45 protein-coding genes, 1 pseudogene and 1 riboswitch (1 of these 47 cut by a window edge) are annotated in these 56,680 nt (G+C 71.8%); of the genes and pseudogenes, 22 read left to right on the forward strand and 24 right to left on the reverse strand.

The window, feature by feature from the left end:
• The first annotated feature begins 71 nt into the window (after positions 1–71).
• Positions 72–1,874 carry a GMC oxidoreductase gene (locus ACTWQC_RS28915; protein ID WP_443318777.1) on the forward strand — a complete coding sequence of 601 codons (1,803 nt, stop codon included), beginning with the start codon at positions 72–74 and terminating at the stop codon, positions 1,872–1,874.
• 102 nt (positions 1,875–1,976) lie between these two features.
• Here ACTWQC_RS28915 and ACTWQC_RS28920 read toward each other — a convergent pair whose 3' ends face one another.
• Positions 1,977–2,987: an LAETG motif-containing sortase-dependent surface protein gene (locus ACTWQC_RS28920; protein ID WP_443318778.1), complete on the reverse strand. Its 1,011-nt coding sequence runs from the start codon at positions 2,985–2,987 to the stop codon at positions 1,977–1,979.
• 564 nt (positions 2,988–3,551) lie between these two features.
• Positions 3,552–3,869, reverse strand: coding sequence for a chorismate mutase (locus tag ACTWQC_RS28925; RefSeq protein ID WP_443318779.1), 318 nt, complete (start codon positions 3,867–3,869; stop codon positions 3,552–3,554).
• A gap of 322 nt (positions 3,870–4,191) precedes the next feature.
• Here ACTWQC_RS28925 and guaA point away from each other — a divergent pair, with 322 nt between their 5' ends.
• Both guaA and ACTWQC_RS28935 read left to right on the forward strand, forming a co-directional pair.
• Positions 4,192–5,796, forward strand: a complete 1,605-nt coding sequence (gene guaA / locus ACTWQC_RS28930) for a glutamine-hydrolyzing GMP synthase (protein ID WP_443318780.1) — start codon at positions 4,192–4,194, stop codon at positions 5,794–5,796.
• A 124-nt stretch (positions 5,797–5,920) separates the two neighbouring features.
• A complete protein-coding gene (locus ACTWQC_RS28935) occupies positions 5,921–6,508 on the forward strand; it encodes a Uma2 family endonuclease (protein ID WP_443318781.1) in 588 nt (195 codons plus the stop codon).
• Positions 6,509–6,511: 3 nt separating this feature from the next.
• Here the strand turns inward: ACTWQC_RS28935 and ACTWQC_RS28940 are convergent, their stop codons facing one another.
• On the reverse strand, positions 6,512–7,261 hold the full coding sequence (locus ACTWQC_RS28940; RefSeq protein WP_443318782.1) for a hypothetical protein: 750 nt from the start codon (positions 7,259–7,261) through the stop codon (positions 6,512–6,514).
• Positions 7,262–7,365: 104 nt separating this feature from the next.
• Between ACTWQC_RS28940 and ACTWQC_RS28945 the strand changes: the two are divergent.
• The 3 genes and pseudogenes from ACTWQC_RS28945 to ACTWQC_RS28955 all read left to right on the forward strand — a co-directional run.
• Positions 7,366–7,818: pseudogene (locus tag ACTWQC_RS28945) on the forward strand (class II aldolase/adducin family protein); the annotation flags it as partial.
• Between the two features lie 77 nt (positions 7,819–7,895).
• Positions 7,896–9,053, forward strand: a complete 1,158-nt coding sequence (locus ACTWQC_RS28950) for a hypothetical protein (RefSeq protein WP_443318783.1) — start codon at positions 7,896–7,898, stop codon at positions 9,051–9,053.
• A gap of 186 nt (positions 9,054–9,239) precedes the next feature.
• Positions 9,240–9,779: a DoxX family protein gene (locus ACTWQC_RS28955; RefSeq protein WP_443318784.1), complete on the forward strand. Its 540-nt coding sequence runs from the start codon at positions 9,240–9,242 to the stop codon at positions 9,777–9,779.
• 533 nt (positions 9,780–10,312) lie between these two features.
• Here the strand turns inward: ACTWQC_RS28955 and ACTWQC_RS28960 are convergent.
• Positions 10,313–10,561 carry a hypothetical protein gene (locus ACTWQC_RS28960; RefSeq protein WP_443318785.1) on the reverse strand — a complete coding sequence of 83 codons (249 nt, stop codon included), beginning with the start codon at positions 10,559–10,561 and terminating at the stop codon, positions 10,313–10,315.
• Entirely contained in the window at positions 10,548–11,948 is a 1,401-nt protein-coding gene (locus ACTWQC_RS28965) for a PspC domain-containing protein (protein WP_443318786.1), read from the reverse strand. Before ACTWQC_RS28965 ends, ACTWQC_RS28960 begins: the two co-directional genes overlap by 14 nt.
• A 130-nt stretch (positions 11,949–12,078) precedes the next feature.
• Between ACTWQC_RS28965 and ACTWQC_RS28970 the strand changes: the two genes are divergently transcribed.
• The 4 genes from ACTWQC_RS28970 to ACTWQC_RS28985 all read left to right on the forward strand — a co-directional run bounded on the left by ACTWQC_RS28970 (position 12,079) and on the right by ACTWQC_RS28985 (position 16,878).
• Positions 12,079–13,752 (forward strand): serine/threonine-protein kinase, encoded by a 1,674-nt coding sequence (locus tag ACTWQC_RS28970; RefSeq protein ID WP_443318787.1) that lies wholly within the window; start codon positions 12,079–12,081, stop codon positions 13,750–13,752.
• A 332-nt stretch (positions 13,753–14,084) separates the two neighbouring features.
• Positions 14,085–14,783, forward strand: coding sequence for a dihydrofolate reductase family protein (locus ACTWQC_RS28975; protein ID WP_443318788.1), 699 nt, complete (start codon positions 14,085–14,087; stop codon positions 14,781–14,783).
• Between the two features lie 35 nt (positions 14,784–14,818).
• A complete protein-coding gene (locus ACTWQC_RS28980; protein WP_443318789.1) occupies positions 14,819–16,126 on the forward strand; it encodes a PspC domain-containing protein in 1,308 nt (435 codons plus the stop codon).
• Positions 16,126–16,878: a LuxR C-terminal-related transcriptional regulator gene (locus ACTWQC_RS28985; RefSeq protein ID WP_443318790.1), complete on the forward strand. Its 753-nt coding sequence runs from the start codon at positions 16,126–16,128 to the stop codon at positions 16,876–16,878. The genes ACTWQC_RS28980 and ACTWQC_RS28985 overlap by 1 nt, the downstream gene beginning before the upstream one ends.
• A gap of 13 nt (positions 16,879–16,891) precedes the next feature.
• Here ACTWQC_RS28985 and ACTWQC_RS28990 read toward each other — a convergent pair whose 3' ends face one another.
• Complete coding sequence (locus ACTWQC_RS28990) at positions 16,892–17,320, reverse strand: ATP-binding protein (protein WP_443318791.1); 429 nt, start codon at positions 17,318–17,320, stop codon at positions 16,892–16,894.
• A gap of 97 nt (positions 17,321–17,417) precedes the next feature.
• Here ACTWQC_RS28990 and ACTWQC_RS28995 point away from each other — a divergent pair, with 97 nt between their 5' ends.
• From ACTWQC_RS28995 to ACTWQC_RS29015, 5 genes are all read left to right on the forward strand, one after another.
• Entirely contained in the window at positions 17,418–18,230 is an 813-nt protein-coding gene (locus ACTWQC_RS28995; protein ID WP_443318792.1) for a helix-turn-helix domain-containing protein, read from the forward strand.
• Positions 18,227–18,484, forward strand: a complete 258-nt coding sequence (locus tag ACTWQC_RS29000; RefSeq protein ID WP_443318793.1) for a DUF397 domain-containing protein — start codon at positions 18,227–18,229, stop codon at positions 18,482–18,484. Before ACTWQC_RS28995 ends, ACTWQC_RS29000 begins: the two co-directional genes overlap by 4 nt.
• 51 nt (positions 18,485–18,535) lie before the next feature.
• Positions 18,536–19,960 (forward strand): protein kinase domain-containing protein, encoded by a 1,425-nt coding sequence (locus ACTWQC_RS29005; protein WP_443318794.1) that lies wholly within the window; start codon positions 18,536–18,538, stop codon positions 19,958–19,960.
• On the forward strand, positions 19,957–20,319 hold the full coding sequence (locus ACTWQC_RS29010; protein ID WP_443318795.1) for a hypothetical protein: 363 nt from the start codon (positions 19,957–19,959) through the stop codon (positions 20,317–20,319). The genes ACTWQC_RS29005 and ACTWQC_RS29010 overlap by 4 nt, the downstream gene beginning before the upstream one ends.
• Positions 20,320–20,501: 182 nt before the next feature.
• Positions 20,502–21,080, forward strand: a complete 579-nt coding sequence (locus ACTWQC_RS29015; protein ID WP_443318796.1) for a Uma2 family endonuclease — start codon at positions 20,502–20,504, stop codon at positions 21,078–21,080.
• 45 nt (positions 21,081–21,125) lie between these two features.
• Here the strand turns inward: ACTWQC_RS29015 and ACTWQC_RS29020 are convergent, their stop codons facing one another.
• From ACTWQC_RS29020 to ACTWQC_RS29030, 3 genes are all read right to left on the reverse strand, one after another.
• A complete protein-coding gene (locus ACTWQC_RS29020; protein WP_443318797.1) occupies positions 21,126–21,965 on the reverse strand; it encodes an MOSC domain-containing protein in 840 nt (279 codons plus the stop codon).
• A 135-nt stretch (positions 21,966–22,100) separates the two neighbouring features.
• Positions 22,101–22,646 (reverse strand): IPT/TIG domain-containing protein, encoded by a 546-nt coding sequence (locus ACTWQC_RS29025; RefSeq protein WP_443318798.1) that lies wholly within the window; start codon positions 22,644–22,646, stop codon positions 22,101–22,103.
• A 382-nt stretch (positions 22,647–23,028) separates the two neighbouring features.
• Entirely contained in the window at positions 23,029–24,150 is a 1,122-nt protein-coding gene (locus ACTWQC_RS29030; RefSeq protein ID WP_443318799.1) for an NlpC/P60 family protein, read from the reverse strand.
• Between the two features lie 270 nt (positions 24,151–24,420).
• On the opposite strand from ACTWQC_RS29030, the gene ACTWQC_RS29035 reads away from it, so the two are divergent.
• Complete coding sequence (locus ACTWQC_RS29035) at positions 24,421–24,774, forward strand: hypothetical protein (RefSeq protein WP_443318800.1); 354 nt, start codon at positions 24,421–24,423, stop codon at positions 24,772–24,774.
• A gap of 81 nt (positions 24,775–24,855) precedes the next feature.
• On the opposite strand, the gene ACTWQC_RS29040 is transcribed toward ACTWQC_RS29035, so the two are convergent.
• Entirely contained in the window at positions 24,856–25,980 is a 1,125-nt protein-coding gene (locus tag ACTWQC_RS29040) for an NlpC/P60 family protein (RefSeq protein WP_443318801.1), read from the reverse strand.
• Between the two features lie 38 nt (positions 25,981–26,018).
• Positions 26,019–26,188: riboswitch (cyclic di-AMP (ydaO/yuaA leader) on the reverse strand.
• Positions 26,189–26,439: 251 nt separating this feature from the next.
• Between ACTWQC_RS29040 and pcrA the strand changes: the two genes are divergently transcribed.
• The gene (pcrA, locus tag ACTWQC_RS29045) at positions 26,440–29,010 is read left to right on the forward strand and encodes a DNA helicase PcrA (protein ID WP_443318802.1); all 2,571 of its coding nucleotides are present in this window, start codon (positions 26,440–26,442) and stop codon (positions 29,008–29,010) included.
• A gap of 87 nt (positions 29,011–29,097) precedes the next feature.
• Here pcrA and ACTWQC_RS29050 read toward each other — a convergent pair whose 3' ends face one another.
• Both ACTWQC_RS29050 and ACTWQC_RS29055 read right to left on the reverse strand, forming a co-directional pair.
• Positions 29,098–30,759: a M23 family metallopeptidase gene (locus tag ACTWQC_RS29050; protein WP_443318803.1), complete on the reverse strand. Its 1,662-nt coding sequence runs from the start codon at positions 30,757–30,759 to the stop codon at positions 29,098–29,100.
• Between the two features lie 227 nt (positions 30,760–30,986).
• Positions 30,987–31,955: an esterase/lipase family protein gene (locus tag ACTWQC_RS29055; RefSeq protein ID WP_443318804.1), complete on the reverse strand. Its 969-nt coding sequence runs from the start codon at positions 31,953–31,955 to the stop codon at positions 30,987–30,989.
• Between the two features lie 241 nt (positions 31,956–32,196).
• Between ACTWQC_RS29055 and ACTWQC_RS29060 the strand changes: the two genes are divergently transcribed.
• The gene (locus ACTWQC_RS29060) at positions 32,197–32,607 is read left to right on the forward strand and encodes a cobalamin B12-binding domain-containing protein (RefSeq protein WP_443318805.1); all 411 of its coding nucleotides are present in this window, start codon (positions 32,197–32,199) and stop codon (positions 32,605–32,607) included.
• A gap of 64 nt (positions 32,608–32,671) precedes the next feature.
• Here the strand turns inward: ACTWQC_RS29060 and ACTWQC_RS29065 are convergent, their stop codons facing one another.
• A complete protein-coding gene (locus ACTWQC_RS29065) occupies positions 32,672–34,645 on the reverse strand; it encodes a DUF5691 domain-containing protein (protein WP_443318806.1) in 1,974 nt (657 codons plus the stop codon).
• Between the two features lie 202 nt (positions 34,646–34,847).
• Positions 34,848–36,293: an SWIM zinc finger family protein gene (locus tag ACTWQC_RS29070; protein ID WP_443318807.1), complete on the reverse strand. Its 1,446-nt coding sequence runs from the start codon at positions 36,291–36,293 to the stop codon at positions 34,848–34,850.
• A 257-nt stretch (positions 36,294–36,550) separates the two neighbouring features.
• Between ACTWQC_RS29070 and ACTWQC_RS29075 the strand changes: the two genes are divergently transcribed.
• The 3 genes from ACTWQC_RS29075 to ACTWQC_RS29085 all read left to right on the forward strand — a co-directional run bounded on the left by ACTWQC_RS29075 (position 36,551) and on the right by ACTWQC_RS29085 (position 42,149).
• Positions 36,551–37,624 (forward strand): ATP-binding protein, encoded by a 1,074-nt coding sequence (locus tag ACTWQC_RS29075; protein WP_443318833.1) that lies wholly within the window; start codon positions 36,551–36,553, stop codon positions 37,622–37,624.
• A 434-nt stretch (positions 37,625–38,058) separates the two neighbouring features.
• The gene (locus ACTWQC_RS29080; RefSeq protein WP_443318808.1) at positions 38,059–40,833 is read left to right on the forward strand and encodes a DUF5682 family protein; all 2,775 of its coding nucleotides are present in this window, start codon (positions 38,059–38,061) and stop codon (positions 40,831–40,833) included.
• Entirely contained in the window at positions 40,830–42,149 is a 1,320-nt protein-coding gene (locus ACTWQC_RS29085; protein WP_443318809.1) for a VWA domain-containing protein, read from the forward strand. The genes ACTWQC_RS29080 and ACTWQC_RS29085 overlap by 4 nt, the downstream gene beginning before the upstream one ends.
• A 52-nt stretch (positions 42,150–42,201) precedes the next feature.
• Here ACTWQC_RS29085 and ACTWQC_RS29090 read toward each other — a convergent pair whose 3' ends face one another.
• Positions 42,202–42,810, reverse strand: a complete 609-nt coding sequence (locus ACTWQC_RS29090; RefSeq protein ID WP_443318810.1) for a TetR/AcrR family transcriptional regulator — start codon at positions 42,808–42,810, stop codon at positions 42,202–42,204.
• 127 nt (positions 42,811–42,937) lie between these two features.
• Here ACTWQC_RS29090 and ACTWQC_RS29095 point away from each other — a divergent pair, with 127 nt between their 5' ends.
• Positions 42,938–43,333 carry a nuclear transport factor 2 family protein gene (locus tag ACTWQC_RS29095; RefSeq protein WP_443318811.1) on the forward strand — a complete coding sequence of 132 codons (396 nt, stop codon included), beginning with the start codon at positions 42,938–42,940 and terminating at the stop codon, positions 43,331–43,333.
• Between the two features lie 58 nt (positions 43,334–43,391).
• On the opposite strand, the gene ACTWQC_RS29100 is transcribed toward ACTWQC_RS29095, so the two are convergent.
• The 9 genes in view from ACTWQC_RS29100 to ACTWQC_RS29140 are tightly spaced (at most 54 nt apart) and all read right to left on the reverse strand, a layout consistent with a single transcriptional unit that may run on beyond the window.
• Positions 43,392–44,273: a peptidoglycan-binding protein gene (locus ACTWQC_RS29100; RefSeq protein WP_443318812.1), complete on the reverse strand. Its 882-nt coding sequence runs from the start codon at positions 44,271–44,273 to the stop codon at positions 43,392–43,394.
• Positions 44,274–44,311: 38 nt separating this feature from the next.
• Complete coding sequence (locus ACTWQC_RS29105; RefSeq protein ID WP_443318813.1) at positions 44,312–45,949, reverse strand: DUF6519 domain-containing protein; 1,638 nt, start codon at positions 45,947–45,949, stop codon at positions 44,312–44,314.
• 45 nt (positions 45,950–45,994) lie between these two features.
• Entirely contained in the window at positions 45,995–48,220 is a 2,226-nt protein-coding gene (locus ACTWQC_RS29110) for a hypothetical protein (protein WP_443318814.1), read from the reverse strand.
• The gene (locus tag ACTWQC_RS29115) at positions 48,217–52,122 is read right to left on the reverse strand and encodes a putative baseplate assembly protein (RefSeq protein WP_443318815.1); all 3,906 of its coding nucleotides are present in this window, start codon (positions 52,120–52,122) and stop codon (positions 48,217–48,219) included. Before ACTWQC_RS29115 ends, ACTWQC_RS29110 begins: the two co-directional genes overlap by 4 nt.
• Positions 52,119–55,259: a putative baseplate assembly protein gene (locus ACTWQC_RS29120; RefSeq protein WP_443318816.1), complete on the reverse strand. Its 3,141-nt coding sequence runs from the start codon at positions 55,257–55,259 to the stop codon at positions 52,119–52,121. Before ACTWQC_RS29120 ends, ACTWQC_RS29115 begins: the two co-directional genes overlap by 4 nt.
• On the reverse strand, positions 55,256–55,639 hold the full coding sequence (locus ACTWQC_RS29125) for a GPW/gp25 family protein (protein ID WP_443318817.1): 384 nt from the start codon (positions 55,637–55,639) through the stop codon (positions 55,256–55,258). The genes ACTWQC_RS29120 and ACTWQC_RS29125 overlap by 4 nt, the downstream gene beginning before the upstream one ends.
• Complete coding sequence (locus tag ACTWQC_RS29130) at positions 55,636–55,989, reverse strand: hypothetical protein (RefSeq protein ID WP_443318818.1); 354 nt, start codon at positions 55,987–55,989, stop codon at positions 55,636–55,638. Before ACTWQC_RS29130 ends, ACTWQC_RS29125 begins: the two co-directional genes overlap by 4 nt.
• Positions 55,990–56,011: 22 nt before the next feature.
• The gene (locus tag ACTWQC_RS29135; RefSeq protein ID WP_443318819.1) at positions 56,012–56,536 is read right to left on the reverse strand and encodes a phage baseplate assembly protein V; all 525 of its coding nucleotides are present in this window, start codon (positions 56,534–56,536) and stop codon (positions 56,012–56,014) included.
• 54 nt (positions 56,537–56,590) lie between these two features.
• Positions 56,591–56,680, reverse strand: partial view of a hypothetical protein gene (locus ACTWQC_RS29140; RefSeq protein ID WP_443318820.1) — the 3' end only. It continues 1,050 nt past the right edge of the window; only the last 90 of its 1,140 coding nucleotides appear in the window; its start codon lies beyond the right edge, outside the window — the gene reads right to left on this strand; its stop codon occupies positions 56,591–56,593.

Genomic DNA, 56,680 nt, shown 5'->3' on the forward strand with positions numbered 1-56,680 from the left:
CCCTTTCGTCTTCGGCCCTGTGGTGAAGCACAGGCGCGGGCTCCGAGCCGCACGTTCCACGGAGGTAGCCAGTGTCACGGGACGAGTCCGCCCCCGATCAGGTCTACGACTACGACGTCATCGTCGTCGGCTCCGGCTTCGGCGGTTCCGTCGCCGCCCTGCGCCTGACCGAGAAGGGCTACCGCGTCGGCGTCCTCGAAGCGGGCCGCCGCTTCACCAGGGACACCCTGCCCAAGAACTCCTGGGACGTCCGCAACTTCCTCTGGGCCCCGGCCCTCGGCCTCTACGGCATCCAGCGCATCCACCTGCTCAACAACGTCATGATCCTGGCAGGAGCCGGAGTCGGCGGCGGTTCCCTCAACTACGCCAACACCCTCTACGTACCGCCCAAGGCGTTCTTCGAGGACCGCCAGTGGGGCCACATCACCGACTGGCAGGAGGAGCTGAAGCCGTACTACGACCAGGCTCAGCGCATGCTCGGCGTCCGGCTCAACCCCACCCTCACCCCCTCCGACGTGCATCTCAAGGCGACGGCCGAGCGCATGGGCGTCGGCGACAGCTTCCATCTGGCGCCCGTCGGCGTCTTCTTCGGCGACGGGAAGGACGCCGAGGGGGACGCGAAGGCGCGGGCGAAGGCGGGCGAGGAGGTGCCCGACCCGTACTTCGGCGGCGCGGGACCGGCACGGCGGGCCTGCACCGAGTGCGGCGAGTGCATGACCGGCTGCCGCCACGGCGCGAAGAACACCCTCAACGAGAACTACCTCTACCTCGCCGAGAAAGCCGGGGCGGTCGTCCACCCGATGACGACCGTGACAGCCGTCTACGAGGACGGCTTCGGCGGCTACTTCATCTCGACCGTCCCCACCGACAAGAAGCGCTCCGCCAAGCCCAGGACCCTGCGCACGCAGCAGGTCGTCATCGCCGCCGGCACGTACGGCACGCAGACGCTGCTGCACACCATGCGGGACAAGGGCCTGCTGCCCCGCGTCTCCGACAGGCTCGGCCACCTGACCCGTACCAACTCCGAGGCCCTGGTGGGCGCGATGACCGACAGCCGCCGCTACCGCAGGAAGCACGGCGAGCCGGCCGACTTCACCCGGGGCGTCGCGATCACGTCCTCGATCCACCCCAACGACACCACCCACATCGAGCCGGTCCGCTACGGCAAGGGCTCGAACGCGATGGGCGCCATGTCCATCCTCCAGGTGCCGTACGGGGGCCGGGCGCCGCGCGTACTGTCCTGGCTCGCGAACTGCGCCCGGCACCCGTGGCTCGTGCTGCGCTCGCTGTCCAACCGCCGCTGGTCGGAGCGCACCATCATCGGCCTGGTCATGCAGACCCTGGACAACTCGCTGACCACGTACCGGAAGCCGAAGGGCCTGGGCAAGGGCCTGCTCACCGCCCGGCAGGGGCACGGCGCGCCCAACCCGAAGCAGATCCCCGAGGCCACGCAGGCCGCGAGCATCCTCGCCGAGGAGATCAACGGCTTCCCGGGCAGCAACGTCGGCGAGCTGATGGGCACCCCGCTCACGGCCCACTTCCTCGGCGGCTGCCCGATCGGCGAGGACGCGGAACACGGCGTCATCGACCCGTACCACCGGCTGTACGGGCACCCGGGCGTCCACGTCGTCGACGGCTCGGCGGTCTCGGCGAACTTGGGTGTCAACCCGTCGCTGACCATCACGGCGCAGGCCGAGCGGGCGATGTCGCTGTGGCCCAACAAGGGCGAGGAGGACCTGCGTCCGGAGCAGGGCACGGCGTACGCCCGGCTGGCGGCGGTGCAGCCGAAGGCACCGGCTGTCCCCGAGGAGGCCTTCGGGGCGCTGCGGCTGCCGGTCCTGCCGGTACCGGTGGTGCCGCCGAAGAAGCCGTAGCCGGAGCGCTGCGCGGGCACGACGAAGGAGCACGACGAGGGGCACGACGAAGGGGCCGCACCCCCCTCCGGTGCGGCCCCTTCATACGGGTGTGGCTGTCGCTTACGCGGCGGCCTCGGAGCCCGCGGCCTTGCGGCGGCGGACGACGAAGACGGCGCCGGCGCCCACGACCATGGCGACACCGCCGATGGTGGCGATCGTCGGGAGCGCGGACGACGAACCGGTCTCGGCGAGGTTGCCGGTCACCGGCAGCTCCTTGACACCGCCCTGCGGCTTGGTGTCGGGTCCGGGCTTGTCGCCCGGCTTGCCGTCACCGGGCTTGGCCTCGCCCGGGTTGCCCGGGTTGCTGCCCGGCTTGAGAACGGTGAAGTAGTAGTCGGCGCCCGCGCTTTCGGCGATGCACTCCTGGCCCTCGACGTTGTCCAGGTAGGCACCGGTGCCGAAGGAGTAGCTGTCACCGGCCGGGGCGTTCTTGTGGATGTTGACCCGGAGGTCGACCTTCACGAAGTCGTTGGACTTCAGGGTCTCCACGCCCCAGAAGTAGCCGCCCGCGAACTCCTTGCTGCCGATGGTCTCCCACTGCTTGGAGACCGGGTTGCGGAACTCCAGGTCGATGTAGGGGCTGAGCCACTTCGACTCGTCGATCTCGAAGTTCTCCACCTCGGCCCAGAGCGCGACCTCCTTGAGGTCCACCTCGGAGGTGTTGCTGACGGTCAGGTTGAAGTCCGTCCAGCCGCTGCCGGCGACGACCTTGCCCGGCAGGCCGGAGATCTTCGCGCTGAGCGCCTTCTCCTCGTAGTTCTGGTCGACCTCCTCGCAGTACGGCGGGATGGTCGGCTCGTCGGTGGGCTCGTCCGTGGGCTCGTCGGTGGGCTCGTCGGTGGGCTCGTCCGTCGGTTCGTCGGTCGGCTCGTCCGTGGGTTCGTCGGTGGGCTTGTCCGTCGGCTCGTCCGTCGGTTCGTCGGTCGGCTCGTCCGTCGGCGGAGTGCTGGGGTCCTCCGAGGCGGTCGAGGTGACGTTCGGGTCCGCGTAGGCGGCGGGCGCGGCGAGCAGCGCAGCCGGGGCTATGACAGCCGTCGCGGCAGCGGTCGCCAGAGCGCGGCGGATCTTCATGAGACCTCTTCTGGGTCCGAGTGCTGTGGGTGCAGCACTGCATGGGGAGGCCGTCGCGGTGGGGGAGCGCGGTATGGCCGTGCGTTTGCAGATAAGTGACCCGTAAGAGGTGAGGATGGTTGTGCGAGTGATGTCGCGAGATTCGCGTGACCTGTGTCACTGATGTGACGAAGGTGAACTCTCGTGAAACCGGATGGAGTCCGACCCAAAGTGAAGCGTGAAGGGTGAAAGAAGGAGACGGCCGGTCCCGGGCGTCCCGGGGACCGGCCGTTCCCGTTGGCCGTGACCGGGCCGCTGTCCCCTGCTGACCGGTCACGCGCTGGAGCGCGGTCCCACGACGCGCACCGCGTCACACGCTCCAGCGATTCCGCCCTGTTGCTGTTGGGCGCCCCGTAGAACGAGGGCGGAGCCACGCGTGGTTGCTTCGGCCGCCCCTGGCTGGCACGGACACCGGGACCAACGAAGGTGCTCGGGCCCGGTCACGCGCCGTACGGGTGACGGCCCCCGGCCCCCAGCCCGTATGAGCTGCGTATGAGCCGCGTATGAACGGCAAGCCGCGGCAGGTCATACGCGGCCGCGGCACAGCTCCAGCAGCGTCATCGCCAGCGCCGTCCCCGGCTTGCCCAGCTGCTCCCTGTAGTGGCTGAGGATCTCCATCTCGCGGGAGAGGTTCACGCGCCGCCCTCCGGAGGCGATCCTGGACTGCTGGATGACGGCCGAGACCGCCATCCGTTCCTGTACGAGGCCGATGATCCGGGAGTCAAGATCGTCGATCCGGCCGCGGGCGTCGGTGATTTCGGCGGCGGCCTGCTCGGTGCGGGCGCCGGTGTCGGTACCGGCGCCGGCGTCGGTCGGGGCGGGGGCCGCGGTGGGGTTGCTCATGTCCGTATCTCCTCGGGGTCGTAGGGGCCGGCCCCCGGGGGCGACGATCACGGCCCGGACAACGCAGGACGCCCCGGGCCTTGTCGGCCCGGGGCGCCTGGGAAGTCGCTTGTCAGTGGCTCAAGCAGCACGACCATGGCAGCCGGACGGGCCGGGTGCCATAGGTAAAGACGAAGGTCATGTGCCGAGACATGCGGATCAGTATGGCGTGGACCGCGACGGCGGGCCAGCAGCCGCCCGGATGGTGAGACGCGGAGGTCGCCGCGTACCCCCGTTAGAATCGAGACCACACACCCCGTATCACCGCCGGAAGGCCGCCGAAGTGTCATCTGCGACCCCGCCCGCCGCTCCCGACGCCGACCACACCCCGGACTCGGTCCTGGTCGTCGACTTCGGCGCGCAGTACGCACAGCTCATCGCCCGTCGCGTCCGCGAGGCCCGGGTCTACAGCGAGATCGTTCCGCACACCATGCCGGTGGAGGAGATCCTCGCCAGGAAGCCGAAGGCGATCATCCTCTCCGGCGGCCCGGCTTCGGTCTACGCCGAGGGCGCCCCGAGGCTCGGCCCGGAGATCTTCGAGGCCGGGGTCCCGGTCTTCGGGATCTGCTACGGGTTCCAGGCCATGGCGCTCGCCCTGGGCGGCACGGTCGACAACACCGGCGGCCGCGAGTACGGCCGTACGCCGCTGACCGTCTCGCGCAGGGGCTCCACCCTCTTCGAGGGCACCCCGAGCGATCAGCCGGTGTGGATGTCCCACGGCGACGCCTGCTCGGCCGCCCCGGAGGGCTTCTCGGTCACCGCGACCACCGACGGCGCGCCGGTCGCCGCCATCGAGTGCGACGAGCGCCGGCTCTACGGCGTCCAGCACCACCCCGAGGTCCTGCACTCCACGCACGGCCAGCAGCTGCTGGAGCACTTCCTCTACCGCGGCGCCGGGCTCGAGCCGAACTGGACGACCCACAACGTGGTCGAGGAGTCGATCGCCGCGATCCGCGAGCAGGTCGGCGACAAGCGCGCGATCTGCGGGCTCTCCGGGGGCGTGGACTCCTCGGTCGCCGCCGCCCTCGTCCAGAAGGCCATCGGCCCCAAGCTGACGTGCGTGTACGTCGACCACGGGCTGCAGCGCAAGGGCGAGTCCGAGCAGGTCGAGAAGGACTTCGTGGCGGCGACCGGCGTGCAGCTGAAGGTCGTGGACGCGGAAGCGCAGTTCCTCGCCGCGCTGAAGGGGGTCTCGGAGCCCGAGGAGAAGCGCAAGATCATCGGGCGGGAGTTCATCCGGGTCTTCGAGCAGGCGGCGAGCGAGGTCGTCGCGGAGGCGGGTGCGCACGGCGAGCAGGTCGAGTTCCTGGTCCAGGGCACCCTCTACCCGGACGTCGTCGAGTCCGGCGGCGGTACCGGTACCGCGAACATCAAGTCGCATCACAACGTGGGCGGCCTCCCCGAGGACCTGCAGTTCCGGCTCGTCGAGCCGCTGCGCCGGCTCTTCAAGGACGAGGTCAGGATGGTCGGCCAGGAGCTCGGCCTCCCGGACGAGATCGTCCACCGCCAGCCGTTCCCCGGCCCCGGCCTCGGCATCCGTATCGTCGGCGAGGTCACCAAGGACCGGCTCGACCTGCTGCGCGAGGCCGACGCCATCGCCCGTGAGGAGCTGACCGCGGCCGGCCTCGACCGCGAGATCTGGCAGTGCCCGGTGGTGCTGCTCGCGGACGTCCGCTCGGTCGGCGTCCAGGGCGACGGCCGCACGTACGGCCACCCGATCGTGCTGCGCCCGGTCTCGTCCGAGGACGCGATGACGGCGGACTGGTCCCGCCTGCCGTACGAGGTGCTGGCGAAGATCTCGACCCGGATCACCAACGAGGTCGACGAGGTCAACCGCGTGGTCCTCGATGTGACGAGCAAGCCCCCGGGCACGATCGAGTGGGAGTGACCTTCCCGCCCTCCCGCTACGGGACAATGCCGACGCCGTCGCTCATTCGTTTGAGTGGCGGCGTCGCTGTTCGTGCTGGGTAGTCTGATCGTACGGACCAGACTTCACGTCCATGGGAGCACTCATGAGCGCTGAGAGCGCGCACCACCACTGGCCGGTGCCGCCGCGCGACGGTTACACCGTGGACGACCTTCTCACCCTGCCTGACCTCCCGCCGCACACTGAGCTGATCGACGGGAGCCTGGTTTTCGTGAGTCCGCAGCGCGTTTTTCACAGCATTGCGATCGACCTGCTGGTGAGCGGACTGCGTCGCACTGTTCCTCCCCTGCTGAGGGTTGTCCGCGAAATGACCGTCGTGATCGACAAGCGGAACGGTCCGGAACCGGACATCGCGGTCGTGCGAGCCGGCGCAGTGCGGAGCCGCGAACAGACCTATTTCCAAGTCAGGGACGTGATGCTCGCCGTTGAGGTCGTGTCCCCGGACTCCGAGGCCCGCGACCACGACACCAAGCCGCACAAGTACGCCACCGCGGGGATCCCGTACTTCTGGCGGGTCGAGATGATCAGTGCGGACGAACGCCCCGTCGTCCACGTCTTTGAGCTCGACAAGGAGACGCGCGCCTACCGCTCCACCGGCGTCCACCACGACCGGCTCAAGCTCTCCGTCCCCTTCGACATCGACATCGACCTCACCGAGATCGACCGGCTCTGAGCGCTACCGCTGCGGCGGTCCGTAGGGGGCGGCCCCCTGCGGACCGCCGCTGTATGGGTTCGCGCCCTGCGGGGCCGGGCCCGCGCCGTAGGGGTTCGCGAACGGGTTGGCGTGGCCCGGGACTTGCTGGTCCGGGCGGAGGAAGCGGGTGCGGCCCGTTTCATCGCGTACCGGGACGAAGCCCGCGGAGGCCAGCAGCGCCGCGTACTTCCGGTTCCGCCTGCGCGTCCAGATGAAGCCGAAGCCGAGCAGGGCCATGCAGAACGCCCAAAGGCCCAGGCCGATGCCCATGGTGAGGCCGAAGAAGTCGCCCCGGGCGACCCCGATCGCGCCGCCGACGGTGAAGCCGATCGCGCCCCACATCATCCGCTTCTCGGCGTTCTTGCCGGTCAGGTCGAAGTTGATGCGCGCCTTGAGGAGTTCGACGGCGGGGGCGGCCTCCGGGACCGGCTTGAGCTTGCCGCCCGGCTGAATGCCCGGCAGCGGACCGCCGTTGCCCGCCTGCGGGAACTGCGCCCAGGTCGCGGCCGCGCGCTGCTGCGCGTACGGGCTCGGGTCACGGTAGAGCTGCATCTTCACCGCGCCGTCGTTGGCCCCGGACTGCTCGGCGCCGTAGTACGCGAAGCCGAACTGCTCGGCGATGAAGGCCAGTCCGGCGAGTTTCTTCACCGACCCCCAGCGGTTGGTGACCTCGACGACCTCGTTGCTCGCCATCAGCCGCAGCATCTGCGCGATCTGCTTGTCGGTGCTCATACAAGGTGAGCTTAGCGGCGGGAAGGGAGCTCAAGGCGAACGGTGAAGGCCGCCACTCCTGTCAATCAGTGCGGTCTTCGCCGTTCACTCGCAGGGGCAAGATTGCGCGCCCGGACGTTGTCGCCGCCGCGCACAGCCACACCACGTACGGCCGCGCCCTGTCGGCGCGCGGCGAGCTGCTCGAGCCGATCACCCAGGACGTGTGCGCCTTCTCCGAGGATCACACGCTCTTCGACGACTGCGCCGGCGTCGTCGTGGACGCGGCGGAGAGGCGCGCCGATCGCCGACGCGCCCGGGCCCACAAGGTCGTCATCCCTGCGCAATCACGGTTTGCTGACGGTCGGGGACTCGGTCGACGCGGCCGCGTGGTGGTTCATTACGATGGAGCGGTCATGTCAGGTGCAGGCGGCCGCGAAGGCGGCCGGGAAACCGGTCCTCATCGATCACCACAGCGCCCTGCAGACCCGCGAGCAGCTCGGAAACGATCTCGTGGCGTTGATCAACTACCAGCCCTGTGGCAGCAGATCACCCGTGGCGAGCCGGACCTGCTGACCTGACAGGCCGGACGAATGCGGCACAATTCCCTCTCATCACACGGGCATTGCGGCGCGTGCAGCGAGAGAGGTGTTGTCCCATGGCCGTGGACTCGGCGAGAGACGGCTTGCCAGGCGGTGGTCCCGGTAGCCCCGGTGGCAGTCATGGCGGCGGCCCTGAAGGCCGCGACGGGCACGGCAGCCGCTGCACGTGCGGGGACTGCCCGTACGGCGCCCGCGAAGGGCACCGGCGCGCGGTCGCCGCGTTCGTGGCACGGCGCGAGGAGCTGGCCGCCGGCCGCGGCGTGCCGGGCGCGCTCGCGCACTCCTCCGGGGCTTCCCGGCAGTGGGTGTCCGACGAGCTGACCCGGTCCGCCCACACGGCCGCCGAGTTCGGGCGCGCGGAGGGCCGGGTCTGGCTGCGGCGCGGGCGCGGTGCGCTGGCCGGGCCGCTCGTCGGCGAGGACAACCGGCTCTCCACCTCGCGTACGGTCGCCGCGCTGTGGGTGCTCGTGGCCGTCGCGGGCGTGCTCGTCACGGCCGTCGCCCTGGCCGTGACGGACGACCGGGCGCGGCTGCTCGACGGGCTGACGCTCGGGCGCTGCGACGGGCTGCTCGCGGTTGTGGCACTGGCGCTGCTGGTGGCCCTGGCGGCGCGCGGCGTCGTGGTACTCCGGGTACGGGCGCAGCGGCTCCAGAAGGTGTCAGCGGCCCGGCCGCGCGCCGCCGATCTGCTCACGGACGACGCGGGGCGCGGCAGCCTCCCCGACGTGCAGTACGTGGTGGTGGCCGCGGCGATCGCGGTCTTCGCCGTGGTGCGTCTGGTGCGGGAGCCGGAGCGGCTGCCGGATCTGCCATGGGGACTCGTGGCGCTGGCCGCCGTGTCCGCCACGGCCTACCTGGTCGCGAAGGCCGCGGAGGGCGGCCGCCCCATCGTGCTGTCCGTCGTACGGGCCCGTGAGGCCGGCGACCTCGACGGGCCCATCCGGGCCGGGGACGACATCGAGATCCGCGGCGGCGGCTTCGTACCGGCGGGTGCGGGCACGGCGGAGGCGCTCGCGCGGATGGTCGTCCGCATCGGCACGGTCCATGTGCACGTGCCGCTGGTGCCGGTCGCCGGGGGCTTCGCCAACCCGACGGACTCGGCGCTGACCGTGCCGGTCCCGGCCGAGGTCGAGCCCGGCCGGGTGGACGTCCGGGTCGTCACGGCAGCGGGGGCGGAGTCGAACCGCTGCCGGATCGACGTGGTGGACGGCTGAGCCGTACGGGTGGCTCCGGTCGGGTCTGTTGAACCGGGCCCGGAAGGTGTGGTTGCTCCGGGGTTGAGCCGGTCGGAGCGTTTCAGCTGGTTGAACCCTCACCGAATCTTGTCCGTACCCCTCGCCGAAGGCACCCGTGTGCCGGAGAATCGTCCCTGCGGGGGCAGGCGATGGAGGGCGGACGACATGGCTCACGGAGCGCGCGTTGACCGGGATCTCACGGGCGGGCTGGGCGAACCGGCCGGATCGTGGCGGGATTCGGCATCCCGCTACGCACTGCTCCCGCTGCGTATCTTTCTCGGCGTCACCTTCATCTACGCGGGTCTGGACAAACTGACCGACCCGGCCTTCCTGGCCGACAGCGGCCCGGGCTCGATCGGCGAGCTCATGAAATCCGTGCGGAACGGGTCCGCGATCCCGGCGATGGTCGATCTGGCGCTGGAGAGTCCGAGGAGCTTCGGGTACGCGATCGCGATCGGGGAGATCGCGGTGGGCGTCGGCACGCTGCTCGGGCTGCTGGCGCGCCTTGCCGCGTTCGGGGGCGCGCTGATCTCACTGAGCCTCTGGCTCACCGTCAGCTGGCAGTCGCACCCGTACTACTACGGGAACGACCTGGCCTACCTGATGGCGTGGATCCCGCTGATCTTCGCGGGGGCGCAGGTGTTCTCGACGGACGCGAAACTCCGCTCCCGCCGCAACCGCTACGGCCGCCCGCTGTACGGCTGACTCTCCCCGGCGCTCCGCGCCGGTCCATGCCCACCCTCCCCAGCGCTTCGCCTGGGTGGGGGTCCCCCCCGGCGAAGCCAGGGGGAGTACCCCCCCCGCCCCGTGAAGGGGCTTCGCCCCTTCAACCCCGCCTGGCGGCTTCGCCGTCAGGACCGGCGGACGGCGCCGGTGCCGGTGCCGGGCGGCCGGCGAGCGCCCGCGGCGCGACGCTGCTCGCACGGAGCAGGCGCACGGGTGCCGCCGTGCCTGCGCGGCAGCCCACCGGGCGGAGCGCGCTGCAACTCCCTTCTACCGCCCGGGTGTCCCCGCGAGACAGCGAGCGCCCCCGGTCGCCACCAACCGTCTGCCGCCGGGCCGTCCCGCCTGCCGACCGCCCCTTCTGGCCTCTGGCCGGGGACCAACCCACCCACCGTTTCCTTGGGCACCTCCCCGGTGCGGGCGATCCGGGACGCGAGGGCCCCCGAGCCCACAAGCGCCGCCGCCGGCGGTGATGCGCAGTGGCGAGGAGAGGCCGCCTCTGCCTGCGCCGGGCGTCAGCCGGGCGGGGCGTTTTCCGGAGCGCGGGGGTCACCGGCGCGCGGGGCTCGGCTCGCGCGGCGGCGGGCCGCTCGGGTCATCACTGCCGTCAGCGCCGCCAGCGGGAGGCCTGCCGCCACCAACGGGACCAAGGTCCAGGCCGGGACGGACCAGGCGCCCGTCGCGTCCAGGGCGTAGATCACGCCCGCGCTCAGCAGGACGAGACCCGCGACCAGCTTCCCCGGCTCCGTGTCATGACGCCGCACGGCTCACCTCCACCTGTCCTACGCCCGCCTCCAGTTCGAGGTCGAGCGTGCCGCGCGGCTCACGCCCGTCCGCGGGTTCGATCGTCATGCGCTCCCTGAGGCCGGGGGAGACGTCCACGTCGTTCCGCCGCTCGCCCGGCAGCCGCAGGTCGCCCAGCCCGACCTCCACGTCCAGCTTCAGCGTGGCGTCCTTCGGTACGAGGACCCTCAACTGCCCGGCGCCGACGCTCGCGCGCGTGGCGACGGTCTGGTCCTCGTCCAGCTTCAGCGCGGAGAGGTCGAGCGTGCCGACGCCCGAGCCGACACCGTAGTCGGGCCGTACGGCGGCGGCCGAGGCCGGCTTCCAGTCCGTACGGACCCAGTCGGACGTCACGCTCTTCGGCAGGGCGGCCGCGCTCACCAGCAGCGCGCAGGTCAGCAACGCCAGGATGACCGTCCCGCCGCCCGCCCGCCCGTAGAACGCGCTGATCGCCAGGCCGAGGCCGAACACGGCAAGCGCGCAGGCGAGGCCGGTCTGCAGGCTCGTGCCGAGCGGCTGGGCGTCCCAGGAGGCGAGGATGCCCGCCGCGCACGCGGCCACCGCGAGGAGGAAGGTCCAGCCGCCGATCCAGGGCCGCCGCTCCCGCGCGGGGGCCAGGTCGGCCGACCAGGCGGCGGCCCGGCCCGAACGCGCCGCGGCGGGCGCCTTGGTGTCCCACGGCAGACCGTCGTCCGGGCCCCACAGGTAGCCGGTGCCGGTCGTGCCCCCCGTACCGTCCTTGGTGATAGGGCCGCGCCACCAGGACGGGGCGCCCGGCGCCGGCGGGGCCTGCGTCTCGGGGGGCACGCCCTCGTGCCCGGCCGGATGGGACGCCCCCCAGGCACCCCCGCCCCCGGCGGCAGCGTGCCCCGCTCCCGCACGCGCCCCCGCGTCCGCCGCCCCCTTCTGCTCCGCCCTGCGCCGCCGCTGCGACCACTGGGCGCACCCGGCCAGCGCGCCCGAGACGACCAACGAGAAGAACACGACGGTCGGGTTGCCGAGCATCGACAGCAGCAGCCCGCAGCCGAGCAGTGCGCAGAGCACAGCGGCCAGCGCCTGACCCTCCACTCGCCCGGAGAGCAGCCGCCTGCCCTCGTTCTCGTCCTCGCCCTCCAGCGGGATCAGCAGCCACGCGAACCCGTACGCGATGAGCCCGACGCCGCCCGCGATCGCCAGCACGGCAAGCACGACGCGGAAGATGACCGGATCGAGGTCGTAGTGCCTGCCGAGCCCGCCGCACACGCCCGCGATCACTTTGTTGCCACGGCTGCGCCGCAGCAGTGGCGGGCCGGTCCGGTCGGCGGCGCTCCGCTCGTCGGGCGCGTCGCGCTCGTCGGGCTCGTCGGGCTCGTCGGGCTCGTCGGTCATGCGTCCATGGTGACGGTCCGGTGACCCGGAGAGCATCCGGCCCGACCCTGGTACGACCCTGAGATGTCCCCGGTGGGGACGCGGCGCGGCGCCGTGGTTATCGTGTCCGCACCATGGCAATGTCGAGTTCATGGCAGGCCGGGGGGCAGAGGGAGAGCAAAGGGTGTCGGACGGCGCGGGGCGGGACGAAGGGCGGCTGGTCGCGGGGCGCTACCGGCTGGTCGAGCGGATTGGCCGCGGCGGCATGGGCACCGTGTGGCGGGCCGAGGACGAGCTGTTGGGTCGTCATGTGGCGCTCAAGAAGCTGCACGTGCCGCCGCACCTGGCCGACGACGAGCGCGCCACGCTGTACGAGCGGACGCGGCGCGAGGCGCGCAGCGCGGCCCGTATCACGCATCCGAACGTGGTCGTGGTGCACGACGTCGTGGACGACGGCGGGCTGCCCTGCATCGTCATGGAGTACGTGCCCTCCCGGACGCTCGGTGACCTGATCAAGGAGGAAGGCCCGGTCTCCCCGGACGAGGCGGCCCGCATCGGGCGCGGCATGATCGCGGCACTGCGGGCCGCGCACGCCGCCGGGGTCCTGCACCGGGACGTCAAGCCGGGCAACGTGCTGCTGGGCGCGGAAGGGCGCGTGGTGCTGACGGACTTCGGCATCGCGGTCGCCTCCGGCACGTCCACGCTGACGCGCACGGGCGAGCTGGTGGGCTCCGTGGACTACGTCGCCCCCGAGCGCGTCAGGGGCGGCACGCCGGGCCCCGCCTCCGACCTGTGGGCGCTGGGCGCGACGCTGTACCAGGCGCTCGAGGGCCGCCCGCCGTTCCGCAAGGACACGGCGATCGAGACGGCCTACTCGATCGCCGTCGACCCGCTGCAACCGCCGCAGCGGGCCGGGGTGCTGGCCCCGCTCATCGAGCAGCTGCTGACGAAGGACCCCGAGGAGCGGCCGGGGGCGGAGACGGTCGAACTCCGGCTGCGGGAACCGGCGGCGGAGGCCGAGACGGCATACGTGGAACACGGGCAGCTGCTGGACCGCGGGGTGCGGGACGGCGACGGCACGGGCACGCGTACGAGTACGGGCACGCGCAGGGGGACCGGGCCGACGGCCCCCCTCGAGCCCGGGGCCCCCGGGCCCTCAGAGCCCGGCCCGCGCCCCCGCCGCCGCGGCCGCCGCCGTATCGTCGCGTGGGCCGCCGCCGCGGTGCTCGTGGCCGCGGCGGTGCCGGTCGCGGGCGTCCTCTTCGGGATGCTCGCCGCGGACAAGGGCGAGGGCCAGGACGACCAGGCCCGGGAGACTCCCTCGGCCTCGGCCTCGGACAGCGCGTCCCCGCCGACCCCCAAGCCCTCGCCCCTCCCGAACGGCTACAAACTCGTCGAGGCGAAGGAGTTCGGCCTCTCCGTACCCGTGCCGAAGGACTGGACCCGCACGGACGTGCCCGACAGCGACATCGCGTTCATCAACCCGGCCGGCCTGGTCAGCCTGCGGATCAACGTCCTCGACTTCGCGAGCTCCGACCCCCTGCAGCACTGGAAGGACGACGAGGCCAAGTCGCTGAGCGAGGGGAAGCTGCCCGGCTACAAGCAGCTGCGGATGCAGGAGACGGCCTACCGGGGGATGCCGGCCGCGATCTGGGAGTTCACCTTCCAGGGCAGAGCACGCCAGTTCCGCGCCATCGACCTGGGCTTCGGGAACCCCGGCGAGAAGGAGTACGCGCTCTACCTGTCCGGCCCGAGCGCCGGCTGGGCCCGCCACAAGCAGGTCTTCGACGACGTCCGCAACAGCCTACGGATCGAGGACAACTAGGGCACGACGGGCGGGCTTCCGCCCTGCCCCACCCTTGGAGGCGCCCCGTGGGGGCTCTGCCCCGTAGCCGGGGGTCTGGGCGGAGGTCTTCTCCCGCTTCCCCGCCTTCCCTCCAGCTACCGCTGGGGTGTGGCCCCTTCCGGGCTGTGGACGATGTGCGGGCTCGCCGCGTGGGGGGCTCTGCCTCAGGGCCGGGGGTCTGGGGCGGAGCCCCGGTTTCGGGAAGGGGTGGGATAGGGGAAAGGCCCGTGTCGCGGACCGATGAGTGTCTCGCCGTCCCGGAGTCTGAACTCGTGCGAGGGGGGCCGGATCACTCGAGAGGGAGACACGCCATGACCGCGATCACTCTGACCACATTCCTGTCCCTGGACGGGATCATGCAGGCGCCGGGTGGCCCCGAGGAGGACACCAGCGGAGGCTTCGACAAGGGCGGCTGGCTGGTCCCCTACGCCGACGAGGACATGGGCCGGTACGTCGCCGACTGGTTCTCCGCGGCCGACGGCTTCCTCCTCGGCCGCAGAACGTACGAGATCTTCGCCGCCCACTGGCCGAAGGTGACCGACCCCGCAGACCCGGTCGCCAGCGCCCTCAACAGCCTCCCCAAGTACGTGGTCTCCACGACCCTGGACAAGGCGGAGTGGAACAACTCGACCCTGATCGGCGACAACGTCATCGAGAAGGTCGCCGAGCTGAAGAAGCAGCCCGGCAGGGAGATCCAGATCCACGGCAGCGGCACCCTCGCGCAGTCCCTGATGGAGCACGACCTGATCGACGAGTACCGGCTGTGGATCTACCCGGTCGTCCTGGGCGAGGGGAAGCGCCTGTTCGCCCAGGGCGCCCTGCCGACCGCGCTGAAGCTGACGGACGTCCGGACGACCGGCACCGGGGTCGTGGTCCACGTGTACCAGCCCGTGGGCAGGCCCGTGTACGGCTCCTTCCTGCTGAACAAGGAACCGGGCGCCGACCTCGGCGCGGAGGACGCCGTGAAGCAGGGCTACCGCGAGTCCGGGGGCGGTCAGGGACGACCCTGATACCGCCGGGGGACCGGACGTGTGACGATCGGAGCATGACCGCCGCCACCGCCCGCGCCGGAGGCCCGTACGCCCCGGCGCCCGACCCCCCTGAGGAACCGCCGCCGCGCAAGCTCTACCGCAGCGCCGACGGCCGGATGCTCGGCGGCGTGGCGCGCGGGCTCGCCGGACACCTCGGGCTGCCGGTGTCGTGGGTGCGGATCGTCTTCGTCGCGCTGCTGATGTTCGACGGACTCGGCGCGCTGCTATACGCCGGATTCTGGTTCGCCGTGCCCCTCGGGGTCGGCGGCGTCGAGACCCCGCAAGCCGAGGCGGCCGCCGGGCACGTCGGCCCGGACGGCCGCCGCCGGATCCGCGCCCGCAAGCCCGACAAGGGCCAGCTCTTCGCCCTGCTCGCGCTGGTCGCCGGCCTGGCGATCTTCGTCGACAACCTCCAGCTCGGGCAGGCCGCCAGCGCGTACGTGTGGCCGATCCTGCTGATCGGCGCCGGTGTCGCGCTCGTCTGGCGGCAGGCCGACAACGCCCGCCGCGAGCACTGGATGGAGGTCGGCCGCAGCAAGCGCGTCCAGGCCGTTGCCCGCAGCGCGGCAGGCGTGGTGCTGGTCGGCATCGGCGTGACCGGCTTCATCGTGCTCCGCGGCTCGGCCCACCAGCTCGGCAACGTGCTGACCGCCGCGCTCGCCGTCCTCGTCGGCATCGCGCTGCTCGCGGGCCCGTATCTCGTACGCATGACGCAGGACCTCTCCGAGGAGCGGCTGATGCGCATCCGCGCCCAGGAGCGCGCCGAAGTCGCGGCCCACGTCCACGACTCCGTCCTGCACACCCTCACCCTGATCCAGCGCAACGCCGAGGACCCGAAGGAAGTCGCGCGGCTGGCCCGCGCCCAGGAACGGGAGCTGCGCGCCTGGCTCTACAGGCCGGAGGGGACGGGCAAGGAGGAGGCCGAGCAGCCGGAGACCCTCGCGGAGGCCGTGAAGCGCACGGCGGCGGAGGTCGAGGACCACCACGGCGTGCCGGTCGAGGTCGTCTGCGTCGGGGACTGCCCGCTCGACGAGAAGCTGGCCGCCCAGATTCAAGCCGCGCGCGAGGCGATGGTGAACGCCGCGAAGTACGGTGGCGAGGGCGGGCCGGTCCAGGTCTACGCGGAGGTGGAAGGCCGTACGGTCTTCGTGTCCGTACGGGACCGTGGCCCCGGCTTCGACCTGGACGCCGTGCCGGAGGACCGGATGGGCGTCCGGGAGTCGATCATCGGCAGAATGCAGCGCAACGGCGGGACCGCGCGGTTGCGCTCCGCGCCGGACGGGGGCACGGAAGTCGAGCTGGAGATGGAGAGGGCTTCGTGATGACGGAAGAGGCACGGGAACCGCAGAACGAGGCCGGGGCCGGCGCTGAGGCGGGGGCCGGGGCTGGAGCCGGGGCCGGGGCCGATGAGGCGCGTCGCGTACGGGTCGTGCTCGTGGACGACCACCGGATGTTCCGGACCGGTGTCCAGGCCGAGATCGGCGAGACCGACCGTACGGGCGTGGAGGTCGTCGGCGAGGCCGCCGACGTGGACCAGGCCGTCACCGTCATCACCGCGACCTGGCCGGAAGTCGTCCTGCTGGACGTCCACCTGCCGGGCGGCGGCGGTGTCGAGGTCCTGCGCCGCAGCGCCGCGATGATGGCTGACCCGGAGCAGCCGGTGCGCTTCCTCGCGCTGTCGGTCTCGGACGCGGCCGAGGACGTCATCGGCGTCATCCGCGGCGGCGCCCGCGGCTACGTCACCAAGACCATCACGGGGACGGACCTGGTGAACGCCATCTTCCGCGTGGCGGACGGCGACGCGGTCTTCTCGCCCCGGCTCGCGGGCTTCGTCCTCGACGCCTTCGCCTCGACGGACGCCCCGCCGGTCGACGAGGACCTGGACCGGCTGACGCAGCGCGAGCGCGAGGTCCTGCGGCTGATCGCGCGCGGGTACGCGTACAAGGAGATCGCCAAGCAGCTGTTCATCTCGGTGAAGACGGTCGAGAGCCATGTGTCCGCTGTGCTGCGGAAGTTGCAGCTCAGCAACCGGCACGAGCTGACGAGGTGGGCGACGGCGAGGCGCCTGGTCTGATCGGCCGGTCTGATCAGCCCGCTTCGGGCGGCAACTTCAGCGCGAACCACACGGTCTTGCCGATGCCGCGGGTACGCGGCCGCGCGCCCCACTCGTCCGCGAGCGCGGCCACGAGGGCGAGGCCGCGGCCGGACTCGTCGTCGGGTGCTGCCTGGCGCGGCTGTGGCAGCTGGTCGCTGGCGTCGGACACCTCGATGCGCAGCGCGCCGTCGCGTAGGACGCACCGTGCGCTGATCTCGCGGCCCGGTGATACGCGCGCGTGCTTGCGGGCGTTGGTCATCAGCTCGCTGAGCAGCAGCACGGCTGTCTCCGCCACGTCATCCGGGACCTTCCACGCGCGGGCCTGATCGCGCAGCAGCTCTCGGGAGCGGACGACGCTGCGCGAGTGGCGCGGCAGCAGCCATTCAATGTCCTTCGGTGGTGGGGGAGTTCCGTCGACCATGGCTCAAACAGTGCTGGTGGGGGCGTAGCCTCGGCAGTAACGGAGCGGGTACGGAACGTGGTGTACCGCGCGTGCACCGGGAGAGGTTGGGGGTGCGATGACGACTGGGAACCCCTCCCAACCGCCAATGACTTGGCGGTACTGCGGGAACCAGATGAAGCTGTGGCGCACGCGGGCGGGGGTGAGCCGCGAGCAGGTGGGCGAGGAAGCGGGCTACGAGTACGAGACCGTGAAGTCGATGGAGCAGGGGCGGCGAAAGCCGACGCTGCGGTTGCTCCAGGTCGCGGACGAGATGTGCGGGGCGGGGGGTTTGCTGGTCGCGGCGCAGGACTATCTGAAGCCGGAGAAGTTCGTCTCGTACTCCCAGGATTTCATGCGATACGAGGCCGAGGCGATCACTCTCAGCTCATACCAGCCCCTGCTCATCCCCGGGCTGTTGCAGACAGACGAGACGGTTCGGGCGCTGCTCAACGCGCATTGGCCACCGCTCGACGACGAGACGATCGAGCAGAGAGTCGCCGCCCGCCTGGCGCGCCAGCGATTGCTGGAGAAGCAAACCAAGGCGTTCAGCTTCGTGATCGGGGAAGCGGCGCTGCGCCACCCTGTCGACAACACGGAGGCGCACAAGCGGCAACTGCACCGCCTGCTGGAAGCAGGCGAGCAGCGTAATGTGACCATCCAGGTCATGCCGGCCGGGGGCGCACATCCCGGGCTCGATGGGCCGTTCGTCATGCTGGAAACGCCCGAGCACGAGCATCCCGCCTACGAAGAGGGGCAAACGACGGGCGTGCTGCATGCAGACCCCGAGAAGGTCAGCATCATCGCCCAGCGCCATGCCATGATCGCCCGGCAGGCCCTCAGCCCCGAGGAGTCGGCACGTTTCATCAGAGAGTTGGCGGAGGAGCTATGAGCACCGAGCTGGCCTGGTTCAAGTCCAGCTACAGCGGCACCGCGGGCGGCGACTGTATAGAGGTCGCCCTCTCCTGGCATAAGTCCAGCCACAGCGATTCTGAGGGCGGCGCATGCGTCGAGGTCGCCGCCTGCCCCGGCACCATCCACGTCCGGGACTCCAAGGACAAGACCGGCCCCCAGCTGGCCTTCACGCCCGCCGCCTGGGCGGAGTTCATCGCGTATGCCGCCCGGCAGGAGGCCGTGCCGGGCTGACGCTCCGCCAGCTTCCCATTACTCTGTGCGGGATGTGATTTGGGGGGGCGGATGGAGACCGGGGAAACGCCGGGAGGCGATCAGAACCGGCACGGCGGCGCCGGTAGGGGTGCGTCGCAGGCTCTGATCGGCGGCCGTTACGAGCTGCTGCAGCGGCTCGGGCGGGGGGGCATGGGGACGGTGTGGACGGCCCTGGATACCCAGTTCAATCACCCGGTCGTCCTCAAGGAGCTGCTTCTTCCTGGCTCTGTGGACGCCGAGGCGCGGGCCCAGTGGCTGCAGCGGGTGCGCCGCGAGGCGCAGGCGGTCGCCCGGATCGGCCATGAGCACGTAGTCGCCGTGCACGACGTGGTCGAGGCCGACGACCAGGTGTGGATCGTGATGGAGCAGGTCACCCCGCACTCCCTGGCGGACCTTCTCCGTGAGCGCGGGCGGATTCCGTCGAGGGAGGCGGCTCGTATCGGCCTGGAAGTGCTGCGCGCTCTGCGCGCGTTGCACGCAGCCGGGGTGCTGCACGGGGACGTCAAGCCGCACAACATCCTGTTCCGCAGGGACGGGCGGGCTGTGCTGACGGACTTCGGCATCGCGGCGTTCGAGGGCGCGGCGGGGGACACATCGCCGCACGTGATCGTAGGCACGCCGCAGTACATGGCGCCGGAGTTGCTCGCCACGGGATCGCGCACTCCCGCGGCGGATCTGTGGTCGCTGGGCGTGACCCTGTACGAGGCGGTGGAGGGGCGGCCACCGGTCCGCGGCTCGACGGCCTCAGACACGATGCGGGCGGTTTTGGAGGATGAGCCGCCACCGCTCGCCGGACCGCTGCGCCCGCTGATCGACGGGCTGCTCGCCCAGGATCCGCAGGAGCGGATGAGCGCCGCTCGCGCGGAGGAGCTGCTGAGCCACCTGACTCATCTGCTGGGCTCGGCCGTCGACGCCCGCGTCGGCTCGGCCGCCTTCCCCGCTTCTTCGCCGGAGCCAATGCCGGATGCTGCCCCGATGGCCCGCTCAAGGGCGGCTCCGGCCCTGCGCGTCGGGGCTCCCCTGATAACGGGCGCTGTCCTTGCGCTCCTCGTCCCCGCTGCCCTGGTGCTGTCCAGCGGGGCGTACTCCATCCCGCTCGACCGAGCGTGGGTGTGGCCCGCTGTCCTCGGAGCGCTCTGGGTGGTCCTGGCCGTGCGCGGATTCGTGTCGGCCAGAGACCGCATCCGCAAGGCCCAGCGGCTGCGCGCCTGGGATGCCGCCCCCAACGACCTGGGGGCCGCGCCTGCCTCCATCACGCCATGGCGCGCGGTGCTGGACGGGTACCTGGCGGCTCTGGCGCTGCCCGCTGCTCCCCCGCGGCCCGAGAGGCTTCCCGTACGGATGGAACTCGACAAGGACATGGGCGACTTCTTCGCTCAGCTCGGTCCACCACCGGGCTGGACTGACAGGGCGGCAGCGCCGCGGAGACCGGACACCCCAAGTGATGCGCGATGACCGACAACCCCAGCGAGAGCCCTGCGGTCGGTGCCCCCACGGAGCCGGGAATCCCCTGGGGCGACCGGCTGCCGGTCGAACAGGCCAAGGAGTGGGAGGCGCTCCGGCCGGGCACGGTGGAGTGGATGCTGGAGGAACTCCGGCGAGAACGGGAGCACCGGCGTCGCGTGGAGTGGGTCCACACCGGGCTGCAAGCCTTGGGCTCCGCGCTGGGAGCGGGCACGGCCGTCGCCTACATCTGGGTGGCGACGTACTTCCTCGACCACGATGCCGCCACGCAGGGAGCCGCGATTCTCGGGGGCGGGGCGGCCGCCTTGGTCGGAGCCTTCCTCGGCAGGAAGTACGGGGAGCGGCGGTAACTCCAATTTCCGCGCACACCAAGGCGGATGACTTTTTGTGATCGTGTCACCACGAAGCGCACTCGCTGTATAGCGTGCACTGCGGCTGCCCCGAGATGCTCAAGGAGGAGCGCATACGCATGAGCGTGCAGCACGCGCCGCCGCCCGAAGTCAGGGCACCATGGAGGGGAGGAGGCGACGCCATGACCCCCAGGACTGCCGACCGACCCCAGATGTCCGTCGAAGAGTTCGAGCAGATCGCCCGCGCGGCGCCCGAGACCGTGCGGATGGAGTTCATTAATGGAAGGCTGAGGGTCAAGTCCGTGCCGGACGGAGATCACGGAGCGATCATCATGTGGCTCCTCAAGCAGTGCATGCAACAGCGGCCCGAGTTGGCGCTGTACCCGGATCAGGGACTGAAGGTCGAGGGCTATCGCAAGGGCCGCGCCCGTCCGGACGGCTCTCTCGTTCCCGAGGACCATTTCGTGGGGGAGGGCGAGTGGGCCGATCCCGAGGGCGTCCTGATGACCGTCGAGGTGACCTCGCACGACTGGGACACCGATCAGCGCGATCGCAGGGATAAGCGCGACGCCTACGCCGCAGCCGACATTCCGGTCTACCTCCTCATCGACCGCGATGAATGCACCGTCACCGTCCACGCCGATCCGGAGGGCGGAAAGTACCGCAGCCTGACGTCACGCCCGTACGGCGCCGTCCTCGAGATCCCCGACCCGGTGGGGATCACCCTCGAGACGGAGAAGCTGAAGGACTATACCCACTGAGCAAGCGGTGGCCGGGGCTTGCGCTGCCGCCCCTTGGTGATTGCGTCAAAGTTCCGAATCACTCCAGGAACTGACGGACACCTCGTCCCCCACCGCCAGTTTGCCGGGCCGCAGCACGGAGAACTTCGTGCCGAACGCGACACCGCCCTCCGCCGCACGGCGGTACGTGGCGAGCGTGCGCAGCGGTTCGGGGCCCGCCTTGGCTCCGGTCTGCTGGTCGACCAGCGTGACCGCGCACCGGATCGCGAGCTTGGCATAGCCCAGTTCGGCGTTGCCGATGCTGATCCGGCGGGCGCGGTCCTCCATATGCGGCTCGTCCCACCCGTCGATCACGATGTTGGGGCGGAAGCGCGTCATCGGAAGTGGCGACCGGTCCGCTCGCCCGTCCGCTTGGGCGAGCCGCTGGTTCAGTCCGTCCAGCGTGGCTCGTGAAATGACGTGTACGGGGCTGCTGTCGGCATAGCCCGACGTGCCCGGGGTCCATCCGTCGGTCACGCGGTCGTGCTCCGGTGGCACCCGCACCAGCCTGCTCGGTGCGCCGAGCACCTCCGACAGCCACTCGGCCGCGGCGCCGCCCTGGTCGATGCCCTTGTACGGGGTGCCGAACAACTCCACGTCACGCCTGGCGGATGTCAGATCCACGTCGACGCGCAGGACGTCGGCGCCCGGCGCCCGAAGCGTAAGGCGCTCGCCGCCCGCACTGACCGCAGCGCGGATGACCGCGAGCCGCGGATCCCGTCGCTGGCTGCGGAACACACCGTTCGCGCCGACGACCATGAAGCTGCGGTCGTACGCGAGGCCCGCCTCTGTCAGCAGGGACTCGGTCATCGACGTGCCGGCGCACCCTTTGACCGGGTAGGAGATCAGTTCGACTACGACAGCCATCGGCTCACCCTACCGAGGCGGCAGCGAACGGTGGGCCTCGCCGATGGCAGGTGCCCCGGCGCGGGCGCGACACGGGAGGTGCCGGTCCGGCCGGGGCGCCTGCTTTGCCGGGGCGCCTGCTTTGCCGGCGCGGGATCACACGTAGGTGAAGCCGCCGTTGACGGTGGCGGTACCGGCCGGGGTGGTGACGACAACGGCTGCGTTGCCGGACACACCGGCGGGCGTGATGCCGGTGAGCACGGTGCCTGCGGCGTTGACGTTGATGCCGATGGCCGGCGCGCCGCCGACGGTGACGGTCGCGTTGGCGAGGTTGGATCCGGTGATGATGAACGCGGTCCCGCCCACGACTGGACCGATGGCCGGGTTGATGGAGAAGGTGACCGGTGGGAGCTGTGGCGTGGTGTAGGTGAAGCCGCCGTTGACGGTGGTGGTGCCGGCGGGGGTGGTGACGATGACGGCTGCGTTGCCGGACACACCGGCGGGCGTGATGCCGGTGAGCACGGTGCCTGCGGCGTTGACGTTGATGCCGGTGGCCACCGCGCCGCCGACGGTGACGGTCGCGTTGGTGAGGTTGGATCCGGTGATGGTGAATGCGGTCCCGCCCGCGACGGACCCGGTCGCCGGGATGATGGCATCGGCAACCGGCGGCAGCGGAGATTCGCTTTCCTGCATGGCGGACATGAATGACCTCCAACCTGCGGAGTTCGCCCAGCAATTGGGCTGCCCCGCCCTTCGAGATGTGTCGTCCTTTCAGGTTAGGCATGTCCGTCAGGTCAACGGGAGGCGCACATTCACCCTGGTGAGGCATTCGGTGAATGATTCGACAATATGAATAAGAGCCGTTAAGTAAAATGCTTTACCGGCGTGCGCCGCTCCGTTCCCGGGGGGTCAATCGTAAATTCTAGCGGCAACTCTGCGAATTTTGCGGGAAGTTGACGTTTTTCCGGTCCGCGATAAAGTCAATTCAGGGCAACAATTTCCATTGCCCTGCAACTGGGTCGCTTGTCGTGCGGACCGTGGGCAGAGCCAGGCTGGTCCTCCGCCAGTGGCCTGGGGCAGGTCGCTAGGCCGGTCGGGTCGCGCCTGCGAAGGGCATTTCGTCGATGGGGGCGACGCGGACCGGCGCGCCTGGCCGCGGGGCGTGGATCATCTGGCCGTCCCCGATGTACAGCCCGACATGGCTGACGCCGGAGTAGAAGAACACCAGGTCACCGGGGGCGAGTTGGGACCGTGAGATGCGCTGCCCGGCGTTGATCTGGGTGAAGGTCGTCCGGGGGAGCGAGACCCCGGCGGCCTTCCAGGCGGCCTGGGTGAGGCCCGAGCAGTCGTAGCCGTTCGGGCCGGTCGCGCCCCAGACGTACGGCTTGCCGAGTGCACCGAACGCGTACGAGACGGCGGTGGCGGCGCGGACGTTCGGCGCCCGGACCGGGCCGCGTGAGGCGCTGCGGCCCGCGCGCGCGGACGCTGCGGCGTCCGGGCCGTGACCGTCCCCGCCGAGGAGCTGCGCGCGCTGCTCGGCCGTCAGGCGGTCGAGCAGCTCCTCGGCCTCACGGAGCTTCTCCTGCACCGTGCGCTTGTGCTTCTCCAACGCGGCCTGGCTGCACCGCAGTTCCGCGACCTTCTCGCCCGCCTCGGAACGTACCTGCTCGATGTCGCGCAGCTGCCGCTGGATGCCGCTGACCGCGGCGGCCTGGCGGCTGCCCGCCCGCTCTACGGCGGCGGCGCGCTCGAGGTAGTCGTCGGGGGATGAGGAGAGCGCGAGCTGTACGGCGGGGTCGATGCCGCCCGAGCGGTACTGGGCGGTGGCGATCGAACCGAGCGCGTTCCGGGAGGCGTTCAGCCGCCCGGACCTGTGCGCGGCCTCGTCGCGCAGCCGGTCCAGCTCCTTCTGCGCCCTGCTGGTCTTCTCCTTCGCGCCGTTGTACTTCTCCGTCGCGGCTTCGGCTTCGTGGTGGAGCCGGTCGACCTCGGCCTTGACCTGGGCGGGCGTGAGGCTGGGCTCGGCCTGCGCAGCGCCGACGACGCCGGTTGCGCCTGCCGCGCTCGCGAGGGCGAGCGTCGCGGCCGTACGGGCTGCGGTACCACCTCTCATGCCCGTGAGGCCCGTGATGCCCGTGATGCCGGTGAACGTGCCGGTGAGCGTGCCAGTGAGCGATCGCTGCCTGGGCTTCCTGTGCGAGGCCACGGCGGCCGTCACTTCCTTCCTGCCTTTCCGGTGGCCGTGCGGGGGTCGCCACCGGGGCGCGTGGGGGCGCCTCGGTGGAGGACGCTAGACCTCCGTGTTACGGGCAGGTGTCGTGATGACCGGGATTGGAACGTTTAAGAGCGGCACTGAACAGAAGCGGCGGGTGAACTCCCGGGTGCTGCCGCCTTCTTGGTGCGGCCGTGACCGAAGCGGCGATTGAGGCGCACCTCGGTGGAGAGCGGTGCTACGGGCCCGGCTACGCTCCGCCGCATGGACGTACTTATCAGTGTCTTCGTCGGCCTGCACATCATCGGCATCGCGGCCCTGCTCGGCGGCTTCCTCACGCAGATGAAGGCAATGAGCGCCGGAACGGCCCGCTTCAACCCGGCCATGCTGCACGGCGCGCTGACCATGCTGATCACGGGCGTCGCGCTGGTCGGCCTCAACCAGGCCGACGACCAGGCCGTCAACAACGTCAAGATAGGCGTGAAGCTCGCGCTTCTGGTCGTCATCCTCGGCCTGGTCTACGTGAAGCGGGACGAGGAGAAGGTCGACAAGGCGGCATTCGGCACGGTCGGCCTCCTCACCATCGCCAACATCTTCATCGCCGTCCTCTGGACCTGACCTGCCGATCCGGCGGGGCGGGCCCCCGGGGCGCACGAACGCTCCCGGGGCCCCTCCCGCGCGGCTGTGCAGGCACGTGGGCTATGCGGGGCGGACGCTGCCGTAGATCGGCATGTACGTGATCGCCTCGGTGCGGACGTTCGCGCCCGGCTTCGGTGCATGGATCATCTGGCCGTCGCCTATGTAGAGCCCGACGTGGCTGATGTCGTCGTAGAAGAAGACGAGATCGCCCGGCTTCAGGTCCTCCGTGGCGACCCGCGTGCCGACCTTCACCTGGTCCCAGGTCGTGCGCGGCAGCGAGACCCCGGCGTACTTCCAGGCGGCCTGCGTGAGCCCCGAGCAGTCGTACGAGTTCGGGCCTGTCGCGCCCCACACGTACGGCTTGCCTATCTGGGCCCGCGCGAAGTCGATGGCCTTGGCGGCCTTGGTGGCGTACGAGTCGGCGCCCGAGTCCGTACCCGAGTCCGAGCCTCCGTCGGTCGAGCCGGAGCCGTCGTTCTGCTCCTGCTCTTGTTCCTGGCGCGCCTTCTCCGCCTGCTGCCGCGCCAGTTCCTCCGCCTTGCGCCGGGCCTCGGCCTCCCGCTTGCGCTCGAGCTCCGCCAGCCGCGCCTTCTCCTCGGCCGTCAGCTTCGACAGCAGCTCGCGCGCCTCCGAGAGCTTGCCCTGCACGGACTCCTTGGTGGTGCGGAGCTCCTTCTGCGACTCGGTCAGCGACGCGAGGCTCTCGGTGGCCTCGGCGCGCTTCTTCGACGCGGCCTCCTGCTCCGTCTGGAAGTCCTCGACGGCCTGCCGCTGCCGGCCGGTCATCCGGGACATCAGATGGTCCTGGTCGAAGTAGCCCTGCGGGTCGTCGGCGAGCATCATCGTCGCCGTCGAGGCCATGCCCCCGTTGCGGTACTGCGCGGCCGCGTAGCTGCCCAGCATGCGCCGAGCCTCGTTGAGTTTGTCCGTCCGCTTCGCGACGTCGTCGAGCAGCCGGTCGACCTTGGTGCGCTGCTTCTCGCTGCGCTCCTTGGCCTGGTTGTACTGCTGCGTTGCGGTGCCGGCCTGCCGATAGAGCTCGTCGACCTTCTTCTGGACTTCCTCGATGCTCTGCTTCGGCTCGTCCGGCGCGGCCTGCGCGCTCTGCGAGAGCAGGCTGACCGAGGCGAGGGCCGCGGTCGTCAGTCCGACGGCCGCGCGGCCGGAACCGGGGGACGTGAACATTCGAGTCCGCCGTTTGCGGTGCGACGCCAAGGCGCGCGACTCCTTCCGTGGACCGCCTACCGGGTTAGCTGTCGGGTTCGGGCGATCGGAAGGCTGCCCTACGGCCACCGCGCGCCGCCACGCTCTGACACGCGGGCGTGCGGGGGCCGATTCACCCCGGTCGTACGTTGGGTCCCCGGCTCCGGATGCCTTCGGGCGTCCTCAGGACGTCCTTCGGGCAGCGCCGGACTCGGCGGAGGCTGCCCGTGCCGACGCGGTCGCCGGCAGGGGGATCGGGCCGCCTGAGCGAGCACGGTAGCCAACGTGTGGGGCGGTTGTGAAGGCTGATGTTCGATATGCCCGAAACCTTTTCGTGACCTTTCTGCGGCGCGATCGTTTAGGGCGAAATGCGACCCTCCCACAGCGGAGGGGCGGGAACCGGCGTGGGCTGTCAGCCCCGCGGCCTAGACTCGGTGAACGATGAGCAGCCTCTTTGACGACAGCTTCCTGGCGGACCTCGAGCACCCGGCAGAGCCCCCGGCCGGACTCCCGGGGCCGGGTCACCCTGGCCACACGGGTCCCTCCGGCCACGCTGGCCACTCGAGCCACCCCGGCGAGGAACACCCGCCCCCGCCGCCCGAGGACAGTGGCCCGGAGGAGATCCCGGCCGGCCTCTTCGCGGGCCGCTTCGACGCTGCCGCCGACGAGGATGCGCGGGAGCGCTACTACCGCAACGGCGCCCCGCGGCCCGCCGTTGACCCCGCCGCGCTGCTCGAGGGGCTGAACGAGCAGCAGCGCGCCGCCGTCGTCCACACCGGCTCTCCGCTGCTCATCGTCGCCGGCGCCGGATCCGGCAAGACCCGCGTGCTGACGCACCGCATCGCGTATCTGCTGGGCGCGCGCCGCGTGCACCCCGGCCAGATCCTCGCGATCACCTTCACCAACAAGGCCGCGGGCGAGATGAAGGAGCGCGTCGAGCAGCTCGTCGGGCCGCGGGCGAACGCGATGTGGGTGTCCACCTTCCACAGCGCCTGCGTCCGCATCCTGCGCCGGGAGAGCAAGAAGCTCGGCTTCACCTCCAGCTTCTCCATCTACGACGCCGCCGACTCCAAGCGCCTGATGTCCCTGGTCTGCCGCGACCTCGACCTCGACCCGAAGCGCTACCCGCCGAAGTCCTTCAGCGCCAAGATCTCCAACCTCAAGAACGAGCTCATCGACGACGAGGACTTCGCGGCGCAGGCGAGCGACGGGTTCGAGAAGACCCTCGCCGAGGCGTACGCGCTGTACCAGTCGCGGTTGCGCGAGGCCAACGCGCTGGACTTCGACGACATCATCATGACCACCGTCCACCTGCTCCAGGCGTTCCCGGACGTTGCGGAGCACTACCGGCGCCGCTTCCGCCACGTGCTGGTGGACGAGTACCAGGACACCAACCACGCGCAGTACACGCTGGTGCGCGAGCTGGTGGGGACCGGGGAGACCGCGCCCGATCTCAACGTGGCCGAGCTGTGCGTCGTCGGCGACGCCGACCAGTCGATCTACGCCTTCCGCGGCGCGACCATCCGCAACATCCTCCAGTTCGAGGAGGACTACCCCGACGCCACCACGATCCTGCTGGAGCAGAACTACCGCTCCACGCAGACGATCCTCAGCGCCGCGAACGCCGTCATCGAGCGGAACGCCAACCGCCGCCCCAAGAACCTGTGGACGGAGGCGGGGGCGGGCTCCGCGATCACCGGCTATGTCGCGGACACCGAGCACGACGAGGCCCAGTTCGTCGCCGACGAGATCGACCGGCTGACGGACGAGGACGAGGCCAGGGCGGGCGACGTCGCCGTCTTCTACCGTACGAACGCCCAGTCCCGTGTCTTCGAGGAGATCTTCATCCGGGTCGGGCTGCCGTACAAGGTCGTCGGCGGCGTGCGCTTCTACGAGCGCAAGGAGGTCCGCGACGTCCTCGCCTACCTGCGGGTGCTCGCCAACCCCGAGGACACCGTGCCGCTGCGCCGGATCCTCAACGTCCCCAAGCGCGGTATCGGCGAGCGCGCCGAAGCCATGATCGAGGCGCTCGCGCTGCGCGAGAAGATCACCTTCGCGGAGGCGCTGCGCCGCGTCGACGAGGCGTACGGCATGGCGGCGCGGTCGGCGAATGCGGTCAAGCGGTTCAACACGCTGCTGGAGGAGCTGCGGACGATCGCCGAATCGGGCGCGGGACCGGCGACCGTGCTGGAGGCGGTGCTGGAGCGCACGGGCTATCTGGCGGAGCTCCAGGCCTCCACCGACCCGCAGGACGAGACGCGGATCGAGAACCTCCAGGAACTCGCCGCCGTGGCGCTGGAGTTCGAGCAGGAGCGCACGGAGGAGAACCCGGGCACGCTCGCCGAATTCCTGGAGCAGGTCGCCCTGGTCGCCGACTCCGACCAGATCCCGGACGAGGACGAGGGCGAGGGAGGCACCGGCGTCATCACGCTGATGACCCTGCACACCGCCAAGGGCCTGGAGTTCCCGGTCGTCTTCCTGACCGGCATGGAGGACGGGGTCTTCCCGCACATGCGCGCGCTCGGCGACACGAAGGAGCTGGAGGAGGAGCGCCGGCTGGCTTATGTCGGGATCACGCGCGCGCGGGAGCGGCTGTATCTGACGCGGTCGACGATGCGCAGCGCATGGGGCCAGCCATCGTTCAACCCGCCGTCCCGGTTCCTGGAGGAGATCCCGGACACGTTCGTGGAGTGGCGGCGTACGGGTGCTTCGACGCCGTCGGCTTCGGCGACGGCCGGGCTGAGTTCCCTGCTGTCGACTTCGCCGTCCGCGTCGTCCTCTGCGTCCTCGCGCTCGAGGGCGGGCGGGCCGAGCGGTTTCGCGACGCGCAGGGCGACGGACCGGCCGGTGATCGCGCTGGCGGTCGGCGACCGCGTGACGCACGACCAGTTCGGACTGGGAACGGTGATGTCGGTGACGGGCAGCGGACACGACGCGAAGGCGACGATCGACTTCGGCGACGAAAAGCCGAAGGTCTTGCTGCTGCGCTACGCGCCCGTAGAGAAGCTATAGAACAACCCGCTTTTGTGGGCATTCGTTCCGCGGGGCGATGGGGGCACCCCCATCGCCCCGCGGAACGAATGCCCACACCCTGGTGTGTCAGGTCGGTTCGATCCCGTGGCTGCGCAGCCACGGAAGCGGGTCGATGGCCGAGCCACCACCCGGCCGCACCTCGAAGTGCAGGTGCGGTCCTGTGGAGTTGCCGGAGTTTCCGGAATACGCGATGACGTCCCCCGCCTTGACCGAGCCGGACCGGATCTTGGTGCTGCTGAGGTGGCAGTACCAGGTCTCGGTGCCATCGGGGGCCGTGACTATGGCCATGTTCCCGTAGGCGAGGTTGTACTGCGTCCGGACGGTGCCGTCCGTGGCGGCCATGACCGGCGTGCCGTAGCTGACCGGGAAGTCGATGCCGGTGTGCACGGACATCCAGTTGATGCCCGCCTGGCCGTAATACGCGCTGAGCCCGTGCTGCTCGACCGGGAGCGCGTACTTCGGCCGGAGCGCCTCCCTGCGGCGCGCCTCCGCCTCCTTGCGCTTCTTCTCCTCCAGCTGGCGCTGCTTGAGGTCGATGCGCTCCTGGGTGCGGCTGGCGCGGTCGGCGAAGTCGTCGGCGTCGGCGGTGAGCGACGCGAGCTGGGTGTCGAGCTTGTTATTGGCCGCCGCGGACTGCTCGGCGGGGGGGCCGTGGGCGGCCTGTGCGCCCTTCGCGCCGCCTTTGTCGCTGTCGATGCCGCTGACGGAGGCGGCGGCGATTCCGGCGACCCCCATGACGGCAACGGACGGGACGGCGACGGTGAGCATGGCGGAGCGGCGGGCGGGCATGCGGCGACGGGCCCGGCTGCTCGGGCCCGGGCGGCGCTGTACGGGAACGGTGGCGACTCCGCCTCCGTTCCAGTTGGCTCCATCCGCGTCGACTCCGCCCGCGTACTCGCCCTCGTGGCCTTCGTCCGGGGCGACTTCGGCGTGTGCGGCCGCTTCGCTGAAGTCGGCCGCGGGGTAGTCGGCTCCCGGAGTCTCAGCCGGAGCCGGGGCTTCGTCGCCCGGCTCCTCCAACGCCTCGAAGACAGCGGTGTGTTCAAGCTCGGCTGCCGGCGCCGGGTCGTACGACGCCTCGGCGTACGAGTCCTCGGCATACGCTGCCGCGTCCCACTGCGTCGAGTCGTACTGCCCGGCGTCCTGCTGAGTGAAGTCCGACTGCGTGAAGTCCTGCTGTGCGAAGTGGTGCTGGCCGGACTCGTATGAGCCGGTGGTCCACGCCGTCGCGTCCCACTGGCCGCTGTGGCCGACTTGGCCGAGGTGGCCGTCCTGCGCGCTCGTGTCGATGGACTCGACGGGTGCCGGCCCGGCCTGGTGCGGAATGCCGCCGGCCCACGCCGCGCCGGCGTCGTAGCCGCCGGTCTCATACGAGGCGGCCTGATAGGCGTCGCCGCCGTACGTGCCGTAGGAGCTGTAGGCGTCGTAACCGCCGGTCTGCTGGGCGCCCGTGCCCCACTGCGCGGTGTCGTACTGGCCCGAGGCGTACTGGCCCGAGTCGTAACTGCCCGAGCCCGAGCCGTACGTGCCCGGCAGCGCGCCGAAGAGCGGGTCGTCGTCGCCGTACGCGCCGCTCAGGCTGTCGAAGGTACCGGTGGAATAACCGTCGTACCCGGCGGCATAGCCGCTGTGGGCTCCCTGCTGCTCATACGTCGTATAGAGCCCGTACGAGGCGTCGGGAGTGTGGACGGTCGGGGTCGAGCTCCCCGACGGGTGACGGTCGTTCACCACCAACTTCTCTTTCGCCTCGGCAACAGGAGCTGGGGGTCTGGGGGCTCCCCCAGGGCGGTGCAGTGCGGTGACTGTACCCGGCGGTATGCGGCGCCGACAATCTTCAGCAGGTTTCGGGCTGCCGGGGAGCGGGCATTTGGCCGCCTTTCGGCGGACTGCGCACCGGAGTTTGGCCGGGCGTTCGAATTCAGTTCGAGAACCCTTCACACCCGGGCGCGGTGGTTTCAGGCGACCGAGGCCGTCTCCGAGTCGCCGCCGCCGTCCGAGGCCGCGGCGTCCAGCGCCTGGCGGATCCCCGCCGCGACCGCGCCGTGCACCGGCAGTGCGAGGTGTCCGATCCCGCTGACCTGGACGTTGTGCGTGATCAGGTCCGGGTGATGGATCTGGGCGGTCTCCAGCGGGGCCATCAGCTGGTCCAGGTCGCTCCAGAAACTGACGAATTGGGTGGTGCAGCCGGGAGCGGGCTGTGTCAGTTCCTCGATCACATCGGAGTCGGGGAGCATCTGGCGCAGGATGGGGTGCGCCGACAGCAGCGCTACGGCCCGGGTACCGGAGTGCGGCGTACCGAGCGTGACCAGGGTGCGGATGCGGACGTCGCCGCCGAGTCGCTGGACGTAGTAGCGGGCTATGAGGCCGCCCAGGCTGTGCCCCACCACATCCACCTTGGCGTGGCCCGTGCGCTCGCAGACCTCCTCGATGTGCTTGCCGAGCAGGGCGGCCGCGGCCCGTATGTCGAAGCTCAGCGGCGAGTAGTTGAGAGCTTCAACCTGATCCCAGCCGTGCTGGCGGAGGGAGCGGCGCAGGAGCACGAAGACGGAGCGGTTGTCGATGAAGCCGTGCAGGAGGAGGACGGGCAGGCGGTCGGCCTGTGCCGCGTCGGTCGTGGGCAGGCGGGGCGCGTCGGGGGCGTCCTCCGGTTCCTCATCCGAGGTGTCGTCGCTCGGGGCGCTGTCCGGGGCGCCGTCCGGCAGGTCGGACGTCGCCGCCGAGTCCGAGGACTGGGCGGGCACCGGTGGTCGGCCCTGCGCGTCCTGGGCGCTCGACGTGTCCGGAGGGCCCGAGGGGCGCTCCTGGATTACGCCGGTGGGGTAGAGCACGGCGTGACCGGCGAGAATCGCCAGGTCCAGGGCCGTGGCCTTGATGAGCGCGGCGGAGGGGCGGAGAAGACTCGGAAGATTAGGCAAGGCCCCCATGACCGACCTCCCGACCGGCACGTGAGGGGGACGGCTCCGTCCCCCGTGTGCCCTCACGGAGAGCCGGTGTGAGAAAGGCCGGTGCGGCTCGGCTCCGGCCCTGCTGCGGCTCTCCTGCAAAACTGTCCCACAGTGTGATTTCCCCCTCGGCCGCGTCCGCGAAACTGCCCGGTGAGGGATGCTGGAGATAACGTTCGTTCACGTATGCGTGCGGTGACGGCAGAGGTACATGGAGGCAGGGATGGGTGTGTCGGGTCCGATCCGCGTGGTGGTGGCCAAGCCTGGGCTCGACGGCCACGACCGCGGCGCCAAGGTCATCGCGCGGGCGCTGCGGGACGCGGGCATGGAGGTCATCTACACCGGTCTGCACCAGACCCCTGAGCAGATCGTCGGCACGGCGATCCAGGAGGACGCGGACGCGATCGGCCTGTCCATCCTGTCCGGTGCGCACAACACGCTCTTCGCGAAGGTGCTGGAGCTGCTGAAGGAGCGCGACGCGGAGGACATCAAGGTCTTCGGGGGCGGCATCATCCCCGAAGCGGATATCGCTCCGCTCAAGAAGCTGGGCGTCGCGGAGATCTTCACCCCGGGCACTCCGACCAGCGACGTCGTGGCGTGGGTCCAGGCCAACGTGCGCCAGCTCGCGGCGTAGCGCACCCTGGGCTGAGAGGCCGGGGGCCTCTCAGCTGTCACCGTTCCGGTTGACCGTTGACCGGCTACGGTCCGTGGCCGGCGTCAGGGTGGTCGACCGCAGGGTCGAGGTCTGCGGGCTCGAGGTCTGCGGGGTGGTCGACCGCGGGGTCGAAGTCTGCGGGCTCGAGGTCCGTGGGGGCTGCGAGTTCTCGGTGCATCGTGGCGCGCAGGCGGAGGGTGCCGACGAGGCGCTGGAAAGCTTCGGACCAGTAGCCGCCCGCGCCCGGAGAGGCGCTCTCCGTTTCATCCGGTATCGCGGTGAGCAACTCCACCCGGTCGGCCTGTGCCGGGTCGAGGCACCGCTCGGCCAAGCCCATCACGCCGCTGAAGCTCCAGGGGTAGCTGCCCGCGTCCCGCGCGATGTCGAGGGCGTCCACGACGGCCCGGCCGAGCGGCTCGGCCCACGGCACCGTGCACACGCCGAGGAGCTGGAACGCCTCCGAAAGCCCGTGTGCCGCGATGAACTCCGCGGCCCATGCCGCCCGTTCGCCCGGCGGAAGAGCGGACAGCAGTTTCGCCCGCTCACCCATCGAGGCCGTGGCGGCGGTCGCGCCGGACGGGCCGGCCGCGCCGGACGCCGCACCGGGCGGGCCGAGGAGCGCCCGTGACCATTCGCTGTCCTGCTGCCGTACCGCGGCGCGGCACCAGGCGGCATGCAGGTCCGCCTGCCAGTTGTCGGCGACCGGCAGCGCCACGACCTCCGCGGGGCTGCGGCCGCCGAGCCGGTCCTTCCAGCAGCTGAGCGGCGCGGACTCCACGATCTGGCCCAGCCACCAGGCGCGCTCACCGCACCCGGACGGCGGCTTCGGCGCGACCCCATCGCGCTGCATCGCCGCGTCGCACGCGTGGGGTGCCTCTACGGCGATCACCGAGGCGGCACCCGTACGGTCGAGGGCCACGCAGGCAGTGGCCCGCTCGGCCATGCGGGTCGCGAGGGCGGAGCCCGGGAGGGCGGACAGCAGCTCGGCGGCGGTCGCCCGGACGTTGCGGCTGCGGTCCGACAGGGCCTGCTCGAGGAAGGGCTCGTCGGCGGGGGAGAGCCCGGTGCGCAACGAGTCGACGAACATCAGCCGGTCCTCGGCCCGTTCCCTGACCCAGGTCGATCCGAGCAGCGCGAGCGCGGCGGCGGGGTCGCGGCGCCGCAGCGCCGCGAGGAGCGCGACGCGCTCGGCGAACAGGCCTTCCTGCCAGGTCCGTTGGACGGCATCGGACTCGGCGTTCCCGGGCTGGCCTGTTGCGGGTTGGCCTGTTGCGGGTTGGCCGGTCCTGGGCTGGGCGCTTCTGGGCTGGGCGGCGCTGGGCTGGGCGCTTCTGGGCTGGGCGGCGCTGGGCTGGGCGCTTCTGGGCTGGGCGGCGCTGGGCTGGGCGCTTCTGGGCTGGGCGGCGCTGGGCTGGGCGCTTCTGGGCTGGGCGGTGCTGGGCTGGGCGCTTCCGGGCTGCCAGGTTTCGGGCAGGCCGGATCCGCCGGCCGCCCCGCGCAGTGCGAACCTCCAGTCCGGGTTGAGCCGTGCCAGCCACAGTGCGCGGGGGCCGCCGAGGGCGAGCGCGTCCTGGCGCAGGTCGGTACGGGCACGGGCCGCGTCGAGGAGCGCGGGCAGGAGTGCGGCGGGGGCGCGATAGCCGTGGTGGTTGGCGGCGGTCAGCCACTGGGGGAGGAGCTCGGTGAGGTCGGGCGCGGTGCCGCGGCGGCCACCGCTGTTGCCGGGGGCCGCGGCGCGGTTGGCGAGCAGCGCCGCCAGGCGCCGCTGCGCGGCGGGCGGCAGCGGCGGCCGCCCGTCCTCCGGCGCCACCGCGGGCCGCTCCCGCGCCGGGGCCGGGCGCAGCCCTGCCCGGCGCCGCACGGTGCTGACCGCGGCGGCGTCCAGCAACGCGGTCGTGGGCTCCCGCTCGTGCGCGGCGCTTCCGGATACGGGCGGCCTACGCCGCTCGGTCCCCAGCAGCGCGGCGCTGACAAGTGCCTCCCAGGAGGCGGCGGGCTGTTGTGTGGTTGTCGTCATGTGTCCCCTGTGTGGTCGTCGTCATATGTCCCCCTGTGCAGTTCCCGCTGGTCCGAAGTCCGGTGCTCTGAAGCCCGCCTCGTTGAGCGTGCCCACGCGCGCGAGTCCGGCGCTGGAGGGGCGGGCGGTTGTGAGGCGGCACGCGGGGTCGCGTGAGTTGTCGTTGTGGGGCTGGATGGCTGTGTCGGTGGGTGGTGGGTGGTCATAGCGGGACTGGTTCCGTTGTGGTCGGGGGCCAGGCCGTCAGAGGGATGAAGCCGCGGTGGCCGCATTCGCCGAAGACCGTGACCGGCGTGCCACCGGAGACGGCGGCGAGCTGCCAGAGGCCCGTACGGCCCAGGCAGCGCGGGTCCACTGGGAGGGCGTCGTCGGCCGCGTCGGCGACCTGCCATCCGTCGGGGGCGGGTATCGGTACGACGTCCGACAGCACCACTGGCCAGGCGTCCACCCAGGGGTCGTCGCGCACCGCGTCCCCGTAGGCCGCGAGGGTCTCGCCGACCGTGCAGCCCGGTGGCGGGCCGTCCGCCGCCGGGGCGGCCGGTGGTGCGAACTGCGTGCCCAGGGCGGCGCGGAGTGGCCGGACGCCCGGGTAGAAGGCGAGGTCCGCGTCCAGCGAAATACCAGGGGGCAGGGCGAGTTCCGGCGCGCGCCCGGCCGCGCCGAAGGAGAGCAGCATCGCCATCCGCCCCGTGCCCGCACCGCGCAGCCAGACCCGGCGGGTGGTCAGCGCGCCGTCCTCGCTGTCCCGCAGGCCCAGCACCAGCCAGCGGTCCCGGATGGCCGCGCCCTCCGTGGCGACCAGCTCCGCCTTGTCCGTCGTGAGACCTACCCGGGAACGGATGGTTGCCGCGAGCGGCGCGGGCAACCGGGAGATTCCGAGGAACCCCTCGTCCAGCAGGTGCAGCAGGGCGCACTCCTCCAGCAGCCGGGCCGGCCACCCGTCGCCCGAGGCCGCGATCGCCCCCAACTCCCGTACCCGCGCGGCCAGTCCCGGCGCCTGGGCGTCCACCATGCGGGCGGCCGTCTCGTCCCAGGCCGCGTACCCCGCGCGGTCCGCGCCCGCGAGCCCGCCGCGCAGCAGATCGGCGAGGCGCTGTTCCAGTTCGGACGCGCCTGCGGCCATCCGCTCCGCGCGGCGCTCGGCCCGCCGCTTCGCGGCTTCGGAGTCCGAGCCCCGGCCGCCGCTGCCCGCACCGGCGGCGGGGGCGGCCGCCGTCCTCCGCTCGGCGCGCTGCCGGCGGCCCGCGAGCCACGACTCGGCCCACTCAGGGGGTTTCTCCCCGTCCGGCACCGCCGCGGGGCCGTCGGCCCAGAGGAGGAGCAGCCCCAGAGCGTGCTTGCACGGGAACTTCCGGCTCGGGCAGCTGCACTTGTATCCCGGGACCGGCGCGGATGCCGACGCCGGGACCGGGCCCGGGGCCTGCCCCGCGGCCGTTCCCGAACCCCCCGTCCCGTCGTGGACCGCCACGACCGTCTGATACGGCTTGCTGCCGCTGCCCTTGCACAGCCCCCACACCGCCCCCTCGCCCGCCCCCGTCGCGGACCACGGTCCCGTCACCCCGAGCCTGCTCCCCGCGCTGCGTGACGCGGCGTCAGGAGCCAGTGCCAGCACCTGCTCCGCCGTCCAGCGCACCCCCAACTCAGTCATGCGAACAAAGCTACGGTCCGGCACTGACAATGGCGTCTGACCTGCTGTTTTGCCGGGGCGCGATGGCGGTGAAGGGCCGATTGTCAGTGGTGGGGTGCACGGTTGACGCACGTCATGCGACAAGCGCAGCCGTGCGAAGAGGGGGAGCCGTGACCGCCACCACCGCCGCGACGACCACGATCACGACAGCCACAACGAACGCAACCGCGACCACGACCACGACCACACCCACGTCCACCGCCACCGCGACCGGTCAGGTGCTCCGGCCGCACGCCGAGGACACCTTCGCCGACGAGCTCGAGGCGCTCGCCGCGGCCGACGACCGCCCGCGCCCTGCCCGCTGGCGGTTGTCGCCGTGGGCCGTGGCGACGTATCTGCTCGGCGGCATGCTTCCGGACGGCACGGTGATCACACCCAAGTACGTGGGTCCGCGCCGCATCGTCGAGGTCGCCGTGACCACGCTCGCCACCGATCGCGCGCTGCTCCTGCTCGGCGTCCCCGGCACGGCCAAGACCTGGGTGTCGGAGCACCTGGCAGCGGCCGTGAGCGGCGACTCGACCCTGCTGGTGCAGGGCACCGCCGGGACGCCCGAGGAAGCCCTCCGCTACGGCTGGAACTACGCCCAGCTGCTCGCCCAAGGCCCGAGCCGCGACGCGCTCGTGCCCAGCCCGGTCATGCGGGCGATGGCGGAGGGGATGACCGCCCGCGTCGAGGAGCTGACCCGCATCCCGGCGGACGTGCAGGACACGCTCATCACCGTGCTGTCGGAGAAGACCCTGCCCATCCCGGAGTTGGGCCAGGAGGTGCAGGCCGTCCGGGGGTTCAATGTCATCGCGACCGCCAACGACCGCGACCGCGGCGTCAACGAGCTCTCCAGCGCGCTCCGCCGCCGCTTCAACACGGTCGTGCTGCCGCTGCCCGCCACGCCCGACGCGGAGGTCGACATCGTCTCCCGCCGGGTCGACCAGATCGGCCGTTCGCTCGATCTGCCCGCCGGCCCGGACGGCATCGACGAGATCCGCCGCGTCGTCACGGTTTTCCGCGAACTCCGGGAGGGCGTGACGGCGGACGGCCGTACGAAGCTCAAGTCCCCGTCGGGCACCCTCTCGACGGCCGAGGCGATCTCCGTCGTCACGAGCGGGCTGGCGCTCGCGGCCCACTTCGGCGACGGGGTCCTGCGCGCGGGTGACGTGGCGGCCGGCATCCTCGGCGCGGTCGTCCGCGACCCGGCCGCGGACCGCGTCATCTGGCAGGAGTACCTCGAAGCGGTGGTTCGCGAGCGCGAGGGCTGGAAGGACTTCTACCGCGCCTGCCGTGAGGTGACGGCGTGAGCCCGGGTGCGGGCACGACGGGTACGTGTGAGGGCGCAGGGATGGCCACGAGCGCGGGTACGGCCGCAGGCGCGGAGACGGCCACCGGCGCGAGCGCGGCAACTCGTGCCGGTACGGCCGCCCGCGCGGATAGGGCCACTGGCTCGGGCACGGCCACCCGCGTGAGTGCGGCCGCTTGCGCTGGTATGGCCGCCCGCGCGGATAGGGCAACCGGGGCGGAGACGGCTACTGGTGCGGGTATGGCCACGCGCGCGGATGCGGCCGCTTGCGCCGGTATGGCCGCCCGCGCGGATGCGGCCGCTTGCGCCGGTATGGCCGCCCGCGCGGATAGGGCCACCCGCGCGAGTGCGACCACTCGCGCTGGCACGGCCGCACGCGCGGGTGCGGGTGCCCGTGCGGGCGCGCGGGTTGGCGGGTGGCCCCTGCTGCTCGGTGTGCGGCACCACGGGCCCGGGTCAGCCCGAGCCGTACGGGAGGCGCTCGACCGGCACCGGCCCCAGGCCGTACTCATCGAGGGGCCGCCCGAGGCGGACACCCTCGTCGCGCTCGCCGCGGACGAGAACATGCGGCCGCCCGTCGCGCTCCTCGCGCACGTCGCCGACGACCCCGCATGCGCGGCGTTCTGGCCGCTGGCCGAGTTCTCCCCCGAGTGGGTGGCGATCCGCTGGGCTCTGGCCCACGGCGCGGAGGTCCGGTTCATCGACCTCCCCGCGGCGCACACGCTCGCGCTGAGCGGCAGCGGCGAGGACGGGGCGCTCGCCCCCGGCTCGCCCGAGCAGCCCGACCGGGAGCCCGCCGCCGAAGGCGACGGCACAACTGAGGAGCGCCTGCGCATCGACCCGCTCGCCGTCCTCGCCGAGGCCGCCGGGTACGACGACCCGGAGCGCTGGTGGGAGGACGCGGTCGAGCACCGGACACCAGGCGACCCAACCGACCGGGCGCGCACGGCCCATCCGCCCGCGGACGCCGCCCCATCGCCCCGGGCAGCCGCCGACCCCGACGGCCCGCGGACGCACACCACCCATGAGCCGTCGGGCGTCGAGACCGCGCAAGCGGGACAGGCACCGCCTGGGCGCACCGCCGGTGCGGAGCGACACGGTCCGGGCTCCCGGGGTGACGTCGATAGCGACATCGACATCGACGTCGCGGAGTGCGCAAACCGCCGCGATGTCAGTTCCGGGGGCGGCGACCGGAGCGGGCCCCGGTCCGGTTCCCGGGACGGCTCCTGGACGGGAGGCGGGGAACGGGAGGGCGGAGAGTCGTCGGCCGCCGGGCCTGCGGGTGTTGGGCCGCACCCTGCTGCCTCGGGAGGGGACCGGGGCAGCGCGGATGCCGCCGCTGCCGGGAGTGCGCTTGGCGCCTTCGAGGCGCTGGCGGAGGCGATGGGCGCGCTGCGCGAGACGTACGGGGACGGCGGGTACGAGCGCGATGCCGTGCGCGAGGCGCACATGCGGCTGCGGATCCGCGACGCGCGGCGCGCGTTCGGGGACCGCTTCGCCGTGGTGTGCGGCGCCTGGCACGTGCCGGCGCTGACCCGGCGGACCACCGCGACGGCCGACCGGCAGCTGGTCAGGGGACTGCCGAAGGCCAAGGTCGAGCTCACCTGGGTCCCTTGGACCCACCGGCGGCTCTCGCGGCACAGCGGCTACGGTGCCGGGATCGCCTCGCCGGGCTGGTACGGGCATCTGTTCAACGCCCCCGACCGCCCGATCGAGCGCTGGATGACGAAGGTCGCGGGGCTCCTCAGAGACGAGGACCACCCCGTCTCCTCCGCCCACGTCATCGAGGCCGTACGGCTCGCCGACACCCTCGCCGCGATGCGCGGCCGCCCGCTCGCGGGGCTCGCCGAGACGACCGATGCGGTGCGCGCCGTGATGTGCGAGGGCTCGGATGTGCCGCTCGCGCTCATCAGGGACCGGCTGGTCGTCGGCGACGTACTGGGCCAGGTGCCGGACTCGGCGCCCGCGGTGCCGCTGCAGCGCGATCTGACGCGGGCTCAGCGGACGCTGCGCATCAAGCCGGAGGCGGCGGAGCGCGAGCTGGAGCTCGACCTGCGCAAGGACACCGATGCCGGGCGCAGCCGCCTGCTGCACCGGCTGCGGATACTCGGCATCGCGTGGGGCGAGCCGGTGGCCTCGCGCGGGGGGCTCGGGACGTTCCGGGAGTCGTGGCGGCTGCGCTGGGAGCCGGAGTTGTCGGTGCGGGTCGCGGAGGCCGGGGTATGGGGGACGACCGTGTCCGCCGCGGCGACGGCCAAGGCCGAGTCCGAGGCGGCCTCCGCCGCCTCCCTGGCCGAGGTCACCGCGCTCGCCGAGCGCTGCCTGCTGGCCGGGCTCCCGGACGCCCTGCCGGTCGTGATGCGGGTGCTCGCCGACCTGGCCGCACTCGACCCGGACGTCGGACATCTCGCGCAGGCCCTGCCCGCGCTGGTCCGCTCGGTACGGTACGGCGACGTGCGCGGCACGGACTCGGCCGCCCTGACCGAGGTGGCCACGGGCCTGGCCGAGCGCATCTTCGTCGGCCTGCCCCCGGCCTGTGCGGGCCTCGACGCGGACGGCGCCGCGGAGATGCGACGGCATGTGGACTCCGTCCACACGGCCGTGAGCCTCCTGTCCGAGACGGCGGCCGAGAGCGACACGGCCCGGCGCTCCGAGCCCGCCCTCCGTGAGCGGTGGGTCGCTGTGCTGGGCGCGCTCGCTCGGCGGGATGGTGTAGGCGGGGTGATACGGGGGCGGGCCGGACGGCTGTTGCTGGATGACGGGCGGCTCGCGGAGAGCGAGGCGGCGCGCCTCATGGGGCTCGCGCTGTCCCCGGGCACCGCCCCCGCGGAGGCGGCCGCCTGGATCGAAGGGTTCGTCGGCGGCGGAGCCGGGGGCGGCATGCTGCTCGTTCACGACGAGCGGCTGCTCGGGCTGATCGACGCGTGGCTCACCGGTGTCCCGGCGGAGTCCTTCACCGACGTCCTGCCGCTGCTGCGCCGCACGTTCGCCGCGTACGAGCCGGGCGTACGGCGCACGCTCGGCGAACTCGTCCGGCGCGGACCGGAGGGGCACGGCGGCGCGGTTGGTGGCGCGGCCGGCGGTGCGGCGGTCGGGACCGTACGCGGCTTCGGCCCCGGGCTCGACCCGGACCGTGCCGACGCGGTGCTCCCTACGCTGCGCTTGCTGCTCGGGCGCGACGACAACGACCTTGTGGAGGTAGGCAGATGAGCGACCGTACGACAGCGGCCTCCGGGGCTGCCCCGACCTCTGCTACGCCGGGTGCGGGTCGGTGGTGCCCACCCTCCCCCAGCGCTTCGCCTGGGTGGGGGTCCCCCCGGCGAAGCCAGGGGGAGTACCCCCAGCCCCGCGGAACGACTGCCCACCACCTTTCAGCCACTGACGCCGCTGAGCGGCTTCGGCGGTGGCGGCTCGTGCTCGGGGGTGGGGAAGGTGGCGACGGGACCGGGTGTGCGCTCGGGGGGCGGGATGCGGCCATGGACCGGACCCTGGCCGCGCTCTACGGGAGCGACGGCCAGGGCTCCCATCGCCCGGACCGCAGCAGCCGGTCCGCCGGGCTCGGGGGCTCGGCGCCGCAAGTGGCCCGCTGGCTGGGGGACATCCGTACGTACTTCCCGACCTCCGTCGTGCAGGTCATGCAGCGGGACGCCATCGACCGGCTCGGGCTCTCGTCCCTCCTCCTGGAGCCGGAGATGCTCGAGGCCGTCGAGGCGGACGTCCATCTCGTCGGCACGCTGCTGTCCCTCAACAAGGCCATGCCCGAGACGACCAAGGAGACCGCCCGCGCCGTCGTCCGCAAGGTGGTCGAGGACCTGGAGAAGCGGCTGGCGGCCAGGACCCGGGCCACCCTCACCGGCGCGCTCGACCGGTCCGCCCGCGTCAGCCGGCCCCGCCTCCGGGACATCGACTGGGACCGCACCATACGGGCCAACCTCAAGAACTACCTGCCCGATCACCGCACCGTCGTGCCCGAGCGGCTCATCGGCTACGGCCGCGCGGCCCAGGGCGTGAAGAAGGACGTCGTCCTGTGCATCGACCAGTCCGGTTCGATGGCCGCATCCGTGGTCTACGCGTCCGTCTTCGGCGCGGTTCTGGCCTCGATGCGGTCCATCGCGACGCGCCTTGTCGCCTTCGACACCGCCGTCGTCGACCTCACCGACCAGCTGGACGACCCGGTGGACGTCCTCTTCGGAACCCAGCTCGGCGGCGGCACCGACATCAACCGGGCCCTCGCCTACTGCCAGTCGCAGATCACCAGGCCCGCGGACACCGTCGTCGTGCTCATCAGCGACCTCTACGAGGGCGGCATACGCGACGAGATGCTGAAGCGGGTCGCGGCGATGAAGGCGTCCGGCGTGCAGTTCGTGGCGCTGCTGGCGCTGTCCGACGAGGGCGCGCCCGCGTACGACAGGGAGCACGCGGCGGCGCTGGCCGCCCTCGGCGCACCGGCGTTCGCCTGCACGCCCGACCTCTTCCCCGAGGTGATGGCGGCGGCCATCGAGAAGCGGGCACTTCCGGCGGTGTAGCCGGCGGGTCGCGCAGCGCCGATCCATCCGACGGGCGGTGGCGGAACGAGTGTCAGGTGTCGTGTGCCAGACCTGAGATGAGTTGCTCGATAACCGCCCTGATGTTGCTCTCCTCTTGTGGCGAGTCTCCGAACTTGGCGAGATATTGAGACGCCTCGTCCAAGGCACCCACGATGACGAGCGCCAGGGGCCGAACGGCTTGCGTCCGGATCCGACCTGCCTCGACGGCACCGGAGAGGGAATCCTCCAGGCGACCGATGGTGTGCTGAAGCTCGATCTCGCGCCAACGGTGCCAGCCGAGAACCGCCGGGGCATCGAGGAGAGCGATACGTTGCACCTCCGGCTCCGCCGAAGCGTCGAGCCAGGCGAGGCAGCCCACGATCAGGTTCTCGATCGGATCGGTCGATCCCGATGCGGATACAGCCGAGCCGATGGTCCGAACCAAACTGCGTTCGACGTCCTCGAATACCGCCTCGAAGAGCTCTCGCTTGTCGGCGAACTGGTGATACATCGCGCCCCGGCTCACACCGGCGGCATCCGCAATCGCAACGGTGCTGACCGAACCGTAGCCAAGTTGGCCGAACAGCTTCCGGCCGGCCTCGAGCAGCGCTTGCCGCGTCGCTGCGGAGCGCTCGGCTTGGGTTCGGCGATCAGCGCTCATGCTCACCCGGCATCATGCGTTCAGCTCTATTTCTGGCCGGCTTCAGTTTACGGAACCTCTTGACGGACGAACGACCGGGAAGTTACATACAGTCTGTCTGTTTGTCCATGGAACCGGAGGCCAGACGATGACCGCTGCCACCCGCGACCTGTTCGAGCGCTACCACGCGGCCTGGGAGGCCCGCGACCCCGATCGGATCGTCGAACTCCACACGGCCGACTCCGTGTTCCATCTGCACTCGGGCCAGACCCCCGCGCGCGGGCGAGCGGCCATCCGCGAGGCGGCAGCAGGGACGCTTGCGCTTGTCCCCGACCTCACATGGGAACTGGTCGCACTGCGCGCGGGGGAGGACTTCTGGGTTGCCCAGTGGAAGCTGACCGGGACGTCTGCGGCCGGTGCCGCAGTCGACGTCGACCTCGCGGACTTCGTCCTGGTCGAGAACGGGGCGGTGAAGGAGAAGCACTCCTACGTCGACGGAGTGGCGATGCAGGCCGCGCTGGCGCCTGCCGAGGCCGGCTCATGACACGCGGCGTCGGCCGCAGGACACCGGCGCCATGCGCCGGCGTCCTGGCCGCGTCGTCCTATACGTTCGGCACCTTCAACTTGTCCCAGCTCGTCTTGCCCGGGATACCGTCCGCGTCCTTCCCCGAGAAGCCCAGCTTGCGCTGCCACGCCGCGTAGGACTTCTTGTCCGCGTCCGACCACTCCGGGCTCGGGCCGACCTCGTAGCGTCCGCAGCCCTCGGCGACGAGGCGCTTCCCCATCGCCGTGATGATGTTGCTGGTGCGGCCGGGGCGGAAGAAGTCGGCGCCCGGGAACGGCTCGTATTTCGCCGGCGGTTTGGGCGCCGGTTCGGATGGGCCGTCCGGTTGGCCGCCCAGGCGTTTCGCGATCCGCTCGCGCATGGAGCGCATCGTGAACCCGCGCGGGTCCTGTTTGCCCGGCTGCCACTCGAGGTGTCCGATCACGGACTTCTCGGTCCAGCCGTGGGCCCGGCAGATCGCGGCCGACGCCTTCTCGATCGCCAGCTTCTGCACCTCCGGCCACGGGTCTTTCCCGTCCCCGAGGTTGATGCACTCGAAGCCGTAGAAGTGCCGGTTGCCGTCCGTGTCGGCCTCGTTGTCGGGTGGCAGGCCGGTCTCGTTGATGACTGCGCGCAGCACGTCGCCGTCGCCCAGTCCTGCGTGGTTGGCGCGGCCGTTGCCGACCAGCCACACCTCGCCCTCCTTGTCGATGACGCCGAGGCACAGGGGCCCCGGCAGGGCCGAGTGGCCCTCGTAGCAGAGCTCTACGGAGTTGCTGGTGCCCTTGGTGACGGTGTGGTGGATCATCACGCCGTTCACCGGGCCCCACGGGCCCTTGTGATTGCGGTTATGAGTGCGCCAGTTGCGGTACTCGTGGACCACAAGTCCCTCGTCGCGCAGGATTTTCACGAGTCGAGAGGCGCTTAGGGGCGTGGCCATGGTGGTGTGCTCCTTCCGGTACGGATCATCGGCTCTCCCTACAGCTGTTCTTCGGCCTCCCCCTCTGTCCACGCGCCCGCACCAGCGCTCGCCCCAGCGCCCGCATCAGGGCCACCGACCGCACCAGCGCCCGCGCGCGCCTCCGCCGCCTCGCGCGCCTCCGTCTCCGCCAGTGCCGCCGCCTCAGCCGCAAGTGCCTCCTCGCTCGCCGCAGGGACGGGCGCCGCCAGCGGACCGAAGGACTGCCGAAGGTCCGACTCCGACTGCTCGCTGAGCACCCAAGCCAGCGGCGCGTAGTGCACCTGAACGCCGAGCGGGGCCCGAAGCAGCGGCTTACGGGCCTCGTTCACCGGCCATTCGACGCTGCCCGTGGTCGTGCGCGCAGGGATCAGCCAGTAGTCCCCTGCCCTATACGTACCCTCTGCGGCGAAGTACACCTCCACGCCGTCCTCCAGAGGCAACCAGCGGCCCTCCTCGACCTTGACCGCGCCGTGCTTCAGCCGCGCCGGAGCCCCGCCCTTGCCGCGCCGCGAACCCTCCCGGTGGTCCCAGCGCCGCAGAAAGGGATGCAGTTCCGGCCGGCGCCCGACGCCCGGCTCCGGCTCGGCGGACAGCCGCACCCGCCGCCCCGGCAGGTCGAGTTCCTCGACCCGCAGCAGCGGCAGCGGCTCGAGCCGGCTGCTGTAGGCGGTGTCCACGAACTCGACCCAGTCGCCGACGTTCAGATCGAGCTTGTCGTCGCTGCCCAGCGATGCCAGCTCCACCCACGTACCGTCCAGGCCGTCCACCGGGAAGACCACGGAGCCGTTCTCCCGCGACCACTTGAACGTCGCGTCCTCCGCCGTCCCGCCGTCGTGCACCTCCACCCGGTACAGCTGGTTCTCCGGGCCCCGGTAGCGGGCGTCCGGCTTCACCAGGCACGGGTCCTCGTCCGCGTGCTCGGGCCGCTCGCTGCGCGCCGCCAGCCGCGACCCCGGCAGCGCGGCCTTCGCCGCCCACCGGCCGAACGCCGCCCGGACCGCGTCCTTGTCGCCGCTCCCGTCCTCCAGGTCCAGCTTCGAGCCCTCCAGCGCCAGCACCTGCCAGACGACCTTCGTACGGGCCGCGGTGTCCGGCAGCGCGGAGCCGAGCGCCACCTCGCGCAGCGCCGGGTCCTCGGCCGCGGTCACCGAGCGCTCCCACACCTTCAGATAGACCAGGAACGGGAGGCCCGTGGGCAGCCGGTCGCCGGGCCGCTCCGGGTCCCGGTACCCGTCGGGCTGGTCCCAGTACGTCCACGTCCTCGGCGGCTCGGGCGCCGCCCCCGCCCCGCCCTGCCCGCCGTCCTCGTCCCTGTCGTGGCCGTCGTGACCGTCGTGGCCGTCGTCGTCGACCGCCGTGCCGGGCTGCGGCCGCGTCGCGTCGACCAGGATGCCGTCGACGTAGTAGCGGCCGCCGCCGATGGTCAGGTCGTCCAACTCCCGGTTGCCGCTGAGGAAGTTGATTTTGAAGCCGGTGGCCCCGGCCGGGCCGCCGTGCTGCCCGATCAGGTCGGCGGCGGTCGTACGGGCCTGGTAGAGCTGGATGGCCGTGTTCTCGTTGGCGTCGGCGTCGAGCTGTACGCGGCCCTGCTGGGCGACCACCGCCGAGTAGTGCCGGTCCGGCCGGAAGGTGATGCGGGAGATGTCAGCGTGCATGGGAAGGGGTCCCCCTCGTAAGTTTCGTCAGTCTGCTGTGGTGTGTCAGGTGACGGGGATGATCCCGGCGTCGGTGCCGGCCGGTGCGTACTCCGCGAGCCGGGCCCGCAGGCTGTCCTCGCGCTGTGGCTGGTAGAGGTCGTGGAAGGCGCCCATCTCGGCGCCGTCCTCCGCGCCCCGCCGGCAGCAGCAATCTCCTGGGGAACAACCCCCAGACCCCCGGGCCTCCGTGCAGCCCGCGGCCAACTGCCCGTACGCGGGCGTCCCGTAGCGCTCGCTCGCGAACAGCGGCCGCACCCGCCGGGCCTCGTCCGGGCCCACGAGATCGGGCTGGCAGCGGTGGCGGCGCGGCGTACGGGAGCCCGGCGGCACATAGCTGAACCGCACACATCCGACCCCGCGCCTGGCGACGTTCATCCGCCCCGTGAAGACGGAGTTCTCGGCGATCTCCACCGCGTGGGTGTGGACTTCGCCGATGACCGTGGTGCGGTGGGCGTGCAGGACGGCGTGCGCGTGCCGGCAGTCCGGGGCTGACAGCGCCTCCCGGTCGTGCCCGGTGGCGTCCAGGATGCTGTCGGCGATGTGGATGTGCAGCGGGTCGGTGTGCACTTCGTCGCCGATGACCTCGATCGTCCCGAGGATGGTGCGCTCGATCTGGACGCACGCGGTGGTGCGGTCCAGGACGAGGCTCGGCTCCTCGGGGGAGTGCGGGTCGCTCCCCCTACCTTCGGTGGGGGAACCCCCAGGCTCCAGCGACCAGCCGGGCACGAGCGTGCAGTGGCGCAGCACCACGGCGCCGACGGGGCCGGTGACATGGAGCCCGCGCCCGGTGACCAGCAGCCCGTCCAGCACGATCCGGGGCTCGTCACCGGGCTCGCAGTCCTCCTGGGCGCGGATGTTGAGCGCGTCGGGCCGGTTGCTGTACCAGTCGAGCAGCCGTATCACCGGCCGCGTCCCCTCGGCGGCGCGCAGCTCGAGCCGGTCGCCGGGGTCCAGGTCGAAGTCCAGCTGCTCCTGGTACGCGCCGCTGTGCGTGATCTCGATGATGCCGTCGGGTCCGCACCTTCCGGCCCTCCGGTCGTTCCGCCACTGCGCGTACGCGTCCATGATCCGTTGGTACGTCTGTCCTGGGCCGACCCGGTAGATCTCCGCGGCGGGGAGAGTGACACGGTCCCGCTCGTACTCGCCGCCGCCCAGGTCGTCGGCGAACGCGTAATGGTAGGTGACCCAGACGCCCTGGCGCGGCGCCGAGCGCGACCCGAACGCGATCCGGCCGAGCGCCGGGTCGACCGCCACCTGCCCGCGCTTCGGCCGGTAGCGCCAGTCCGTCAGATCGGCCACGACGATGTCCGACATCGGCACCGGCTCGTCCTGTCCGTCCCGCCAGATCGTGAAGCTCTTGCCGGGGCCGTAGTAGTCGGCGAGCCGGTCGTGGAGCTGCCTGCGCCGGATGTACGCGGGCACGTGGTCGATGGTCGCGATGTGGGAAGCCGACGGTTCCGGCTCGGGCTTGGTGACCAGCGGGGTGTCGTTGCCCAGGATCGAGAAGGTGTAGAGGTTGCGGGCCCGGTCGATGCAGTACGCGGGTGCGCTCGTGACGCGGTACGGCTTCAGCCGCCAGACGAAGAGGCCGACGCCTGCCGGGGTGTAACCCCCCTGCGTACGAGCCGAGTTCGCCCGCCGCACGTTCACCGACTGTGCGAGAGTCCCGAAAGGACCGCCCGCGAGGTCGAGCGCCGAGCCGTCCCGTACGTCCACGAGCCTCCCGCGCTCCGACCGCCGCTCGTTCACGGCCGCGGTGCCGGACCCGTAGAGCTTCACCGGCTGCTGGTGCGAGACCAGCCGGGAGAACTCCACGGCCCGCGCGGGCCATCCGGCGACCGACTCCGACAGCTCCTCCAGCAGCGCGAGCGTGCCCTTGCGCCGCCGGTTCGCGACCGTGGAGGCCACGTCACGGCGCGGGGCCAGTGCCTCGGCCAGCCGCCGCCGCGACTCCTCCGAACCCCTCCCGTCCTTCAGCCCCGTGGCCAGCACCCGCTCGTAGCCCGGCAGCGGGCGGTACCCCACCAGGTCGCCGATGTAGGGCAGCACCCACTCGGCGGCGGTCTCCACGAACCAGTCCTCGTATTGCTGCTCGACCCCGTTCCGTACGAGGTCGACCTGCTCGGCGATCACGGCCAGCAGCGCGCGCAAGGGCTCGCCCTGCTCTGCGTCCCGCAGTCGGTGCCACTGCGGGAGCAGCTCCGCGAGCCCGTCCGGCTCCCTGCTCATGTGTCCTTGACCTCCGTCAGAATCAGCGTGTCCGCGACCTGCGGCGAGAACAGCGCGAGCTGTGCCGGCCTGATGCCGCGGAAGACGAACACCGAGCGGCCCTTCGCCAGGCGCCGTGTGTCGTCGATGTCGGGATTGAGGCGCAGCAGGTCCTCCAGGGAGATGCCGTACCGGGCGGCGACGGCGGTGAGCGATTCGCCGTCCCCGGCCGTGACCCGGTGGACGTCCTCGTCGTACTCGGCGAGCCGGGCCGGGACCACGGACCGCGGCTCCGCGAGCCGCCCGGCCAGCTGCGCGAGACCGTCGGGGGTGATGCTCGCGGGCACGCCCGTGAAGGCGTCGGCGTCCACGTAGTCCACGCCGGGTACGGCATGGGCGACCGCCAGCACCTCGCTCAGGTGCGCGCTCCGGCCCAGCTCCCGCCCCGGATAGCCGAGATGGTGCAGCAGGGCCCGGCGCAGCCGCGGCTCGACCAGCTCCCAGGCGTGGTCGGGCGCCACCTTCACGCGCGCCACCAGCATCAGCAGCACCAGCTCTCGTACGTCCACGCGGACCGGCAGCCGGGCGTCCCCGTACTCGGCGAGCGAGGAGCGCAGGGCGCGCAGTACCTCGGAGTCGTCGGCCAGCGGAACGTCGTCCGCGCCCGCGACCGTCACATGTAGCAGCTGCCGCCGCCCATCGAAGAGTTCGCGCGCCGCGGCCCGGCCGATCCCGGCCCGGGAGCGGGCGAAGTCCTCGTAGTCCTGGACCGAGACGAGCCGGTCGAGGGCGGACACGGCCAGCGGGATGTTACGGCGGGTCAGCCCCGGACCGTCCGGGTCGGCGCCGCCGGTCGCGGGCAGCGGGTTGGTGACGGCGGTGACGCCCAGCGGCCGGGTGATGGCCTGGGTGATCCGGTCCGCCGCGACGTTGGCCGCCCTGCCGGTGCCGAACCGGTAGCGGGCGCGTACGTTCTCGTGGCCGGTCGGCAGCCGGGCGCCGTGGACGCCGTCGCCGAAGGTCACGGTCGTCCGCCCGTCCCCCGCGGACCCCAGAACGTAGACCCGCTCCCGCGGGCCGCGCCCGGCGAGGCTGTCCACCGGGTGCCAGAGCAGCCCGTCGACGCGCACGTCGAGCACCGGGGTCGCGCCCAGAGGGTTGTCGTCGGGGAGCCAGGTCAGCGGGGACTGCCAGAGCGTGAAGGACTGGTGGGTCTTCGTCGCGTCGCCGCTGCCGATCGGCTCGTCGCGGCTCTCGCCGTGCGTGGCGGGCACGACGTTGCCCTGGATCCGGACCGTTTCGCGTCGGTAGCGGAACGCGAGGTCGGAGGTGAGCGTGAGTCTGGTGTGGATGTGGTCGCCGGGCAGGTCCGGGTCCACGGTCTGCTCGACGGCGGCGATCACGGCGGGCTCGGTGCCGCGCACCCCGGAGACCGTGTCCGGGGGTCCCCCCGCCGAAGGCAGGGGGAGGATGTCGGTGCGCTCGCCGGAGACGACGAGCAGACGACCGGGCCGCAACCCCTCGTACAGAGCGCCGAGTTCGATCTCGTTGCCCTGCACGTCCTCGCCCAGCGGCTCGTCGGCCATGCGCAGCGCCTCGCCGCCCGCGTGCACGACCGTCTCCCGGATGTGGGAGAGCAGCACGTCGTGCTCGTCCAGCCAGGGGTCGGCCAGGGTCAGTTCGGTACCGCGGCCCGTGATGCCGTAGTTGGTGTATGCGGCGGTGCGCACGGCGGTGACCCGGGTGGTGACGAAGGCGAGCTTCTTGTCGCCCGGGATCCCGTCTGGGGCGTCCGAGCCCTTGCGGGGGCGCTCGACGGCGACCCAGCTGCCGACCGTGATTCCGTCGTGGACGCTGTCGAGGGGGAGGACGTAGCGGTTCGGCGGCGCCGGGATGGTGGCGAGATTGATCTCGACACTGGCGGGCTCGCTCCCGGCCGCGTACCGGGCGGTCACCTCGTAGCCGCCGTGTGTGGCCTGGACGGGTGGGTCACCGGGCTTGAGCCGCCACTCCTGTGGCGGGCTGCTGCCGTTGGTGATGGCTACGTGGATCCGGCCGTCCTCGCCGGGGCGGGACACGAACAGAGTGCGCTCGGGCAGTTCGGCGAGCAGCCGGGCGGTGACGCCCGACTCCTGCGAGTCGGCCGGGCGCCTGACGAGCCAGCTCAGGTCGTGGTCCTGGCCGGCACGGGTGGACAGCTGGACCTGGCCAGGGGGGAGCTCGATGGTTGCGTCGGAGGGCAGATTCTCCGTGCGCTGCACCGAGTTGCCGGCGTCCGTGTGCTGGAACTCCGCCTTGAGCGGCACCTTGCCTGCGGTGTCGAAGACGACGCGCATGCTGGTGAGCGCGGCACCGGTGAGCGGCCAGTCGGTCTGCCGGATGACGCGGCCGCGGTCGTCCTGGACGGGCTTGAGCGGTGCGGTGGCGCCGAAGGGGGCGGCGGTTACGCGCATTGCCTGGACGGAGCGGAGGGTTTCCGCTGCCGCGGGTGGGGTGGCCTGACGCCACGCCGCGTACAGCTTGTCCTCCAGCCTCGGGTCCAGCGCGGACAGCAGCTGGGCGGCGAGATCGGAGTCGGGGGCGAAGGTGCTCTGTGGGTTCGGTGTACGGGTGGCGGGGCGTGTGGCCTGCTTGCGGAGGTACGGGAGGAGTCCGTTGAGCGTCTGTACGGCTGCCGTCTGCGGGTCGGTGGTGCCCACCCTCCCCCAGAGCTTCGCCTGGGTGGGGGTCCCCCCGGCGAAGCCAGGGGGAGTGCCCACAGCCCCGCGGAACGAATGCCCACCACCTTGGTCCGTGGTGTCCACCCGTTCCTGCTCGTCCGCCGTGACCGCCTGCGGCTCGAGTTCCGACGCGCGTTCCTGGAGGTCTACGAAGATGGCGTTCAGCTGCTCGAACCAGTCGCCCACCTCCTCGTACGGGGCCGCGAGTGCCTGGGCCTCCCACAGTCGCTGTATCGGCTCGTCCAGCCGACGCGCGAACTTCGCCGGCGTGTCGAGGCGTTCGAGGTCGGCGCGCAGCTGGGCCAGCACCTGCTCGTCGAAGTCCTCGATCAGCGGGCTGCCCGTGGGCCGCGGGTCGGGGCTTGCCGGTCCCTCCGTGATCCACTCCTGCAACTCCTCGACCAGCTCCTTCAGCGACGGCAGGGCCGACACCGGCAGCCCCACGGCCGTCACGTCGTCGTCGCGGTCGATCCGCACCCGCGTCACCGGCAGCAGCAGCCTCTGCGAGGGATCGGCGGAGGAGTCCTCGTTGAAGACGAAGAGGAGCTTGTCGCCGGTCTGGAGGGCGTTCGCGGTTCCGGCGAAGAACAGCTCGGCGCGCTCGCGCAGGTCCTCGGGCGTCAGCAGCATCGGGCGGCGGCGCCGCACCTTCAGGTCGTTCCAGTCCCAGCGCGCGGTGAGGTCCTCGCCGGTCTCGTACGTCTGCGCGTCCTCGTCCGAGGCGGCGGGCACGCTGTGGCTGCGCGCGCCGCGCGGGATCAGCACCGGCGCCTTCCCGTCCGAGCGCGGATCGCGGTCCAGGGTGTACGCGAGGAGCGTGTCCGCGGACACGCCGGGGCGCGGCCGGTGTCCGACCAGCCTCCCCAGCAGCGCCAGCGACCGGTGCTCGTTCGCGGTCCGCAGATAGCCCTCGTCGGCGATCCGCTCGGAGTGGAAGGTCAGCAGATCGCCCAGCACCGCCCAGGCGTCCAGCAGCCCGATGGCCGGGTCGTCGGGAGTGCGTACGGTCAGGTCGCGCAGCGCCGGGTAGGCGGGCGAGGCGAGCCGGTCGAGCATGGCGGCCAGGAAGGACCCGTACTCGCCCACCCGGTAGTCCAGGGCCGTGCGGCCCGGCGGGTTGTGGAGGGGCGGCGGGGCGTGGCGCTCGTCGTGCCCGCCGCAGCCGCATCCGCAGGTGCTGCTCGTGCCGCTTCGGCTGCTCATCGGTCACCTCCGAGCGTCAGCGTGAGCTGCCCGTTCTCGGGCCGCTCGGGGTCGTTGTCGCAGCGGGCGATCTCCAGCGGGCCGAGCCGCAGCACACCTGCCTCCAGTGCTCTGTTGTCAAAGGGACCCTCGTGGAAGAGCCGTCGCAGCCGGGTCACCCGTACGCTCCGCACGCCCTGTACGGCCGCGGCCACCGCCACCAGGCGGCTGAGGCGGACCGGTTCGCCGAAGGTGAGCGCGTCCGGGTGGAAGAAGCCGAGCCGTCCGCCGGGCAGGGCGCGGCTGCCGAGCACCCGGTGCAGCTCGGCCAGGATCTGCCCGTGCTGGTGGCCGGGTTCTGCGCACACGTCGAGCGCGATGTCGAGCGGTACGTGCCGCGCGGGCTCCACGACCAGGTCGTGGCCGATGCGGCGGTAGCTCTCGAGGGCGTGCGCCACCGCGTCGAGCAGTGCGGGCGGCGGATCCCCGGCCTCGTACGCGTCGATGGCGACGTGCGCCTCCTGCACGCTGCCGGTCCAGCGGACCTCGGCCGCGGCGCGCTGCACGCCGGGGAGCGCCGAGGCCAGCGCCGCGTAGTCGTCGGCGGTGACGGCCCGGAGCTTCGTCCGCTTGAGGTCGAGCGGCGCGAGCTGGCGGACCTGCTCGACCGGCTCGGGCGCGGTGCCGCCGACGGCGGGCAGCGGATTGCGCACCCCGGCCACCGGCAGCGGCCCGCCCGCGTCGGCCTCCTCCTGATCCCGGCAGAGCACCAGGTGGTTGATGGCCTCGGCGCCGACGTTCCCGGCCGGGCCGCCGCCCAGCCGGTAGTGCACCTCAAGTGCCGCGCCCGGCCGGGGCTTCAGGCCGTGGCGGCCGTCGCCGAAGCGCAGCGCGAGCCGCCCGTCGTCCCCCAGCTCGCCGACGAAGTGCGGATCCCGGGCCCTGCTGGTGAGCAGGTCCCGGCGTGGCTGCCACACCTGCTCGCCGTCGGCGAGGCGTACGGCGGGAAGCGCGGCTCGGGGGTCCTGGACGAGCGCGGCCGCCGGGCCGTACAGCACCGGCTCCTGCGGGTGCAGCCCGGCCGCGTACGCCGGGCCCCAGGTGTGCGCGATCTCCCAGGCGATGCGCCCGTCCAGCACGGTGCCCGCCCGTGCACGGGCCGTCAGCACCTCCAGGCGCCGCAGCTTGGTAGCGAGCAGCCGCTCGCTGCGGTGCAGCAGCTCGCGCAGTGCGCGGACCGGTTCCCTGCGCAGCTCGAACCGCTCCAGCACGCGGAGCCCGAACAACACGGTCAGCTCGGCGATCTCCGCCTCCGAGAGGCCGTCGTGGTCGCGGGCGCTGCGCCACAGCTCCACCAGCCGCTGCCGGACCCTGTCCGGAATCCCGGCGAGCCGCTCGGCCTGCCCGGCCGAGACGTGCCGCGACTCGGGGAAGGGCACGGCCTGGACGACGGGGGAGCGGTGGAGCACGGGCCGGAAGCGGGGTGCGATGCCCGGGTAGACGCTCTGCGCGAGCAGCGTTTCCAGCGCCTCGGCCTGGGCGTACGCGGTGCCCGGCACGACCCTCTCCTGCCGCTGTCCGGCGAGTTCGAGCGCCAGCCCCGCCCGTACGGTCGCGTCCTCGCCGACCACCGTGAACAGCTCCCGTATGTGGTCGGCCGTCAGCAGCCGTCCGCAACGGGTCCGGTCGAGCAGGGCGTTGACGAGCTCCGCCGGTTCGTTGCCCCTCTCGCGGTCGGGGCAGCCGAAGGCGGGCGGCCCGCAGAGCGCGGGGACGGCGGGCTCGGGCGGCACGGTGACCCGCTCGGGCAGGCTCCCGCAGAAGCTCAGCGACCGGCCGTGGTCGACGAGCGCGACATTGCCGCGGGCCACGCTCACGTCCTCCACCGGCGCGCAGTCCGTACCGCCGAGGGCGGACAGGCACAGCGGGAAGGTGAGGGCGTCCTCCCGGGCCCAGGTGACCTCCAGCACCGGCTGGTCGGCCAGCCGGTCCACGGCCGGGGTCACCGAGGTGAGGCGGACCGCCTGCCGGTGGGCGGGGTCGGCGTCGCCGGGCGTGCCGGAGCGCGGGCCGAGGACCTCCTCGAACAGCAGCAGGTCGCCGGGGCGCAGATCCAGGCGCCGCTCGGCGCACTTCTCGTCGGCCCACGCGTCGCGCAGGGTCGCGGAGGTGGCGCCCCTGGGCAGGGAGCACACCTCGTCGCCCCAGGTCCAGAAGCGGATGGCGTTGTGCGCGGGCCGCAGCCGCAGCGCCTCCTGGACGACCGGCTCGAAGACCTCCACCGAGCCGCGCTCGTCCAGCACCGCCAGGTCCCCGTCGTCGATGACGGTGCCCGGCTCGGGCGCGTCGTGGGACCTCAGCGTACGGACGTCCACGGCGGCGAACCGGTACGTGCCCGCGGGGAGGGTGAGCGGCTCGACCGCCTCGATGGCGACGAAGGCGCGGGCATTGCAGCCGTCGTGCATCGCGTAGTCGATGAGCCGCACGTGGCGGCGTACGGACACGCGGCGGCGGGCCGTGTCCAGATACGCCTCCGTGGCCACCGCGTCCTGTTGGTAGCTGATCTGGTCCGCGGTGTACGCGAGCATCTCGACCAGCGTCATGCCGAGGTCCGGCGCGTGCCGCTCGACCCAGTCGGGGGTCGTCAGCGCCAGCCGGTCCAGGACGAGCGTGCGCAGGGTGTCGTAGTCGCGCGCGGTGTAGTCGATGACCGGTGCGGGCGCGAAGGCGGCGGGAAGGTCCTGCTGTGCGTCCGTGCAGTCGAAGGGCGTCGGGCAGTCCGGCTGGAAGGTGAAGCCGGCGTGGAAGTACCGCTGGTCGAAGCCCGGGAACGGCTCGGTGCCCGGCCGCCCGTACGGGTCGGTGTCGACGACGGACAGCGTGTACGGGGACGTGTCCCCGGCGCGGTCGACGGTGACGTACAGGCGGTCGTCGAGCTCCGGGTCCTCCTCGCGCTCGACCGACACCTCGACGGCCTCGATGCCGGTGATCCGGCGGCCGCCGTCGATCCGGACGTTCTCCGGGCACAGCCCGTGCGGCGCCTTGCCGATGAAGGTGACGGTGAGGGTGAGCCCGTCGTCGCTCACCTCGACGGCATCGACCCCGTTGAGACGGGCCTCCCGGATCCGCCCGCGCCTGTCTTTCGTACGGCTGCTCATGCCGCGCCCCTCCCCTCGAACACCTCGTCGCGCCGGCTCGCGGTCGAGCGCACCACGTAGCGCAGATGTACGCGTACGACGTTCTCCTCACTCACCACGTCCAGCGACTCCACCTCGATCAGTTCGCCCAGCCAGCGCTGCAGCGACGCGTGGACGGACAGCTCCAGCGCGGAGGCCAACTCCGGGCTGTTCGGCGTGAAGACCAGGTCGAGCAGGCCGCAGCCGAAGTCGGGGCGCATCACGCGCTCGCCGGGGCTGGTGAACAGCAACTGCTCGATCAGATCCCGGACGTGGTCGTCGTACGCCGCGTGGGCGGTGCGGCCGCGCCGGTCGGGCCGGAACGGGAACGCGATGTCGGTGCGCGCCTTCCTGGCCCTCATCGGCACACCACTCCTTGCTGCGTGACGGAGACGACCGGTGGTCCCTGCGGCACGAGCCCCCCTGCGCCGAAGCACTGCGCGTGGGTGGTGTCCAGGAGCACGGGCGCTCCGTCGACCGTCATGCTGTCGGAGTGCGGACTCCAGCGGATGGTGGTGCAGGGGCGCGGCACGCCGTCGACGGTGTGCGTGCAGCCGGTCACGGCGAAGACATCGGAGGCCGTGTGCACGGGCAGGCCGTCGAGGCTCACGGCGGTGGGCGCGGAGGCGGCGAAGGCCCGGCCGCCGTGCGGGCAGTGGAGCGTGGCTGAGCCGCTCATGAGATTCCCGGAGTTCCCGGAGTGTCCGGACAAGACTTCTCTCCCCGTTTCCTGGCTACTGCTTCTTGGGCACGATCAACCGGCCCTCATTAATGATCACTTGATTGCCGATCAGCTCCACCGAGGCCCCCTGGCCGTTGGCGATGGTCACGCCCTTCTCGTCGATCTGGATGTATGCCCCGCTCGCCGCCTGGAGCCGGATCCCCGTGCCGCCCGGCACGGTTCCCATCACGGCCTTGTGCAGGTCGGAGGTCTGGATCACGACGTTGTCGTGCGGCGGCGGACCGGCCAGCGCGTCCGGCGGCAGCTCCGTACTGTCCCCGTACCAGCACCCCGTCCAGATCGGGAAGCTCGGATCGCCCTGCTCGAACTCCACCCATACGCCCGCGCCGACCTCCGGGACCGCGTACTGGCCTGCCTGGCGACCGGTGAAGGGCAGGCAGGGCAGCGCCCAGGTGGACGTCTCGTCACCCAGCACGTCCGGGACCTGGACCGTGACCCGGCCGATCCGGAGCGGGTCCTTGTTGTCCATCACCCGCCCACGGAACTTGCCGGGGAAGCGATTGTTCGGTGCCGCCATACGAAGTTCTCTCCTGATCTCTGCGCCGCTACGGGACGTCGCTACGGGGCGTCGCTACGGGCGTACGGTGCCGCTCCGGGCGATGAGTCCTTCGCGCGAGAGCGTGAAGTTCTGCTGGTACGAGCCGGGCCTGAGGTTGTGGGT

It is taken from the genome of Streptomyces sp. 8N616 (genome assembly GCF_052246385.1).
GTDB lineage: Bacteria > Actinomycetota > Actinomycetes > Streptomycetales > Streptomycetaceae > Streptomyces.

Coding starts and splice junctions, on each gene's coding strand:
- ACTWQC_RS28970 (WP_443318787.1), top strand. CDS start 12,079: ATGGCAGGCCGGGGGGCAGAGGGAGAGCAAAGGGTGTCGGACGGCGCG.
- ACTWQC_RS28995 (WP_443318792.1), top strand. CDS start 17,418: ATGACGACTGGGAACCCCTCCCAACCGCCAATGACTTGGCGGTACTGC.
- ACTWQC_RS29015 (WP_443318796.1), top strand. CDS start 20,502: ATGACCCCCAGGACTGCCGACCGACCCCAGATGTCCGTCGAAGAGTTC.
- ACTWQC_RS29115 (WP_443318815.1), bottom strand. CDS start 52,122: ATGAGCAGCCGAAGCGGCACGAGCAGCACCTGCGGATGCGGCTGCGGC.
- ACTWQC_RS28990 (WP_443318791.1), bottom strand. CDS start 17,320: ATGGTCGACGGAACTCCCCCACCACCGAAGGACATTGAATGGCTGCTG.
- ACTWQC_RS29040 (WP_443318801.1), bottom strand. CDS start 25,980: ATGTTCACGTCCCCCGGTTCCGGCCGCGCGGCCGTCGGACTGACGACC.
- ACTWQC_RS29125 (WP_443318817.1), bottom strand. CDS start 55,639: ATGAGGGCCAGGAAGGCGCGCACCGACATCGCGTTCCCGTTCCGGCCC.
- ACTWQC_RS28950 (WP_443318783.1), top strand. CDS start 7,896: ATGGCCGTGGACTCGGCGAGAGACGGCTTGCCAGGCGGTGGTCCCGGT.
- ACTWQC_RS28985 (WP_443318790.1), top strand. CDS start 16,126: ATGACGGAAGAGGCACGGGAACCGCAGAACGAGGCCGGGGCCGGCGCT.
- ACTWQC_RS28925 (WP_443318779.1), bottom strand. CDS start 3,869: ATGAGCAACCCCACCGCGGCCCCCGCCCCGACCGACGCCGGCGCCGGT.
- ACTWQC_RS28975 (WP_443318788.1), top strand. CDS start 14,085: ATGACCGCGATCACTCTGACCACATTCCTGTCCCTGGACGGGATCATG.
- ACTWQC_RS29055 (WP_443318804.1), bottom strand. CDS start 31,955: ATGGGGGCCTTGCCTAATCTTCCGAGTCTTCTCCGCCCCTCCGCCGCG.
- ACTWQC_RS29000 (WP_443318793.1), top strand. CDS start 18,227: ATGAGCACCGAGCTGGCCTGGTTCAAGTCCAGCTACAGCGGCACCGCG.
- ACTWQC_RS28935 (WP_443318781.1), top strand. CDS start 5,921: ATGAGCGCTGAGAGCGCGCACCACCACTGGCCGGTGCCGCCGCGCGAC.
- ACTWQC_RS29105 (WP_443318813.1), bottom strand. CDS start 45,949: ATGCACGCTGACATCTCCCGCATCACCTTCCGGCCGGACCGGCACTAC.
- ACTWQC_RS29085 (WP_443318809.1), top strand. CDS start 40,830: ATGAGCGACCGTACGACAGCGGCCTCCGGGGCTGCCCCGACCTCTGCT.
- ACTWQC_RS29070 (WP_443318807.1), bottom strand. CDS start 36,293: ATGACTGAGTTGGGGGTGCGCTGGACGGCGGAGCAGGTGCTGGCACTG.
- ACTWQC_RS28980 (WP_443318789.1), top strand. CDS start 14,819: ATGACCGCCGCCACCGCCCGCGCCGGAGGCCCGTACGCCCCGGCGCCC.
- ACTWQC_RS29100 (WP_443318812.1), bottom strand. CDS start 44,273: ATGGCCACGCCCCTAAGCGCCTCTCGACTCGTGAAAATCCTGCGCGAC.
- ACTWQC_RS28965 (WP_443318786.1), bottom strand. CDS start 11,948: ATGACCGACGAGCCCGACGAGCCCGACGAGCCCGACGAGCGCGACGCG.
- ACTWQC_RS29005 (WP_443318794.1), top strand. CDS start 18,536: ATGGAGACCGGGGAAACGCCGGGAGGCGATCAGAACCGGCACGGCGGC.
- ACTWQC_RS28955 (WP_443318784.1), top strand. CDS start 9,240: ATGGCTCACGGAGCGCGCGTTGACCGGGATCTCACGGGCGGGCTGGGC.
- ACTWQC_RS28920 (WP_443318778.1), bottom strand. CDS start 2,987: ATGAAGATCCGCCGCGCTCTGGCGACCGCTGCCGCGACGGCTGTCATA.
- ACTWQC_RS29090 (WP_443318810.1), bottom strand. CDS start 42,810: ATGAGCGCTGATCGCCGAACCCAAGCCGAGCGCTCCGCAGCGACGCGG.
- ACTWQC_RS29135 (WP_443318819.1), bottom strand. CDS start 56,536: ATGGCGGCACCGAACAATCGCTTCCCCGGCAAGTTCCGTGGGCGGGTG.
- ACTWQC_RS29095 (WP_443318811.1), top strand. CDS start 42,938: ATGACCGCTGCCACCCGCGACCTGTTCGAGCGCTACCACGCGGCCTGG.
- ACTWQC_RS29010 (WP_443318795.1), top strand. CDS start 19,957: ATGACCGACAACCCCAGCGAGAGCCCTGCGGTCGGTGCCCCCACGGAG.
- ACTWQC_RS29065 (WP_443318806.1), bottom strand. CDS start 34,645: ATGACGACAACCACACAACAGCCCGCCGCCTCCTGGGAGGCACTTGTC.
- ACTWQC_RS28940 (WP_443318782.1), bottom strand. CDS start 7,261: ATGAGCACCGACAAGCAGATCGCGCAGATGCTGCGGCTGATGGCGAGC.
- ACTWQC_RS29110 (WP_443318814.1), bottom strand. CDS start 48,220: ATGAGCAGGGAGCCGGACGGGCTCGCGGAGCTGCTCCCGCAGTGGCAC.
- ACTWQC_RS29020 (WP_443318797.1), bottom strand. CDS start 21,965: ATGGCTGTCGTAGTCGAACTGATCTCCTACCCGGTCAAAGGGTGCGCC.
- ACTWQC_RS29035 (WP_443318800.1), top strand. CDS start 24,421: ATGGACGTACTTATCAGTGTCTTCGTCGGCCTGCACATCATCGGCATC.
- ACTWQC_RS29060 (WP_443318805.1), top strand. CDS start 32,197: ATGGGTGTGTCGGGTCCGATCCGCGTGGTGGTGGCCAAGCCTGGGCTC.
- ACTWQC_RS29025 (WP_443318798.1), bottom strand. CDS start 22,646: ATGTCCGCCATGCAGGAAAGCGAATCTCCGCTGCCGCCGGTTGCCGAT.
- pcrA (WP_443318802.1), top strand. CDS start 26,440: ATGAGCAGCCTCTTTGACGACAGCTTCCTGGCGGACCTCGAGCACCCG.
- ACTWQC_RS29120 (WP_443318816.1), bottom strand. CDS start 55,259: ATGAGCAGCCGTACGAAAGACAGGCGCGGGCGGATCCGGGAGGCCCGT.